This window comes from Streptomyces sp. NBC_01233 (genome assembly GCF_035989305.1).
Lineage (GTDB): Bacteria > Actinomycetota > Actinomycetes > Streptomycetales > Streptomycetaceae > Streptomyces.
Genome location: NZ_CP108514.1, coordinates 3,137,236 through 3,193,679, shown reverse-complemented (window position 1 = coordinate 3,193,679; position 56,444 = coordinate 3,137,236). Strand labels below are relative to the sequence as shown.

Genomic DNA, 56,444 nt, shown 5'->3' with positions numbered 1-56,444 from the left:
AGCCAGAGCGCCTGTACGCCGGGCAGCGCGGGTGTGGTCGGCCCGGAGGGGGCCCTCCTGGCCTCCACCGCCGACGCCCCGCTGGTCGGCGGCACCTTCACGGTCGACGCCACGGTGACCCTGCAGGTCCCGCCGTACACCCCGCCGGGGGCGTACACGGCGGTCCTGACCCTGACCCTGTCGTGACACCCCGCCTGCGGCTGCCACTGCGCGGAGCTCTCCCCGCCCCGCCCCTTCTCCGTTTCCCGGGGCGGAGCGCGGTTCCGGGAAGGGGCGGGCTCCGCGCAGCGGTGGCCCTGCTCGTCACCGCCGGGCTCGTCCTCCTGCTCGCCGCGCCGGCCGAGGCCGCGGACAACGGGCAGTGGTCCGTGCTGCCCGCCGCGACAGGCGTCGGCCAGCGGCCGTACTTCTACCTCGCCGCCGCACCCGGCCAGGCCGTCGCCGACACCGTCACCGTGACCAACCGCACCGACCGTCCCCGCACCTTCCGGCTCTACCCCGCCGACGCCTACAACACCGCCCGCGACGGCGGCTTCGCGCTGCGCGGCCCCGACGAGCCGCGCCGGGCCACCGCCGCATGGGCGAAGCTCGACCGGGAGCGGGTGACCGTACCGGCCCGGGGGTCGGTCCGCGTCGGCTTCACCCTCACCGTCCCCGACCGGGCGGAGCCCGGGGACCACCCCGGCGCCATCGTGGCCCTGGAGGACCGGCCCGCCTCCACCGCCCAGGGGATCGGCGTCCAGCAGGCCGTCGCCGCCCGCGTGTACCTGCGGGTGACCGGCCCGACCGCGGCCGCCCTCGCCGTCGAGGGGGTCACCGTGCACCGCCGCGGCGCGGGCGCGGAGATCTCGTACACGCTCCACAACACCGGCAACGTCACCCTCCGCCCGCACGCGGCCCTCACCGCCTCCGGCGCCCTCGGCCGCACCCTGCTGAAGCGCGAGCTCACCGGGCTGCCCGCCGAACTGCTGCCGGGTCAGGAAGTGCGGCTCGGCACCCGCTGGGAGGGGCCGCCCGCCGCGGAATGGGCCGAGGTGACGGTGCACGCCCGGGCCGAAGGAACCACAGCTCAGGGCCGCGCAGCCCACGCCGCGCACCCCCTGCTCACGACTGTGCTCGCCCTCACTGCCGTGATCTGGTCGGCGCTGGGAGCCGCATCGGGGAGAATGGCCCGTATGAGCGATCGTTCCCCCGAGTCCACCAGCCCGCACCGTGCGGGCTTCGCCTGCTTCGTCGGCCGCCCCAACGCGGGGAAGTCGACCCTCACCAACGCACTCGTGGGCACCAAGGTCGCGATCACCTCCAACCGGCCGCAGACCACCCGCCACACCGTCCGCGGCATCGTGCACCGCCCCGACGCGCAGCTCGTCCTCGTCGACACGCCCGGCCTGCACAAGCCGCGCACGCTGCTCGGCGAGCGTCTCAACGACGTCGTACGGACCACCTGGGCCGAGGTCGACGTCATCGGCTTCTGCCTGCCGGCCGACCAGAAGCTCGGCCCCGGCGACAAGTTCATCGCCAAGGAGCTCGCGGGGATCAAGAAGACCCCCAAGATCGCCATCATCACCAAGACCGACCTGGTCGAGTCCAAGGTGGTGGGCGAGCAGCTCATCGCCGTCCACCAGCTCGCCGAGGAGCTGGGCTTCGAGTGGGCCGAGATCGTCCCCGTCTCGGCGGTCGGCGACAGTCAGGTGAAGCTGCTGGCCGACCTGATCGCGCCGCTGCTGCCGGAGAGCCCGCCGCTGTACCCGGAGGGCGACCTCACCGACGAGCCCGAGATGGTGATGGTCGCGGAACTGATCCGCGAGGCCGCACTGGAAGGCGTACGGGACGAGCTCCCGCACTCCATCGCCGTGGTCGTCGAGGAGATGATCCCGCGGGAGAACCGTCCGGCCGACCGCCCGCTGCTCGACATCCACGCCAACGTCTACATCGAGCGGCCGAGCCAGAAGGGCATCATCATCGGCCCGAAGGGCTCCCGCCTGAAGGAGGTCGGGATGAAGTCGCGCAAGCACATCGAGGCACTGCTCGGGACCCCGGTCTTCCTCGACCTCCACGTGAAGGTCGCCAAGGACTGGCAGCGGGACCCCAAGCAGCTCCGCAAGCTCGGCTTCTAGCCTTCGCGGCGGGTGCGTCAGCGCCTCCGCCGCACCTTCACCACGTTGTCCGGACGGGTCCCGGGCCGGCCGTCGGGCCCGTCCAGGGCCTGTACGTGTTCCTCCGCGAGCAGGACCTCCCACGCGCCCTCCGCCAGCTCCAGCTGTGCGAGGACCTCGTCCGGGGTGGGGAAGTCGATCTCCGCGTGCCTGTCCGGGTCCCAGGACGGCCCGCCCGCGTGGCCGACCACCAGCAGGACCCCGCCGGGGGCCACGGCGGCGGCGGCCGTGCGCAGGACCCGGGCGCGCGGGAAGTCCCCGTAGTTGTGCAGGAAGCACGCCGAGACGAGGTCGAACTCCCCGTCGGGGAAGGACTCGGTGAAGTCGTGCCGCTGCCACTCCACCAGGCCGCCCACCCCCGCCTCGGCGGCGTGCTCGGCCGCCCGCCCGAGGGCGACCGTCGAGATGTCGGTGCCGGTGACCCGCCACCCCCGGCGGGCGAGCCAGACGGCGTCGGCGCCCTCGCCGCAGCCGAGGTCCAGGGCCCGGCCGGGGGAGAGGTCCTGGACCTCACGGACCAGGGCCGCGTTGGGGTTGCCGCTCCAGATGCGCGCGCTCTCGCTGTAGCGCTCGTCCCAGAACTCCGCGTCGCCCTCGCGCGGGGCGGCGGGGGCGTTCGCGTGCTCGTGCTCGTGCTCGTGCTGGTGAGTGTGCTCGTGTTCGTGCTTCGGCATGGGGGCCTCTTCCGCTACGGGTCTCGGTGGCCCCGATGCTCCGCCCGGACTGGCATCCACGGCAAACCCTGTTGCCGGTCCGGCAAAAGCATCCGGCGCGACCGTCCTTACGCGGCACCGGCCGGCGGCTCCGCGATCAGCGCCGTCGCCACCCGGCGGAAGCCGATGCGGCCGTAGATGCGGGCCACGTCCTCGTCGCCCGCCGAGAGGAAGACCGTACGGGCGCCGCGCGCCCGGGCCTCCACGACCAGCGCGGCCGTGACCCCGAGGGCCAGGCCCTGGCGGCGGGCCGACGGCAGGGTGCCGACGCCCACCACCTCGGCGACGTCCCCCACCGGGTTGTACTGGCCCGAGCACAGCACCACGCCGCCCCGTACGGCCGCCGCCATGCCCGTACGGCCCGAGGTGAGCATCCCGGACACGTGCGCCCGGCGGGTCTCCACCGACGGGTCCGCCAGCGCCGCGGCCAGCTCGGCCGGCCCGGCCTCGCCCAGCGCCGTTCCCGGGTCCGAGAAGGCCAGCGCGGGGACCGTCACCGCGGCCGGCAGCAGCGGGTCCTCCGGTCCGACCAGCCGTACTTCCGGGTGCGGCGGCGGCTCCTCGGCGCCCTCCAGCACCATCAGCGGATGGGCGTGGACGTACAGCCCCGCCGCTTCCACCGAGGCCCGCAGTGAGGGGCTGGTTTCGGCCACCCACTCGAAGGCCTCGGGGACCCCGAGCTCCCGTTGACGGGACAGCACCCGCTGGACGTCCTCAGCGGTCGCGTCGCCGGAGCCGCCGAGCGCCGGCCGCGCGTAGTACTGCCAGCCCTGGCCCTCCTGGACGAACAGGGTCAACGGGCCGAAGTCCTCGGCCCGCGCCCCGCCCACCCGCGGCACCGTGTCGTAGTACCGCTCCAGCTCGGACAGCGTCGAATCGATCATGTGGTCGGTCATCCGGACATCCAAGCAAAGCGGTGCTGCTCAAGCACCTTCTTTCAGGACCCGCGAGATCAGCGCCCGCTGCGCCTCCGACAGGCCCGGCTCGGCGCAGGAGACCGTCCGCCCGTCCACCGTGATCCGGTACGAGAACCCGTCCCGCACCCGGTCCGCCGGATCGCTCGGCGGACCGGGCCGCAGCGCGAGCTGGGCCAGGGCCCGCCACTCGTCCTCGTCCGGCCGGCCCGAGGTGTCCACCTCGGCCCGGCGCTCGATGCCCGCGAAGCCGCCCGTCCGTGCCACCTGAATGCGCATGGAAGCCGTCCTACCCCGCGAGCGGGACGCCCACCGCGGACCACGCCTTCTGCAGGGCCTGGTGCTCCGCGCCGCCGTCCCCGTACCGGGTCACGGCCGCCGCCGTCGAGAGCCGGGCGAAGTCCTCGAAGTCGGCGTTCGAGGCGAGCTCCCCGCCGGTCAGGGTGTCGTACCAGATCTGCCCGGCCCGCTCCCAGGCCTTGCCGCCCAGCTCGGTCGCCACGATGTAGAAGGCGTGGTTGGGGATGCCGGAGTTGATGTGGACCCCGCCGTTGTCGCTGTGGGTGTTCACGTAGTCGTCCATCGTGGCCGGCTGCGGGTCCTTGCCGAGCTCGTCGTCGTCGTACGCGGTCCCCGGCGCCTTCATCGAGCGCAGCGCGACCCCGGTCACGCTGGGGCCCAGCAGGCCGGCCCCGATCAGCCAGTCGGCCTGGTCGGCCGTCTGCTCCAGCGAGTACTGCTTGATCAGCGAGCCGAAGACGTCGGACATCGACTCGTTGAGGGCGCCCGACTGCCCGCGGTACCTCAGGTTCGCCGTGTACTGGGTGACCCCGTGGGTCAGCTCGTGCCCGATGACGTCCACCGAGACGGTGAAGTCGAGGAAGAGGTCCCCGTCCCCGTCGCCGAAGACCATCTGCTGCCCGTCCCAGAAGGCGTTGTTGTAGTCCTCGTCGTAGTGGACGGTCGCGTCCAGCGGGAGCCCGGCATCGTCGATCGAACGCCGCCCGAAGCCCTTCAGGAACAGTTCGTACGTCGCCCCGAGCCCCGCGTAGGCGCGGTTCACGGTGGCGTCCTTGCTCAGCGGGTCGCCCTCCCCCCGGACCTTCTTCCCGGGCAGCTGCGTGCGGTGCTGGGCGTCGTAGAGCGTCCGGTCCGGTTCGTCGGAGGCCGGCGCACCGAGCGTGGGCACGATCCCGCGGACGGCGGTGACCCGGCGCCGGGTGCGCAGCAGGGAGTCGCGTTCGAGGGTGCGCTGGGCGAGATCGGCGCGCCGCGAGTCCCCGGACAGGGCGGCCTTGTCGAGGAGGTGCGGCGGCACCACGGTGCAGAAGACGGGGTGGCGGTGAGCGTGGGAGGCATCCATGCCCGGCAATGTGGCAGTGGGTCATCGCGGTGTCACTACCTGCGACCATGATTCATTCGCTTGTCTGAAAGCGGTGGCGCCGGATTGACGGATCGCCCTGACCCGGGCGCTTTGAAAGAGGCTTAGCTCACATTTGGTGCAAATCGGACGGTGGGGTCTTGCATACTGAAACAGGTCCTCGCGTCACCGCGCGGCTCGGCTAGGCTCGGCCCATTATGCGTTTCGGGCTGCTTCTCCTTAGCTGCCGCGGCGAGGGTCTGTAGTCGTAGGCCGGCCCCCTCCCCGCGGAGTTTGGTGTTGCGGTTTATACGACCGCCGTCGGCCGTCCCAGCGAACTACACGCGGACACGCGAGGAGCCCAACGCCATGAGCCAGCAGCCTTTTGTCGGTCGCCCCACGTCCATCACCAACGCGACCCACACCCAGAAGTCCTCCGGGATGCCGATCCACAAGTACGGCGCGTACGAGCAGGTGGACATCCCGGACCGCACGTGGCCCGATGCCCGCGTCACCAAGGCTCCCCGCTGGCTGTCGACCGACCTGCGTGACGGCAACCAGTCGCTGATCGACCCGATGACGCCCGCCCGCAAGCGCGAGATGTTCGACCTGCTGGTGCGCATGGGCTACAAGGAGATCGAGGTCGGCTTCCCGTCCTCGGGCGAGACCGACTTCGCCTTCGTGCGCTCCATCATCGAAGAGGGCGCGATCCCGGACGACGTCACCATCTCCGTACTGACCCAGGCCCGCGAGGACCTGATCGAGCGGACCGTGGAGTCCCTGGTCGGCGCCAAGCGCGCCACCGTGCACCTGTACAACGCGACGGCGCCCACCTTCCGCCGGGTCGTCTTCCGCGGCTCCAAGGAGCAGATCAAGCAGATCGCCGTCGACGGCACCCGCCTGGTCATGGAGTACGCCGAGAAGCTGCTGGGTCCGGAGACCGCCTTCGGCTACCAGTACAGCCCGGAGATCTTCACCGACACCGAGCTGGACTTCGCCCTGGAGGTCTGCGAGGCCGTCTGCGACGTCTGGCAGCCGGCCGAGGGCCGCGAGATCATCCTGAACCTGCCCGCGACCGTGGAGCGCTCCACGCCGTCCACGCACGCGGACCGCTTCGAGTGGATGGCCCGCAACCTGACCCGCCGCGAGCACGTCTGCATCTCCGTGCACCCGCACAACGACCGCGGCACCGCCGTGGCCGCCGCCGAGCTGGCCCTGATGGCCGGCGCGGACCGCATCGAGGGCTGCCTGTTCGGGCAGGGCGAGCGCACCGGCAACGTCGACCTGATCACGCTGGGCATGAACCTGTTCTCCCAGGGCATCGACCCGCAGATCGACTTCTCGCAGATCGACGAGATCCGTCGCACCAGCGAGTACTGCAACCAGATGGAGGTCCACCCGCGCCACCCCTACGCGGGCGACCTGGTCTACACCGCCTTCTCCGGCTCCCACCAGGACGCCATCAAGAAGGGCTTCGACGCCATGGAGGCCGACGCGGCCGCCGCCGGCAAGACCGTGGACGACATCGAGTGGGCGGTCCCGTACCTGCCCATCGACCCGAAGGACGTCGGCCGCTCCTACGAGGCCGTCATCCGGGTCAACTCGCAGTCCGGCAAGGGCGGCATCGCGTACGTCCTGAAGAACGACCACAAGCTGGACCTGCCGCGCCGCATGCAGATCGAGTTCTCCCGGATCATCCAGGCCAAGACCGACGCCGAGGGCGGCGAGGTCACGCCGAAGGCGATCTGGTCGGTCTTCCAGGACGAGTACCTGCCCAACCCGGAGAACCCGTGGGGCCGGATCCAGCTGCGCTCCGGTTCGACGGCCACCGACAAGGACGGCACGGACACGCTGACCGTCGAGGCGGTCGTGGACGGCGTGGAGATGGTCCTGGCCGGCACCGGCAACGGCCCGATCTCGGCCTTCTTCGACGCGCTGGCCGGCATCGGCATCGACGCCCGCCTGCTGGACTACACCGAGCACACCATGAGCGAGGGCGCCTCCGCCGTGGCCGCCTCGTACATCGAGTGCGCGATCGACGGCCGCGTCCTGTGGGGCATCGGCATCGACGCCAACACCACCCGCGCCTCCCTGAAGGCGGTCATCTCCGCCGTCAACCGCGCGGGCCGCTGATCCCCCGCGACCCATCGCCCGTACGTGTGCCCCGTCCCTCCTCCCGGAGGGGCGGGGCCGCGTCGTTCCCGGCTCAGCGGGCCAGGTAGCCGCCGTCCACCGGCAGCACCACGCCCGTCACGAACGAGGCCGCGTCGGAGGCCAGGAAGGCGATGACCCGGGCCACCTCCTCCGGCTCGCCGAGCCGGCCCATCGGGTGCGCCCCCGCGATCTCTTCGAGGTATTCCGGCCCGCCCGGCTCGTCCTTCAGCGCGAGCACCCGCTCCGTACGGATGGTGCCCGGTGCCACCGCGTTGACCCGGATCCCGCGCGCGGCCCACTCCACCGCGAGGTGCTTGGTCAGCCCCGACGCGACGAACTTCGCCGGTCCGTACGCCGCCTGGCGCGCCTGCCCGGCCACCCCCGAGATCGAGGACACGCAGACCAGCGCCCCGCCGGGCCGCGGCTGCGCCGTCATCGCCTCGATGGCGTACTTGCAGGTCAGGAACATGCCCCGGCCGTCGATGGCCATGACGTGGTCCCAGTCCTGCGGACTGGTCTCCCGTACGTCCGAAAGAGGGAGCACCCCGGCGTTCGCCACGGCGACGTCGAGGCGCCCGTACGCCCCGACGGCGGCGGCGACCATCGCGCGGTTGGCCTCCGGATCGGACACGTCACCGGCGACCGCCGTGACGGCGTACCCCTCCGCGGCCAGTTCCGTACGCAGGGACTCCACCCCGGGGCCGTTGATATCGGCCGCGGTGACCCTGGCCCCGGAGCGGGCCAGCAGCACGGCGGTGGCCCGGCCGATCCCGCTCGCGGCGCCGGTCACCAGACAGGACTTCTCGTTCATGCGGCCGACCCTAGGGGGAGCGCGGCGGGGCAGAGGGAGGACGGGGGCGGACGCGGGGGCGCAGATCGGCCAAGTGCGCGCCCCGGCACATGTTGTCTTGTCACACGACTGACGCATCCTCACCGATGTGGCTAACATCACGCCAACCCGGCGATGCTGCCGTGGGGGTCCCTCCCGTGCCCGCGGGGCGACGGGGGAGTTACGGAGGTGCGACGTGCTGCCAGTTCGGGGTGGGGACGGCCGGAAGCTGACGGTCTGGGGCATCCGTACCACCTGGAGCACCGTGGGCGACGGGGAGTTCTTCTGCCCCGCCTGCGGTGGAGACCGCAACTACCGCAGGCGCACCGGGCGACGCCGGTTCACCGTCGTCGGGGTGCCGCTGCTGCCGCGCGGGCAGGCGGGGCCCGTCGTGGAGTGCCAGGGCTGCCGCGCCCGGTTCGACACGGACGTCCTGGACCACCTCACCACCACCCGCTTCACGGCCCTGCTGCGCGACGCCGTGCACACCGTCGCGCTGGCCGTGCTGACCGCGGGCGGGACGGCCTCGCGCAGCGCGCTGGAGGCCGCGGTGGGCGCCGTACGGGCCGCGGGCTTCCCGGACTGCACCGAGGAACAGCTGGAGTCCCTCGTGGAGGCCCTGTCCACCGACGAGGGCCGGCTCGGGCTGTACGACGTCCCGGAGTGCTGCGGGGCCGCGCTGTCGATAGAGCTCCACGAGGCCCTGGAGCCGCTGGCCCCGCACCTGGCGGGCCCGGGCCGCGAGTCGATCCTGCTGCAGGGCGCCCGTATCGCGCTCGCGGACGGCCCGTACACCCCGGCCGAGCGCGAGGTGCTCGCCACCGTCGGCGCGGCGCTGCGGATCGACGCGGACGAGGTGGAGCGGCTGCTGTCGGCGGTGCGCGCGCCCTAGTACTGCAACCGCATGTGGCGTGACGGTTGGCGTCGATGCTCGTTGTTGTGACTGTGTGATCAAACGCTGACGGTCGAGCAGATCGAGTCGTGGTCCGAGGGTGTAGCGGACTTGCATGCCCGGTTCGGGCATCGTTTTGGCAGGTCGGAGCCACGTGATCGGGCTCTGGACTACCTCAGGGGCCTGCTTGCTCCGCTGGAGAAGAAGAACGGGTGGACGCTGGCCGAGCAGGTCGGCCAGCTCCGCCCGGACGGTGTGCAACGCCTGCTCAATCACTCCGAATGGGACGAGAACGCGGTCCGGGACGATGTCCGGGACTTCGTCGTGGAGACCATCGGCGCCAAGGATGGCGTGCTCATCGGGGACGACACCGGGTTCCTGAAGAAGGGCACCAGGTCAGCAGGGGTCCAGCGGCAGTATTCCGGCACCGCTGGCCGCACCGAGAACTGCCAGATCGGCACCTTCCTCGCCTACGCATCCGCCAAAGGGCGGGCGCTGATCGACCGGGAACTCTACGTCCCGAAGTCCTGGACGGACGACCGCGACCGCTGCCGGGCAGCCGGGATCGACGACACCGTGCCGTTCGCCACGAAGATCGAGCACCTCAAGTGGATGCTGCAACGCGCCATCGACGCGGCTGTTCCCTTCGCCTGGGTGACCGCGGACGAGGCATACGGGCAGGTCAAGCACTTCCGCGCCTGGCTGGAAGAACGCCAGGCCGCGTATGTGCTGGCCACCAAGGTCAACGACACCGTGATCACCGCCGACGGCCGCGACGCGCGCGTCGACGAGCTGATCGCGGCCCTGCCGAAGCAGGCATGGAAGCGGATCTCCGCCGGAGCCGGCGCCCACGGCCAGCGGATCTACCACTGGGCCCGCGTCGCGATCCGGCCCACCTGGGAGGGCGGATCCGGGCACTGGGTGCTCGCCCGCCGCAATCTGTCCGACCCCACCGACATCGCCTACTACGTCTGCTACGGCCCCGTCACTTCCCGGCTGAAAGACCTGGTCAGGACCGCCGGAGCCAGGTGGGCGGTGGAGGAGTGCTTCCAGACCGCGAAGGGTGAATGCGGGCTCGACCACTACCAGGTGCGGCTCTACCGGGCCTGGTACCGGCACATCACCCTCGCCATGGCCGTCCTGGCCTACCTCACGGCCATCCGTGCCGCAGAAGCCGCAAAAGGGGCAGCGGAGACGACGAGCAAGACCTCATACCCCTCAGCGTCCCGGAGATCCGCCGGATGATCGGGCACGTCGTCCTCACGCCCCGCTGCCACACCAACGAGCACCGTCTCCACTGGTCACACTTCCGACGCCGCAGCCAAGCCCGAGCCCGCCGCTGCCACTACCAACGACGGGGCCACGACCCCCACATGCGGTTGCAGTACTAGGAGGTCGGCTCCGCCCCGGCCGGGGGCGTCTGCGCGATGAACCGGCGCAGAGCCGTGCAGAGGCCCGCCGGGTTGTCCAGCGGGATCAGGGTGCGGGCGTCGGGGATCTCCTCGTACCGGCCGTGCGGCAGCAGACCTCGGCCCTGGAGTCGCTGGACTTCGCCGACCCGTGCCCGATCGCCACGGTCGCCCTGGAGGTGGCCAGTACGCACGAGGGGCTGCGACGGGCCACGGCGGAGGTGTTCGCCTCCTGGATCGACGCCCTGGCCGTCTCCTACGCCTCCCGCGGCATCGACTCCGCGCGGGCCACGGCGACCTCGGTGATCGCCCTCCTGGAAGGGGCCTTCATGCTCGGCCGCGCGAACCGTTCCCCGGAGCCGGTGCTCACGGCGGCTTCGGCGGCCGCCTCGATCGTGTCGGCGGCGCTCCGGAATTGACCCCTTCTCCTCTCGCAGGGGGAGCATGTCCCGGAAAACGTACAACTCATACCGGAATCCGTACGAACTGCGGCGAATTCAGGTAACGATCCGGCCTCGCGAACGTGAACCGAGTTCCGCCGGTGTTCGTGCAATGGGTGGAGTCGCACCCTCCGCACTCGGTGGATCACCCCATCGGATGGCCGGAATCGTGTGCTCAAATTTGCGCCGCGGAATGACGTGAACCGTGCGCCGGCTGGTCGCAGCGGGTCGCATTCGCAGGTGCGCATCAGGAACGGACATCTCGGCAGAATCTGGCTATACTCCGCCGACGCGCTGTGCGCCATGGGAGAACCCTCCAAAGCGGAGATCGTCAAGCCTCAACACTTTGTGGAAGTTGACGATATCTGTGAGCGTCCCCACAGGCGTTCAATTCCGGTCACACGGGGAGACGCGGCCGGTAACACAGTCGGGCTTCGATTCGCGTGAACGTACTGACAACCCTGGCGGAAAACGGGATAGCGACCCACTCCGGCCAGGGATAACCAGAGATTCCTCTCAGTTACCTACCTTTTGAAGGGCAAGGCAGAGATGGCACGTGTCGCCGCCCGGCTTTCCACCGATGGAGAGCGGAGCACGCACCCGGTCGACGAGGTGCTCCCCCTCCCCAAGCTCGCGCTGTACGGCTTCCAGCACGTACTCGCCTTCTACGCCGGTGCGGTGATCGTCCCGATCATCGTCGGCAACGCGCTGAAGCTGAGCCCTGAACAGCTGGTCTACCTGATCAACGCAGACCTCTTCACCTGCGGTATCGCCTCGATCATCCAGGCCTGGGGCATCGGCCGGATCGGTGCGCGACTGCCGCTGATCCAGGGCGTGACCTTCACCGCCGTGTCCCCGATGATCGCCATCGGCCTCGGCGCGGGCGGTGGAACCGCCGCCCTGCTGGTCATCTACGGCGCGGTCATCACCGCAGGCATCGCCACCTTCGCCTTCGCCTGGCTGCCCGCCAAGGCGTTCCGGACGGTCATGCGGCTGTTCCCGCCGGTCGTCACCGGCACGGTCATCACGGTGCTGGGCATCGTCCTGATCCCGGTCGGCCTCAACGACGCGGCCGGCGGCCTCGGCAGCCCCGACTTCGGGGACCCGAAGAACTTCGCCTACGCCGGCGGCACGATGCTCTTCATCCTGATCCTGATGAAGCTCGGCAAGCAGTTCCTCTCCAGCATCTCCATCCTGCTCGGCCTGGTGGTCGGTACCGGGGTCGCCTTCCTCCTCGGGGACGCGAAGTTCGGCGACGTGAGCAAGTCCGACTGGGTCGGTGTCACCACCCCGTTCCACTTCGGCGTCCCGAAGTTCGAGTGGTTCCCGATCGTCCTGATGCTCATCGTCATGCTGATCACCATGGTCGAGACGACCGGTGACACCTACGCCGTCGGCGACATCGTCGGCAAGGACGTCGACAGCGAGACCGTGGCCCGCGCCCTGCGTGCCGACGGCGCCGCCACCGCCCTCGGCGGTGTCCTCAACTCCTTCCCGTACGTCGCCTTCGCCGAGAACGTCGGCCTCGTGCGGATGACGAAGGTGAAGAGCCGGTTCGTGGTCGTCGCCGCCGGTGTGTTCATGATCATCCTGGGTCTGCTGCCCAAGGCCGCCGCGATCGTCGCCGCCGTCCCGCACGGAGTCCTCGGCGGCGCCGCGACCGTCATGTTCGCCATGGTCGCCCTGGCCGGTATCCAGACCCTGGCCAAGGTGGACCTCAAGGAGGAGAAGAACGCGCTGATCGTCGGCGTCTCCCTCGCCTTCGCCCTGCTCCCCGCGACCGTCCCGGTGTTCTTCACCAAGTACATGGACGCGGACCTGGCCTCGCTCCTCAACAGCGGTGTCACCCTCGGTGCCACGGCCGCCATCGTCCTCAACCTGGTCTTCAACGGCCTGGCCAAGGACGACGCCCACGGCGCCGCCGGCGACTCCGTGCAGGACGGCGGCGACGCCCCCAAGGCCGAGCTGCCCGCCCAGCCGGTGGCCGCCCCGGCCGGCGCCGAGAAGGCGGACGACGCGCAGGCGTCCTCCGCCGGCTGATCCTCCCAAGGGGTGGCGGCCCCTCGCCCGGACCTTCCCCCAGCTACCGCTGGGAGGTACCCCCGGTCCGGGCGAGGGGCCATCGCTGTCCCCGCGCGGGTGCCCGCACAGGCGACAATGGGCGCATGAGTCTGTTCCGCGACGACGGCATCGTGCTGCGCACCCAGAAGCTGGGTGAGGCGGACCGCATCATCACGCTGCTGACCCGGGGCCACGGCCGGGTGCGGGCCGTCGCCCGCGGTGTCCGGCGTACGAAGTCCAAGTTCGGTGCCGGGCTGGAACCTTTCTCCCACGCCGACGTGCAGTTCTTCGCCCGCGGCAGCGAACTGATCGGCCGCAGCCTCCCGCTCTGCACCCAGACCCAGATCATCGCCCCGTACGGCAACGGCATCGTCACCGACTACGCCCGCTACACCGCCGGCACCGCGATGCTGGAGACCGCCGAGCGGTTCACCGAGAACGAGGGCGAACCCTCCGTGCAGCAGTACCTGCTGCTCGTCGGCGCCCTGCGCACGCTCTCGCGCGGCGAACACGAACCCCACCTGATCCTGGACGCCTTCCTGCTGCGCTCCCTCGCCGTCAACGGCTACGCGCCCAGCTTCGACGACTGCGCGAAGTGCGGGATCCACGGCCCCAACCGGCACTTCTCCGTCGCCGCCGGCGGGGTGATATGCGGGGACTGCCGGGTGCCCGGCAGCGTCGTACCCTCGTCTGAGACCATCGCCCTGCTCAGCGCCCTGCTGACGGGCGACTGGGGGCATGCCGATGCGTGTGAGGCGCGTCACGTGCGGGAGGGCAGCGGGCTGGTCTCCGCCTATCTGCACTGGCATCTGGAGCGCGGGCTACGCTCCCTGCGATACGTCGAGAAATAGGAGCTGGGCACATGGCACGACGCGGGATTCTGGGGCGCTCTCGCCGCGAGTACAAGGTTCCCGAGCCGCACCCGTCCGGTGAGCGCCCGCCGAAGATCCCCGGCGAGCTCGTCCCGAACCACGTCGCGGTCGTCATGGACGGCAACGGCCGCTGGGCCAAGGAGCGCGGTCTGCCGCGCACCGAGGGCCACAAGGTCGGCGAGGGCGTCGTGCTCGACGTGCTCAAGGGCTGCCTGGAGATGGGCGTCAAGAACCTCTCCCTGTACGCCTTCTCGACGGAGAACTGGAAGCGCTCGCCCGACGAGGTCCGCTTCCTGATGAACTTCAACCGCGACGTCATCCGGCGCCGCCGCGACGAGATGAACGAGCTGGGCATCCGCATCCGCTGGGTCGGCCGCATGCCGAAGATGTGGAAGTCGGTCGTCCAGGAGCTCCAGGTCGCGCAGGAGCAGACCGTCGACAACGACGCCATGACCCTGTACTTCTGCGTGAACTACGGCGGCCGCGCCGAGATCGCGGACGCGGCGCAGGCGATCGCCCGGGACGTGGCGGCCGGCAGGCTGGACCCGTCGAAGGTCAACGAGAAGACCTTCGCGAAGTACATGTACTACCCGGACATGCCGGACGTGGACCTGTTCCTTCGCCCGAGCGGGGAGCGGCGCACCTCCAACTACCTGCTCTGGCAGAGCGCGTACGCCGAGATGGTCTTCCAGGACGTCCTGTGGCCGGACTTCGACCGGCGCAACCTCTGGGCGGCCTGCCTGGAGTACGCCCAGCGCGACCGCCGCTTCGGCGGCGCCGTCCCCAACCAGCCCGAGGGCCCGAAGGGCTGACGGGCGGCCGCACGCCCCGGCGATAGGCTCCGCTGTCATGGACATGGGCATGGACATGAGCGCGGGCACGAATGCGGAGACGGAGCGGCAGAACGGGCAAGCCGTCGAGCTCGTCTACCGGATGACCAAGGCGGACCTCGCGCACGCGTTGCGAGTCCGGGACACGCACACGGCCCAGGGACGCCGTCGGCGGGGGGCATTGATCTTCGCCGGGACGCTGCTGCTGGGGCTCGGCCTGCTGGCACTGGTGGACGGGGAGATCGCGCCGGGGAGGCCGGCGGGCTTCCTCGTCGGCGGGGCGGTGCTGTGGGCCTTCGTGCTGTTCGGCCCGCGGCTCCAGGCGCGTGCCTTCGGCGGGCTGCTGGAGAAGGCGGGGGAGGCCCGTACCGTCGTTGACGGGGCCGGGGTCCAGGTGAGCACGGCCGCCTCCCAGACGCGCATCGGCTGGGAGGCGCAGCCGAGGTTCGCGGAGACGACCGAGGCGTTCGTCATGCTCAGTGACGACAAGGGGGCGGTGGCCATGACGGTCCTGCCCAAGCGGGGTGTCCGGGAACCGGCCGACGTCGACCGTCTGCGGGCGCTCCTGGATGCGAACCTGCGTCGGATCTAGGCGTGGCCGTGGCCGGCTCCGGCGCCGCCGGACGGGCCCGGGGCGCGGGCGCCCGTACCGATCAGCCCGCGGCGGCGCAGTCGGCGCAGGTGCCGAAGATCTCCACCGTGTGGGCCACGTTCACGTAGCCGTGCTCGGCCGCGATGGACTCCGCCCACTTCTCCACGGCCGGGCCCTCCACCTCGACCGCCTTGCCGCACTTGCGGCAGACCAGGTGGTGGTGGTGGTCTCCGGTGGAGCAGCGGCGGTAGACGGACTCGCCGTCGCTGGTCCGCAGGACGTCGACCTCGCCGGCGTCCGCGAGGGACTGGAGGGTGCGGTAGACGGTGGTCAGGCCCACGGAATCGCCACGGTGCTTGAGCATGTCGTGGAGTTCCTGGGCGCTGCGGAACTCGTCCACCTCGTCCAGCGCCGCGGCCACGGCCGCCCGCTGCCGGGTGGATCGCCCTCGTACTGGCGCGGTATTCATCTCGCCAGGCGCAGTCGCCACCGGTTCCTCCTCGTATCGGCCTGCCGCCATTGTGCCAGGCGGTCGAGGCTCCTAGACCTTTACGTCGTCCCGCGTGCACACCTCTTCGGCGGCGCGGGCCGCCTTCGCCCGGCGCCGGGCCAGGGGCGTGGCGAGGGCCGTCAGCACCATGAAGACGCCGATCGCGAGCAGGACGATCGTCGCGCCCGAGGGCACGTCCATGTAGTAGGTGGCGGCCGTGCCGGTCAGGGAGACGCCGACGCTGATGGCCATGGCCAGGCCCAGCGTGGTGGCGAAACTACGGGTGAGCCGCTGGGCGGCCGCGACCGGGATCACCAGCATGGCGCTGACCAGCAGCAGGCCGACGATGCGCATGGCGACGGTGACGGTGACCGCCGCGGTGACGGCGATCAGCAGGTTCAGGGCGCGCACGGGCAGGCCGGTGACCCGGGCGAACTCCTCGTCCTGGCAGACGGCGAAGAGCTGCCTGCGCAGGCCGATGGCGACGGCGAGGACGAACGCGGCGAGGATCGCCATCGCGGTCACGTCCTCGGCGGCGACCGTGGTGATCGAGCCGAACATGGAGCCCAGGAGGCTGGCCGTCTGGCCGCCCCCGAGGTTGATGATCATGACGCCGCCGGCGAGGCCGCCGTAGAAGAGCATGGCGAGGGCGACGTCCCCGCTGGTCTTGCCCCGGGCGCGGATCAGCTCCATGCCGACGGCGCCGAGGACGGAGACGAGGGTGGCCATCCAGACCGGGCTGGTGTGGAGCACGAGGCCGAGGGCGACGCCGGTCATGGCGACGTGGCCGAGACCGTCGCCCATGAGCGCCTGGCGGCGCTGGACGAGGTACGTGCCGATGGCGGGGGCCGTGATGCCGACCAGGGCGGCCGCGATCAGCGCGCGCTGCATGAAGGCGAAGTCGAGGATGTCCATCAGCTCAGCAGTCCCGTCCGCAGGGGCCCGGCGTCGTGCGCCGCGTGGGGGTGTACGTGGTCGTGGCCGGGCAGGGCGTGCTGTCCCACGGCCTCCGGGGGCGGTCCGTCGTGGACGACGCAGCCGTCGCGCAGGACGACGGCGCGGTCGATCAGGGGCTCCAGCGGGCCCAGCTCGTGCAGGACGAGCAGGACGGTGGAGCCGGCGGCGACCTGTTCGCGCAGGGCGTGTGCGAGGACCTCCTGGTTGGCGAGGTCCACGCCCGCCATCGGCTCGTCCATGATCAGCAGCTCGGGTTCGACGGCGAGGGCCCGGGCTATGAGGACGCGCTGGTGCTGGCCGCCGGAGAGGGCGTCGACCGAGGCGTCGGCGTGCGACTCCATGTCGACGAGGGCCAGGGCCCGCTGGACGGCGGCCTTGTCGGCCTTGCGCAGGAGGCCGAAGCGGGAGCGGGCCAGCCGGCCGGAGGAGATGACCTCGCGGACGGTGGCGGGGACCCCGCCGGCGGCGGTGGTGCGCTGCGGGACGTATCCGATGCGCGCCCAGTCCCGGAAGCGCTTGAATTCCGTTCCGAAGAGGGACAGGTCGCCGTCGGTCAGCGGGACCTGGCCGACCACGGCGCGGACGGCCGTGGACTTGCCGGAGCCGTTGGCGCCGAGCAGGGCGACGACCTCACCGCGGTGGACGGTGAGGTCGATCCCGCGCAGCACGGGGCGGGAGCCGAGCGAGGCCGTGGCCCCGCGCAGGGATATGACGGGCTGGTCGTCTGCCGGGCGGGGCGTGGACTGCATGGCTCGCGCCTCCGTTGCTGCTACTGCCATCACTTGCTACCGAGTGCCTTCTGGAGGTTCTTCAGGTTGGACCGCATGACCTCGAAGTAGTCAGCGCCCTGGGACTTGTCGGAGATTCCCTCGAGCGGGTCGAGGACGTCCGTCTTCAGGCCGGTGTCCGTCGCGAGGACCTTGGCGGTCTTGTCGCTGGCCAGGGTCTCGAAGAACACGGTGGAGACGTTCTCCTTCTTCGCGACCTCCTGGAGCTCCTTCATCCGGGCCGGGCTCGGCTCGGACTCGGGGTCGACGCCGGAGATGCCCTCCTGGTCCAGGCCGTAGCGCTCGGCGAGGTGGCCGAAGGCGGAGTGGGTGGTGATGAAGGTCCTGGAAGCCGTGTTCTTCAGGCCGTCCTTGAACTCGGTGTCCAGTGCGGTCAGCTTGCCGACCAGCTCGTCGGTGTTCTTCCGGTAGTCCGCCGCGTGGCCCGGGTCGGCCTTCTCCAGGACCGCGCCGACACCCTTGGCGATCTCCGCGTACTTGGCGGGGTCGAGCCAGACGTGCGGGTCCGTGCCGGCCTCGCCGTTGCTGTGGCCCTCGGCCTCCCCGGCGTGCTCGTCGCCGTCCTGGTGGGCGTGGCCCTCCTCGTCGTGGCCGGAGGCGGCGTGGGCCTCCAGCTTGGTGAGGGTCGCGGCGTCGACGACGTTCTTCACGCCGGACTGGGCGACGGCCTTGTCGACGGCGGGCTGCAGGCTCTTGAGGTAGAGGACCACGTCGGCCTCGCCGAGCTGCGCGGTCTGCCGCGGGGTGATCTCCAGGTCGTGCGGTTCGACACCGGGCTTGGTCAGGGTGGAGACCTTCACGTGGTCCTTGCCGATCTGCTCGGCGAGGAACTGCAGCGGGTAGAACGACGCCGTCACGCCGAGCTTGCCGTCCTTGCTGCCGGTGGCGCCGGCTCCGGAGCAGGCGGTGAGGGCCGTGGCGCCGAGGGCGACGGCTGCGGCGAGGGCGGCGGCGGGTATGAGGCGTCGTACGTTCATGACATCCATTTTCATCAAAAATGGAAACGGTTGTCAAAAAGCCTGGTGGGGAGGCCGGGCGGGCGGCCGTGAAGGGGGATCCGATTTGAAAGGGGGGGTGCGGGCGCCGGTAACCTAAAGACTTCGCCGTTCGTCCTCGTAATGAAGAGAGCACCGTGGCCGCCGACAAGATCGACACCATCGTCAGCCTGAGCAAGCGCCGTGGCTTCGTTTTCCCGTGCAGTGAGATCTACGGCGGCTCCAAGGCCGCCTGGGATTACGGCCCGCTGGGTGTCGAGCTCAAGGAGAACATCAAGCGCCAGTGGTGGAAGGCGATGGTGACCGGGCGTGAGGACATCGTCGGCATCGACTCGTCCGTGATCCTGGCTCCCGAGGTGTGGGTGGCCTCCGGTCACGTCGCGACCTTCTCGGACCCGCTGACCGAGTGCACCGCCTGTCACAAGCGGCACCGCGCGGACCACCTTGAAGAGGCGTACGAGGCCAAGCACGGCCGCCTGCCCGCCAACGGCCTCGCCGACATCAACTGCCCCCACTGTGGTGTGAAGGGCCAGTTCACCGAGCCCAAGCAGTTCTCCGGCATGCTGGAGACGCACCTCGGCCCGACCCAGGACACCGGCTCCAAGGCCTACCTGCGCCCCGAGACCGCCCAGGGCATCTTCACCAACTTCGCCCAGGTCCAGACCACTTCGCGCAAGAAGCCGCCCTTCGGCATCGCGCAGATGGGCAAGTCCTTCCGCAACGAGATCACCCCCGGCAACTTCATCTTCCGCACGCGCGAGTTCGAGCAGATGGAGATGGAGTTCTTCGTCAAGCCGGGCGAGGACGAGCAGTGGCAGGAGTACTGGATGCAGGAGCGGTGGAACTGGTACCGCGACCTCGGCATCCGCGAGGAGAACATCCGCTGGTTCGACCACCCGAAGGAGAAGCTGTCCCACTACTCGAAGCGCACCGCCGACATCGAGTACCGCTTCAACTTCGGTGGCAATGAGTTCTCCGAGCTCGAAGGCATCGCCAACCGCACCGACTTCGACCTCAAGGCCCACTCCGCCGCCTCCGGCCAGGACCTCGTGTACTTCGACCAGGAGTCGAAGGAGCGCTACACCCCGTACGTCATCGAGCCGGCGGCCGGTGTGAACCGCGCCATGCTCGCCTTCATGCTCGACGCGTACGTCGAGGACGAGGCCCCGAACGCCAAGGGCGTCATGGAGAAGCGCACCGTGATGCGCTTCGACCCGCGCCTGGCGCCGATCAAGGTCGCCGTCCTGCCGCTGTCCCGCAACCCGCAGCTGTCGCCGAAGGCCAAGGGCCTCGCCGCCGACCTGCGCAAGTTCTGGAACATCGAGTTCGACGACGCGGGCGCCATCGGCCGCCGCTACCGCCGCCAGGACGAGATCGGTACGCCGTTCTGCGTCACCGTCGACTTCGACACCCTGGACGACAACGCGGTGACCGTGCGCGAGCGCGACACCATGAAGCAGGAGCGCGTCTCCCTGGACCAGATCCAGACCTACCTCGGCAGCCGCCTGCTCGGCTGCTAGGCCAGGACGCACGAAGACCGGTGGCCCGGTGCGCGACAAGCGCACCGGGCCACCGGTCTTTCGTCTTCTGCGGCGGATCAGGCCGCGGAGCCCCCGGCCTCCGCTGCGGCTGCCTCGGCGGCCCGGCGCTCGCCCTCCGCCTGGGAGCGCTTGCCGTACAGGGCGGTCCACACGCCCAGAGCGCCGAGCACTCCGTAAATCATGATCGGGCTGAGGGTCACCATGGTCTTGGTGCTCAGCGTGTAGGCGAGGGCGATGCGGACGGCGGCCTCGATGACGTACGCGACGCCCCAGACCAGGGTCATCCTGGTCATCGTGGTCCGGAAGCCCTCGTACTGCCACAGGCCGTTCCACCAGGCGGTGCTCTCGGGAGTGCCGTCCGTGGCGAACTTGCGGCCGAAGTAGAACATCAGCGGACGCGGCGCCAGCAGCGTGGACAGGCAGAGCAGCCCGAACAGCCCGGTCACGGCGGAGTCCTTGACCAGCAGAGCCCGCGCCGAGGGGTCACCGACGAGGGAGACCCCGGCCGTGATCACTATGAACACCAGGGTGACCACGGCGAATTCGTCGAGCTTGAAGTGCCAGGCAACGCTGATGGCACTGTCGAGCACCGGCCAGGCGCTGCTGAGGAGCAGCGCCGAGAACTCGCTCCAGCCGTGGTCGTCGACCAGAGTGTTGTACGTGGTGATCGGCGCGACCACGTTGAGGCCGATGGTCAGGATCCAGCCGATGGCGGTCGCGGCCCCCGAGCGGGCGGGAGGTCAGGCGCGCAGGCCCCGGATGACCAGTGTGGTGACCGCCTCGAACTCCGTGAAGATCGTGGGTGAGAGCCAGTCGGCCGCGTACTGCGGGTCGTGGAAGCGGCCGGTGGCATCGAAGACCGCCCGGGCGGCGGCCGGCACGTCCTCGGCGGCGAGCGTCCCGGCGGCGACGCCCTCCGCGATGATCCGGGCCAGCTGGTCGATCAGCTCGGCCAGATGCGTGTCCACCACGCCGCTGTTCTCGGCGAGCAGCACGGTGTAGGTCGCGAACAGCTCCGGATCCGCGCCCGCCTTGTGGCGCTTGGCCTCGAAGAGGGCACCGAGCCACGCCTCCAGCTTGGAGGGGGCGCTCTCGGCGGGCGCCGAGGTGATCTCCTCCAGCAGGACCACGCTCTTGGCGAGCCAGCGGTCCGTGACGGCCTCGCGCAGCGCCGCCTTCGACGGGAAGTGCCGGTACACGCTGCCGTGGCTGACACCGAGCGCGCGCGCCACGTCCACCACGGTCGCCTTGGTGGGGCCGAAGCGGCGCAGCACCTCCTCGGTGGTTTCGAGGATGCGCTCGGGGGTCAGTGGCTCGGCGGCAGCGGGGGGCATGGGTACGACCGTACCGTCAGCTCAGTGTTCACTGTCGAGGTGGGCCATCTGGGCCTCCGGGTACCTCGCTCCGGCTGCGGCCCCGGCGGGCACGGCCTCCTCGACGGCGGCCAGGTCGGCGGCGCTGAACGTGACGTCCATGGCACCCAGTGCCTCGGCGAGCCGGTCCCGGCGCCGGGCGCCCACCAGCGGCACGATGTCCACGCCGTGCCGGGGGCCCTGGGCGAGCACCCAGGCGATCGCGGTCTGGGCGACGCTCACCCCCTTGTCCTCGGAGACCTTGCGCAGGGCGTCGACCAGGTCGAGGTTCCGGCCGAGGTTCTCGCCCTGGAATCGGGGGCTCATACCGCGGAAGTCGCCCGGGGCCAGCGCGCGGTCGCGGGTGAAGTGGCCGCTGATCAGGCCGCGGGACAGCACTCCGTACGCCGTGATCCCGATGCCGAGCTCGCGGGCGGTCGGCAGGATCTCGTCCTCGATGCCGCGGGAGATCAGCGAGTACTCGATCTGGAGGTCGGAGATCGGGGCCACGGCGGCGGCCCGGCGCAGGGTGTCCGCACCGACCTCGGACAGGCCGATGTGGCGCACGTGCCCGGCCTCGACCGCCTCGGCGATGGCCCCGACGCTCTCCTCGATCGGCACGTCCGGGTCCGCGCGGGCGATCCGGTAGATGTCGATGTGGTCCCGGCCGAGCCGCTGGAGCGAGTAGGCCAGGAAGTTCTTGACGGCCTCGGGCCGCCCGTCATAGCCGGTGAACCCGCCCTCCACCGTGCGCAGCGCGCCGAACTTCACGCTGGTCAGCGCCTGCTCGCGGGCCGCGGCGGGCGCCGTGCGCAGGGCTTCGTTGATGAGCAGCTCGTTATGGCCCATGCCGTAGAAGTCGCCGGTGTCGAGCAGCGTGACGCCCGCGTCCAGGGCGGCGTGGATGGTCGCGAGGGACTCGGCGCGGTCGGCCTCCCCGTAGAGGGCGGACATCCCCATGCAGCCCAGCCCCAGCGGGAAGACGGAGGGGCCGGTGCTGCCGAGGGTGGTCGTCTGCGTGTTCTCGTTCTTCGTCATGGAACGAGAATGGCATGACGGGTGACAGATTTCAATATCTGTCACTCGTCAGCGTCACGAGAGGATCCGCAGAACCAGGGCCGCCGCCGCGACCAGGGCGAGAACGGCCGCCGGTGCGAGTTCGTAGTCCTTGACGCGCAGGTGGCTGATGACCGCGCCGATGAAGTAGAGGGTCACGCCGATGGCGGCGGCCACGCCGAGCGGCGTCACCCACAGGCCGGCGACCAGCCCGATCGCGCCGACCGCCTTGAGTGTGGCCAGTCGCGGCAGCCACGAGTCCGGGACTTGGACCTTCTGCATGCTGGCGAGGATCTGGTCGTTGCGCTGGAGGGTGAAGGTGGCGGAGGCGGCCAGGACGAGGGCGAGCAGGCCGCCGACAACGGCGTAGGCGATGAACATGCAGGTCTCCAATGGTCGATAGTGTGAAACCATTGAATAGCATCAATGATATCTCCAATGCAATCATTTCTAGATTGCTACGATGTGGACCATGACGGCAGATCAGGACGGATCGCACCCCCCGCAGCGGCTGGGCCTGCTGCTCGCCTGGCACGGATCGGTCACCCAGACCCGGATGAAGAGGGCGCTCAGCGCTGCCGGGCTCACCCCGCGGCACGCGATGACGCTGATGCACTTGGAGGGCGGCCCCATCAGCCAGCGGGCACTCGCCGAGCGGCTGGAGGTGGACCCGAGCGTGCTCGTCGGGATCCTGAACGACCTGGAGGGCGACGGCCTGGCCGAACGCCGCCGGGACCCGGCCGACCGGCGCCGTCACAACGTGGCCATCACCACTGCCGGGGAGGCCGCCCTGCGCAAGACGAACGCCGCCCTCGACGAGGTCGAGGGCGGCATCTTCGCGGGGCTGTCGGACCAGGAGCGCGAGCTCCTGCGCGGCCTCCTCGACCGGGTCAACACCTCGGCTGAGGACTTCAACTGCGACGAGTAGGCGCCGCACCGGCCGGCCGCGGGGCCATGCCCGCGGTCAGGCGCGCGGCGAGCCCGCGGTCGCGGACGGACTGACGGGCTCCTCCAGGGTGCGGGCCGTGCGCTCCGCCGTCGCGCGGGCCCAGTTCCCGCTCGTCACCGCACCCACGACCAGCACCGCCAGTCCGCACAGCGTGATGATCCACCAGGCCGGCTGCGCGGCCCCGGAGAAGTCGGAGCCGCCGGCCAGCCCCGCCGCCAGGACCGAGCCGATGACCGCGACGCCCAGCGTGCCGCCGGTCTGCCGGCTGGTCGAGGCGATGGCGGCCGCGACGCCCGCCTGGGAGCGCGGCATCCCCGATACCGCCGTATTGGTGATCGGCGCGTTCACCATGCCGAAGCCGAGCCCGAACAGGACGTACCCGGTGAACAGGAGCGGGTTGGACGTCTCGGCCTCGAACAGGGCGAACAGCAGCCCGCTCGCCGCCATCGCCACGCCCGCGATCAGCAGGCAGATCCGCGGCCCCCGGCTGCCCACCAGCCGCCCCGCCAGCGGCGCGAAGAGGACGGTCAGCGCCGCCATCGGCAGCATGTAGAGCCCGGCGTGCAGGGCGCTGAGCCCCCGTACGTCCTGGAGGTACAGCGTGTTCAGGAAGAGGAAGCCGGCCAGTCCGGCGAAGGCGCTGATCGCGATCACGGTCGAGCCGCTGAAGGGCGCACTCCGGAAGAACCGGAGATCGATCAGGGGGTCCTCGCGCCGGGGCTCGTAGACCAGCAGCCCCACGAGCGAGGCGACCGCCACCACCGCGCACCCCATGATCAGCGGCGAGCGCCAGCCGGCCGCCGGGGCCTCGATGATCCCGTACGTCAGACTGCCGAGCAGTGCGATGACCAGCACCTGGCCCACCGGGTCCGGACGCCGAGGCCGGGCCGCCCGGGACTCGGGGATGTGGCGCAGGGTCAGCACGAGCGCGGCCAGACCGATCGGCAGGTTGATCAGGAAGATCGAGCGCCAGCCCACGGAGTCCACCAGCACTCCGCCGATCAGGGGCCCCGCGGCCATGGAGACGCCCCCGACCGCGCCCCACACGCCGATGGCCCGGGCCCGCTCGGCCGGATCGGTGAAGGTGTTGGTGATGATCGACATCGCCACCGGGTTGAGCATCGCGCCGCCGATCGCCTGCACCATCCGGAAGACGATGAGCCAGCCGAGGCTGGGGGCGAGCGAGCACAGCAGGGAGCCGGCGGTGAAGGCCAGCAGGCCGGCCACGAACACCTTGCGGCGGCCGATCCGGTCGGCCGTGGAGCCCGCGAGCATCAGCAGCGAGGCCAGGACCAGGGTGTACGCGTCGATGGTCCACTGCAGCCCCGCGACCGAGGCGTCGAGTTCACGGCGCATCGACGGGAGCGCGACGTTGAGCACGGTGTTGTCGAGGCTGACGATCAGCAGGCTCATGCAGCAGATCGCCAGGACGAGCATGCGCTGCCGGGGACTCGACTCGATCATGCCGCCGATGCTACGTCTGCCCCACCCCCTCGGCATGCGGGACAATGGGCGGATGACCACGCTCCCTCCGCCTCTCGCGATCGGCCCGCACACCGTGCAGCCCCCGGTGGTGCTCGCGCCCATGGCCGGCATCACCAATGCCCCGTTCCGTACCCTCTGCCGGGAGTTCTCGGGCGGCAAGGGGCTGTTCGTGAGCGAGATGATCACGACCCGCGCCCTGGTCGAGCGCAACGAGAAGACCATGCAGCTGATCCACTTCGACGAGACCGAGAAGCCCCGCTCGATTCAGCTGTACGGGGTGGACCCGGCGACGGTCGGCAAGGCCGTCCGGATGATCGTCGAAGAGGACCGCGCCGACCACATCGACCTCAACTTCGGCTGCCCGGTCCCCAAGGTCACCCGCAAGGGCGGCGGCTCGGCCCTCCCGTACAAGCGCAACCTGCTCCGCGCGATCCTCCGCGAGGCCGTCGCCGGCGCCGGCGACCTGCCGGTGACCATGAAGATGCGCAAGGGCATCAACGACGACCACCTCACCTACCTCGACGCCGGCCGGATCGCCGTCGAGGAGGGGGTCACCGCCATAGCCCTGCACGGGCGGACCACGGCCCAGCACTACGGCGGCACCGCCGACTGGGACGCCATCGCGCGGCTCAAGGAGCACGTGCCGGAGATCCCGGTGCTCGGCAACGGCGACATCTGGTGCGCCGAGGACGCCCTGCGCATGGTCCGCGAGACCGGCTGCGACGGCGTGGTGGTGGGCCGCGGCTGCCTGGGGCGGCCGTGGCTGTTCAACGACCTGGTGGCGGCCTTCGAGGGCCGCCCGGAGGACTTCCACAAGCCGACGCTGCGCGAGGTCGCGGCCACCATGCACCGGCACGCACAGCTGCTGGGTGAGTGGATCGGCGACGAGGCGCGCGGGGTGATCGACTTCCGTAAGCACGTGGCCTGGTACCTGAAGGGGTTCTCGGTCGGGTCCGAGATGCGCAAGAAGCTCGCGGTCACTTCTTCGCTGGCAGAGCTGGACGCTCATCTGAGCGAGCTGGACCTGGACCAGGCGTGGCCCGAGAGTGCGGACGGCCCGCGCGGCCGGACGTCCGGAAACAACCGAGTTGTCCTGCCGGACGGCTGGCTGAAGGACCCGTACGACTGCGCGGGTGTGAGCGAGGGCGCTGAACTGGACACCTCCGGAGGCTGACAAATCGCCCTCCGTGGCGCGTGATATACGCCACGCATGGGAAGGGTTTCGCTCATATGAGCACTGAAGTCACGGGTAAGACTTTCAAAGGGTGGCACTGGGTGCCACCCTTTGTGCGTTCAACTCTTGAATGCAAATGGATCGATGATCGCTCATCCGAGCGTGATCAGGCCTCAGGATCCCCCTCCCCCTTCGAGAGGTGAAGGCTGTTGGTACTTTCTGATTACCCATGAGTTACTTTCGATCTGCTGGCGCACGGGTGGTTACAGCCGTATGACGACCAAGTGGACGTACCCAGAAGCCTTCGATCTGGGTATGTTCCTGGCCGTCAGGGCAGCCACCGAGCCTCGAGGAGTCGAGACCCGTGTCGGAAAACAAAGATCAGAAGTTCGTCTACGACTTCACCGAGGGAAACCGCGACCTCAAAGACCTTCTCGGCGGCAAGGGAGCCAACCTCGCCGAGATGACCAACCTGGGTCTGCCGGTCCCTCCCGGCTTCACCATCACCACCGAGGCCTGCAAGGTCTACCTCGAGAGCGGCACGGCCCCGGCCGCGCTGCGCGAAGAGGTCAGCGCCCACCTTGCGGCCCTCGAGGCGAAGATGGGCAAGAAGCTCGGACAGTCGGACGACCCGCTGCTGGTCTCCGTCCGCTCCGGCGCCAAGTTCTCGATGCCCGGCATGATGGACACCGTCCTGAACATCGGTCTCTCCGACGAGTCCGTGACCGGCCTTGCCTCCCAGGCCGGTGACGAGCGCTTCGCGTGGGACTCGTACCGCCGCCTCATCCAGATGTTCGGCAAGACCGTCCTCGGCGTCGAGGGCGAGCTCTTCGAGGACGCCCTCGACGAGGCCAAGGCCGCCAAGAAGGTCACCGTCGACACCGACCTCGACGCCGCCGACCTGAAGAAGCTGGTCAAGCACTTCAAGAAGATCGTGGCGAAGGAAGCCGGCCGCGAGTTCCCGCAGGACGCCCGCGAGCAGATGGACCTCGCCGTCGAGGCCGTCTTCAACTCGTGGAACACCGACCGCGCCAAGCTCTACCGCCGCCAGGAGCGCATCCCGAGCGACCTGGGCACCGCGGTCAACATCTGCTCCATGGTCTTCGGCAACCTGGGCCCCGACTCCGGCACCGGCGTCGCCTTCACCCGCGACCCCGCCAGCGGCCACGCGGGCGTCTACGGCGACTACCTCCAGAACGCCCAGGGCGAGGACGTGGTCGCGGGTATCCGCAACACCGTGCCGCTCGCGGACCTGGAGGCCATCGACAAGGCCTCGTACGACCAGCTCATGACGATCATGACGACGCTGGAGAACCACTACAAGGATCTCTGCGACATCGAGTTCACCATCGAGCGCGGCCAGCTGTGGATGCTCCAGACCCGTGTCGGCAAGCGCACCGCCGGCGCCGCCTTCCGCATCGCCACCCAGCTCGTGGACCAGGGCCTGATCGACGAGGCCGAGGCCCTCCAGCGCGTCACCGGCCACCAGCTGGCGCAGCTGATGTTCCCGCGCTTCGACGAGGGCGCCAAGACCACCCTGCTCGGCCGCGGCATCGCCGCCTCCCCGGGTGCGGCCGTCGGCAAGGCCGTCTTCGACTCCTACACGGCCGTCAAGTGGTCCCGCTCCGGCGAGAAGGTCATCCTGATCCGCCGCGAGACCAACCCGGACGACCTGGACGGCATGATCGCCTCCGAGGGCATCCTGACCTCGCGCGGCGGCAAGACCTCGCACGCGGCCGTCGTCGCCCGCGGCATGGGCAAGACCTGTGTCTGCGGCGCCGAGGAGCTCGACGTCGACACCAAGCGCCGCCGCATGACGGTCGGCGACACGGTCATCGAAGAGGGCGACGTCGTCTCCATCGACGGCTCCACCGGCAAGGTGTACCTGGGTGAGGTACCCGTCGTACCGTCCCCGGTCGTCGAGTACTTCGAGGGCCGCATGCACGCCGGCGCCGACGACGCCGACGAGCTCGTCGCCGCCGTGCACCGGATCATGGCCTACGCGGACCGCGTCCGCCGCCTGCGGGTGCGCGCCAACGCCGACAACGCCGAGGACGCGCTGCGCGCCCGCCGCTTCGGCGCCCAGGGCATCGGCCTGTGCCGCACCGAGCACATGTTCCTCGGTGAGCGCCGCGAACTGGTGGAGCGACTGATCCTCGCGGACACCGACGGCGAGCGCGAGGAGGCACTGAGTGCCCTCCTGCCGCTGCAGAAGAAGGACTTCGTCGAGCTGTTCGAGGCGATGGACGGCCTGCCCGTCACCGTCCGCCTCCTCGACCCGCCGCTGCACGAGTTCCTGCCCGACATCACCGAGCTGTCGGTGCGCGTAGCCCTCGCCGAGTCCCGCCAGGACGCCAACGAGAACGACCTGCGCCTGCTCCAGGCCGTGCACAAGCTGCACGAGCAGAACCCGATGCTGGGTCTGCGCGGCGTCCGCCTCGGCCTGGTCATCCCCGGCCTGTTCAAGATGCAGGTCCGGGCGATCGCCGAGGCCGCGGCCGAGCGCAAGAACGCCAAGGGCGACCCCCGCGCCGAGATCATGGTCCCGCTCGTGGGCACCGTCCAGGAGCTGGAGATCGTCCGCGAGGAGGCCGTCCAGGTCATCGCCGAGGTCGAGGCCGCCACCGGCACCAGCCTCAAGCTGTCCATCGGCACCATGATCGAGCTGCCGCGCGCCGCCCTGACGGCCGCCCAGATCGCCGAGGCCGCGCAGTTCTTCTCCTTCGGTACGAACGACCTGACCCAGACGGTGTGGGGCTTCTCCCGCGACGACGTCGAGGCCAGCTTCTTCACCGCGTACCTGGAGAAGGGCATCTTCGGGGTCTCGCCCTTCGAGACCATCGACAAGGACGGCGTCGGCTCGCTCGTCCGCCACGCGGTCGAGCAGGGCCGGGCCACCCGTCCCGACCTCAAGCTCGGCGTCTGCGGTGAGCACGGCGGCGACCCCGAGTCCGTCCACTTCTTCCACGAGGTCGGCCTCGACTACGTCTCCTGCTCGCCCTTCCGGATTCCGGTGGCGCGCCTGGAGGCCGGTCGCGCGGCCGCCGAGGCGAAGGGCAGCGACAGCCGCTGACCCCCGGCCCTGCGAAGGGCTCCCATAGACCGCGCCTGCCCCCGGGTTCCCTGACTGCCCGGCGGCGGGCGCGCCTATTTCCGTTGTTCAACAAACCTTTACGCCAGCAGGCGGTGGACGGATCCCCACCCGTCCACCGCCGCTGTCATTCTGCCGGGCACGTCGGCGCTTCCCGTGCGACCGACCGCCAGGCCCCGCAAAGCCCCCCACGGCCTTCGCGGAGCGTTTCGGTCGCATCGGAGTGTGCCCGGCGGAGTACAGGATTTCGGTTGTCACGCCCCTGCCGAAAGGGGTTTCAACTGTGGCCGAAAGGGCGTGGTGACCACGTGTGACGGCATGCATACTCATGGGGCGGGGGGATTGCGGTTGCACAGGTGGGGGTTCGGTGCTGCGTATCCATTTCACTGGAGTGGACCTGGCACGCGTACGGATGGCAGGGCGTCCCGATGCGTTGTGGGAAACGATTCTCAGCTTTCACCGCTTAAGAGACCGGCGCGATGCCCGGTTGTTCGGTGAATGGCGTACGGAAACCCGGAGCAGGTTGAATAGTGAAACACGCACGCTCGGTACGCTCATACCGAGCCGTGGTTATTTTCCCGATTTCTTGACCCCTGTGGAGGGGCAGTACGGGTGGGACGTGGGCCTCGACGCGCTGCGCGGGATCCGTCCCGAGCGCATGCGGCACGAGCTGCAGCTGCTGGCTGCCGGTGCGGCGATGACGCCGCGCCTACGGGAGTTCACGGACGGCGGAGCCAAGCACCTGCCGAGGCTGATGGGCGAGCTGCGCGCCTACCACCGGGCGGCCGTGGAGCCCTACTGGACGCACATCCAGGCCCAGATCGAGGCCGAGCGGGCCGCGCGCGGACGGGCCCTGCTGGACGGGGGCGCGGACGAACTGCTGGCCTCCCTGCCGCCGATGCTGCGCTGGCGGGCGCCGGTGCTGGAGTGCGACTACCCGGTGGACCGGGACGTACGGCTGCGGGGGCGCGGGCTGCTGCTCCAGCCGTCGTTCTTCTGCCGGCGCACCGCGGTGACGCTGCACGATCCGGAGCTGGCGCCGGTGCTGGTCTATCCGGCGGCGGCGCAGTTGGCCTCGGCGCCGGCGGGGGGTGAGGCGGCGCGGCCCGTGGAGGAGCAGCGCCAGCGCACCCTGGGCAAGCTGGTGGGGCACACCCGGTCGGTGGTGCTGCGGGCCATAGGGGACGGGGCGACCACCAGTGAACTGGCCCGCCGGGCCGGGGTCTCGCTGGCCTCGGCGAGTCAGCACGCGTGTGTGATGCGGGAGGCGGGGCTGGTCACCACGCTGCGGCGGGGGAACGCGGTGCTGCACACGGTGACGCCGCTGGGCGCTGCGCTGCTCAAGGGTGGGGCCGTCGCCTCGTGACGGGGCCGCCGCCTCATGACGGGGCCGCACCCCGGCGGGCTTGGACCCGTCGGGGTGCGGCCGGTTGTGCGGGTGCGGCGCCGCCTCCTGGGGCTCCGCCCCAGACCCCGCGCCTCAAACGCCGGCGGGGCTGAAGAGCGGGGCTGCGCCCCGCGCCTCAGACGCGGAACGGGCCCGTGACCTCGTACGTGATGCCGGCGGAGGAGCTGCCGGTGGTGCCGCGCTGGCTGGAGAAGTAGAGGCGGTTGCCGGCCGGGGAGAAGGCCGGGCCGGCAATCTCCGAGGAGGACTGGCCGGTGATCCGCAGGAAGGGCGCCACCACGTCGTCCGGGGTGATCACGCAGATCTCCATGGTGCCGCCGTCCTCGGCGACGTACAGGTCGCCGAAGGAGGATCCGGTGACGTTGTCGACGCCCGTCAGCGGGGCGGCCCCGCCGGGGACGAGGGAGTCGTCGTAGGCCAGCTCGTACGTGTTGTTCGTGAGGTTGAGCTGCCAGACGCGGTTGTCGCCCTTGGTGGTGAACCAGACCGTGTCGTTGGCGTAGTGGCAGCCCTCGCCGCCGTTGAACTTCTTCGAGCCGGACACCTGGCTGCGGGTCGCGGTCGGCGAGCCGTCCGGGTCGGGGACGTTGGCCCAGGTGAAGGAGCCCGAGGCGGCGGTGCCGGCCTTGAGGACCTGGAGGGTGCCGGAGGAGAGGTTGCCCCAGGTGGTCGGGATGAACCGGTAGAAGCAGCCGCTCGTCTCGTCCTCGGTCAGGTAGATCACCTGGCGCACCGGGTCGGCGGCGGCCGCCTCGTGCTTGAAACGGCCCAGCGCGGGGCGCTGTACGGACGCGTTCACGCCGTACGGGTCGGTCTCGTAGACGAAGCCGCGGTCGACCTCCTCGCAGGACAGCCAGGTGCTCCACGGGGTCTTGCCGCCCGCACAGTTCTGCCGGGTGTTGGAGAGGATCCGGTAGGCGCCGGTGACGGTGCCGGACGAGTTGAACTTCACCGCGCTCGCCCCGCCGGAGGGGTTGATCTCCGAGTTGGACACGTAGATCCAGCCCGAGCCGTCGGCGAAACACGCGCCGCCGTCGGGGGCGTTGTGCCAGGTGTACGAGGTGCCGCTGACGGTCTGGCCCGAGCGGGCGATCACCCGGCTGCTGAAACCGCTGGGGAGCATGATGCCGTTGGCGTCCGCCGCGCCGAGCGCCCCGTAGGGTCCGGCGCCGGGCTGCGCGGGCGCCGCGTAAGCGGCTCCGTGCATCAAGGTGCCGCCGAAGGCGGCGGCCGACGAGCCGATGACGGCGCCGCGCAGGAAGGTACGACGTTCCACGGTCACTCCTGTGGGAGGAAGGCCCCCCGCACCCGGTCGAGCGCGGGGTCGCACGCGTCGAGGAACCTAGGGGCACCGAATTGACGTGACCCCAATTCCTCATTACGCACGGGCGACCGCTGCGAGTTCAATCCCCGAGGAGGGACTTCGGGACACCGGGCCGCCCGGATCGCCGGCCTCCGGGAGCGGGGTCGCTGAGCGGCCAGGGGCGGGTGGGCTTCGTGCCGCTTGCCTCACTGGAGCTGCGTTCAGCGCCCTGACCTGCGGTTTCGTGAAATCTCAAAAAAGATTCACGGGGAGCGATGAGTTTCCCGGGGCCTCCCGGTCTACCTCTCGAAAGCACCGAGCACCGAGCACCGAGCACCGAGCACCGAGCACCGAGCACCGAGCACCGAGCACCGAGCACCGAGCACCGAGCACCGAGCACCGAGCACCGAGCACCGCACCCGAGAGAAGAGAGACCTCGATGTCCGCCACCATGATCTTCGTCAACCTGCCGGTCAAGGACCTGGAGGCCAGCAAGACCTTCTGGGGCAAGCTGGGCTACACCTTCAACGCCCAGTTCACCGACGAGAACTGCGCCTCGATGGTCATCAGCGACACCATCGTCGCGATGCTCCTGACCGAGGACCGGTACAAGGACTTCACCCACAAGGAGATCGCGGACGCGACGAAGACCTCCGAGGTGCTGCTCTGTCTGAGCGCCCCCAGCCGCACCGCCGTCGACGAGCTGGTGGACGGGGCCCTGGCGGCCGGCGCCACCGAACCCCGCCCCGCCCAGGACCACGGCGTCATGTACGGCCGCGCCTTCGACGACCTCGACGGCCACACCTGGGAGATCATGTGGATGGACCCGTCCATGGTCCAGGGCTGACCGCCCCGCACCACGTGGTCAGGAGGTCGCGGCGGTCCGCACCGGGTAGGTCCGGACCGCCACCTCCTCGTCGTCCAGGCAGCGCCCCGACTCCAGGTCGAAGCGCTGCTTCAACAGCGGCGAGGCCACGAACGGCCGGCCCGCCACGGCCCCCACCAGCCCCCGCGAGAGCACGTGCGCCCCGGTGAAGGGGTCCTGGTTGCCGATGGCGTACGGGCGCCCCGCGCGGTCGACGAACACCGCGGCCTGGCTCCCGTCGGGCAGCAGGGCCGCCACCCCGCGCCCGGGGATCAGCGAGGACAGCTCGCACACCGTCAGCCAGCCCTGCGCCACTTGCAGTTCCACGGTCATCGGACGGCACCTCCTATGGTCAGGACGGCCAGGTCGGGCTTGACCTGGTCGCGCTCGGGGACGAACTTCACGGTGGGGTCGGGGGCGCCGGGCGCGTTCACGAAGGACACGAACCGGCGCAGCCGCTCCGGGTCCTGGAGCGTCTCGGCCCACTCGTCCCGGTAGTGCGCCACGTGGTCGGCCATCAGGGACTCCAGCTCCGCGCACAGCCCGAGCGAGTCGTGCACGACGACGTCCCGCAGGTGCGCCAGGCCGCCCTCCAGCCGCTCCAGCCAGGTGGAGGTCCGCTCCAGCCGGTCGGCGGTGCGGATGTAGAACATCAGGAACCGGTCGATCAGCCGGACCAGTTCCGCGTCCGACAGGTCCTGGGCCAGGAGGTCGGCGTGGCGCGGGGTGGCCCCGCCGTTCCCGCCCACGTAGAGGTTCCAGCCGCTCGCCGTCGCGATGACCCCGAAGTCCTTGCTCTGCGCCTCCGCGCACTCGCGGGCGCAGCCGGACACGGCCGACTTGAGCTTGTGCGGGGCGCGCAGTCCGCGGTAGCGCAGCTCCAGGTCGATGGCCATCCTGACGCTGTCCTGGACCCCGTAGCGGCACCAGGTCTGCCCCACGCAGGACTTCACCGTCCGCAGGGCCTTCCCGTACGCGTGCCCGGACTCGAACCCGGCGTCGACGAGCCGCGCCCAGATCCGCGGGAGCTGGTCCACGCTCGCCCCGAAGAGGTCGATCCGCTGACCGCCGGTGATCTTCGTGTAGAGGCCGAAGTCGCGGGCCACCTCGCCGATCACGATCAGCTTGTCGGGGGTGATCTCACCGCCGGGGATGCGCGGGACGACCGAGTACGAGCCGTTGCGCTGCATGTTCGCCAGGAAGTGGTCGTTGGTGTCCTGGAGGGCGGCCTGCTCCCCGTCCAGGACGTAGCCGCTGGCGCCGAGGGTCGGGGCGAGCGAGGCGATGATCGAGCCGACGGTGGGCTTGCAGACCTCGCAGCCGTCGCCGCCGCGGGCCTCCGGGCGGCCGTGGCCGTCGAGGAGCTGCTCGTACGAGGTGAGCCGCCGGGTGCGGACGATCTCGTACAGCTCGGAGCGGGTGTACGGGAAGCAGCCGCAGAGCCCCTTGTCGGCGGCGGCCGGCAGCAGCTGGCCGATCACCTTGACGCAACTTCCGCAGCCGGTGCCCGCCTTGGTGCACTTCTTGACCTCGGCGAGGGTGGCGCAGGCGGCGATGGCCTTCTTCGTGACGTTGTGGCAGGAGCAGATCACGGCGTGGTCGGGGAGGGAGGACGGGCCGAGCGCGACGGGCGCGCCGACCCCGGCGGGCAGCACCAGCTGCTCGGGGGCGACCGGCGGCACGCTGCCGGTGAGCGGGCGCAGCAGCCCGTACGAGTCCGCGTCGCCGACCAGGACCCCGCCGAGGAGGACTCCGTCGGGGGAGACGACCAGCTTCTTGTAGACGCCGGACCGGGAGTCCGACCAGACGACGTCGAGGCTGCCGGGGGCGTGGCCGTGGGCGTCGCCGAAGGAGGCCACGTCCACGCCGAGCAGCTTGAGCTTGGTGGAGAGGTCGGCCCCGGTGAACTCCTTCTCCCGTCCCAGCAGATCGTCGGCGGCGGTCTCGGCCATCTCGTAACCGGGGGCGACCAGGCCGTAGACCCGGCCGTCGACGGCGAGGGCGCACTCGCCGATGGCGTAGACGTGCGGGTCGGAGGTGCGGCAGCGGGCGTCGACCGCGATGCCGCCGCGCTCGCCGACGTCCAGCCCCGCGTCACGGGCCAGCTGGTCGCGGGGGCGGACCCCCGCGGAGAAGACGACGAGGTCGGTGTCGACGGTGGAGCCGTCGGACAGCCGCATGCCGCTGACGGAGCCGTCCTCGCCGGTCACCACCTCCTGGGTGCCGACCCCGGTGTGGACGGTCAGGCCCATGGACTCGATGGTGCGCAGCAGGGCGGCGCCGCCGCCCTCGTCGACCTGGACGGGCATCAGCCGCGGGGCGAACTCGACGATGCGGGTGGTGAGGCCGAGTCCCTGCAGGGCGCCTGCGGCCTCCAGTCCGAGCAGCCCGCCGCCGACGACCGCGCCGCTGGTCCGGGTCTTCGCGTACTCCTCGATCGCGAGGAGGTCCTCGATCGTGCGGTAGACGAAGCAGCCGGGGGCGTCCTTGCCGGGGACGGGCGGCACGAAGGGATAGCTGCCGGTGGCCAGGACCAGCACGTCGTACGGGAACACCTGCCCGGAGCGGGAGGTGACGGTGCGGGCGGCCCGGTCGATGTGCTCGGCGGGGTCGTCGAGGTGCAGGGCGATGCCGTGCTCCTCCATGAACCCGGCGGGGGTCATGGAGAGGTCCTCGGCGGTGCTGCCGGAGAAGTACGAGGTCAAGTGCACGCGGTCGTAGGCGGGCCGGGGCTCCTCGCAGAGCACGGTGATCCGGTGCGTGGCGGTGACCCCGCGCTCGGCGAGCGCTTCGAGGTAGCGCTGGCCGACCATGCCGTGCCCGATGAGCACGATCGTGGGCAGGGGCTCGGTCATCTCAGTGGCCTCCGTCGTCGGTGAGCAGGTGGAACAGGTCGTGCGGGGACTCGTCGCCCTCCCAGGTGCGGGCGAGGGCGCCCACGGTGGAGAGCTCGCCGAGCAGCACCCCGCCGACGAGCCGGTCGTCTCGGACGACGACCTTCCGGTAGGTCCCGCGGGTGGCGTCGGCGAGGCGGACCACGTCGTCTCCGGGGCGGGGGGTGGTCTCGCCGAAGGCGGCGAGGTCCAGGGAGCCGTTCTCGGCACCGCCGAGGGTGAGGCGGGTGAGGGCGCGCGTGCCGGTGTAGCGCGCGGGGGTTCCGGTGAGGACCGCGGCGAGGGCGTCGGCCTGCTCCAGGGCGGCGCCCGCCAGGCCGTACACCTGGCCGGCGTGCTCGGCGCAGTCGCCGATGGCGTGGATGCGGGGGTCGCTGGTGCGCAGGTGGTCGTCGACCACTATGCCGGCGCGGACGTCGAGGCCGGCGGACTTGGCGAGGCCCGTGCGGGGGCGGACGCCGCAGGCGAGCACGACGAGATCGGCCTCCAGCCGGTACCCGTCGGCGAGCTCGACCCCCTTGACGACCCTGCCCGTGTCCCCGCCGCGCCGTCTCCCGGGCTCTGCCCGGAGCCCCAGCAGCGGAGCCGCGGGTGAACCCGTCGTGATCAGGCCGCGGACCCGGCATTCCGTGTGGATTTCCACGCCGAGGTCGGTCAGGTGCGTGGCCAGCAGGGCGGAGGCGTCGGCGTCCAGTTGGCGTTCCATCAGGCGCTCGCCCTGCTGGGCCAGGACCACCACCGCCCCCCGCGCGGCGAGCGCACGGGCCGCGGAGACGCCCAGCAGGCCCCCGCCGATCACCACCGCCCGCACTCCGGGGCGTACGGCCGCCGAGAGGGCCAGGCAGTCGTCCATCGTGCGGAACGCGTGGACCCCGTCCGGGAGGTCCCGGCCTTCGGGCTCGAACAGCCCGCGCAGCGGCGGGAGCACCGCGTTCGAGCCCGTGGCCAGTACCAGCGTGTCGTACTCCGCCACCGTCCCGTCGTCGCACAGCACGGTCCGGTCGGTGCGGTCGATCCGTACCGCGCGGACGCCCCGGCGCAGTGCGGGGCCGGGCGTCGGGAGGGCGGTGACCTCCGGTGCGTAGCGGCCGGCGAGGACCTCCGCGAGCAGCACCCGGTTGTAGGGGGCGTGCGGCTCCTCGCCGAGGACGGTCACCGCCGCGGCACCGGTCAGGCGCGCGGCCAGTCGCAGGCCCGCGAGGCCGCCGCCGATCACCACCACACGCTGATTCGAGGTCATGGCACGAGCGTGCGCGGCCGCTGTTTCCCCGCCGCATCGCCGCTGTTACCCGGACGGAACGCCGAGCTCAGCGCCGGGGTTAAGGGTCGGTGAGGCCTTCCTCAAGGCCGCCTTAAGGATCACCGGGGCCGCCGCCGGGGCCCTTAGCGTGCTCCGTATGCGAGATGCGGCGGTGCGGGTCAGGGGCGGGATGCTGGGCGGAGCGGGGGTGGTGACCCTGCTCTGGGCGGCGCAGGTGCGACCCTCGGCCCGGCCCGACGCGCTGTTCGCCACCGCCGCGCACCTGACCGGTCTGCTCGCCGGCTACGGGGTGCTCGTGCTGCTGTTCCTGATGGCCCGGGTGCCCGCCGTCGAGCACGGGGTCGGCGCCGACCGGCTCGCCCGCTGGCACGCCTTCGGCGGCCGGTACGTGCTCCTCCTCTGCTTCGGGCACGGGCTCTTCGCCCTGCTCGGATACGCCGTGCACGAGGGCGTCGACGTGGTCTCCGCCGTCCGGGAGCTGCTCGGCTACCCCGCGCTCGCCGCCGCCGCGGCCGGGACCGTCCTCCTGGCCGCGGTCGGTGTGACCTCCGCCCGTGCGGTACGCCGCCGGGTGTCGCACGAAACCTGGCGCGGGGTGCACCTGCTGGTCCACCTCGCCGCCGCACTCGCCTTCGGCCACCAGCTCGCCGGGCCCGATCTCGCCGCGGCCGCCTGGTTCTGGGCGCTCGCGCACACCGTCGTCGCCGTGCTGCTGGTCTGGTACCGCGCGGTGGTCCCCGTGCGGCAGGCCCTGCGGCACGCGCTGCGGGTCGCGGACGTCCGGGTGGAGGGGCCCGGGGTGGTCTCGGTCGTCATGTACGGGGAGCACCTCGCGGAACTGCGCGCGGAGCCGGGCCAGTTCCTGCGCTGGCGGTTCCTCCAGCGGCGGCTGTGGCACACCGCCCTGCCGTTCTCGCTGTCCGCGCCGGTCCGCGGGAACGCCCTGCGGATCACCGTCAAGGGGCTCGGCGGCCACTCCCGCCGGATCCGGCGGCTGCGCCCCGGCACGCGGGTCCTCGCCACCGGGCCGTTCGGCGCGCTCACCGCCGCCCGGCGGACCCGGCCCAAGGTGCTGCTGATCGCGGGCGGGGTCGGGATCACCCCCATGCGGGCGCTGTTCGAGACGCTGCCCGGCGGTCCCGGGGACATCACCCTGCTCTACCGCGCCGGGGCAGAGGAGCACCTCGTCCTGCGCAGCGAACTGGAGACCATCGCCGCCGAGCGGCAGGCCGGGCTGCACTACCTGCTGGGGCCCTCGGGTGCGGCATACGATCCGCTGGCTCCGCAGGCGCTGGCCGCGCTGGTGCCGGACCTGACCGAGCACGACGTGTACCTGTGCGGGCCGCCGGGGATGGCCGAGGCGACCCGGGCGGCGCTGCTGCGGGCCGGGGTGCCGGCCGGACGCATCCATTCCGAGTGCTTCAGCTTCTGAGCGCTTCAGCTTCTGAGCGGGGGGCTTCCCCTTCCGTCCGGCGTTCCCCGAGGAGTCACCGCCCCATGCGTCACCCACTGCACGTCGCCCTGTCCGTACCCGTCGGGGCCAAGGCCCCCGCCGCGGCCCGGCACCGCAAGCCCCGTACGCCCTCGGTGGTGCGGGCCGGGCTGGCCGTCATGGCCGCCGTACCCCCCGCGCGGCGCCTGGCGGCGGGGCTGGGGGCGGCCAGTGTGCTGGCCGCGACCGTGCTCACGGCGGCGGTGGACCCGGCGGCTCCGGTGGCCCCGGACCGGGTGCCGGCCCGGCAAAGCTCAACCTTTGCGCAAGTTTCCGGGGATTGACGGCCCCTGCACCTGACAGCTCCATAGGGTCATCACGTGCCTGACATATCAACGACCATGATCATCGTCCTGTGCGTGGCCGCGGCGGCGGCCGGCTGGATCGACGCCGTGGTGGGCGGCGGCGGCCTGCTGCTCCTGCCCGCGCTCCTGCTCGGCCTGCCGAACGCCCACCCCGCCACCGTCCTCGGCACCAACAAGGCCGTGGCCATCGTCGGCACGGCGGGCGCGGCGGTCACCTACGTCCGCAAGGCCCCGGTGGACGTGAAGCTCGCCGTCCGCATCGGCCTGGCCGCGCTCGTCGGCTCGATGGGCGGCGCCGCGCTCGCCGGCGGCATCAGCAAGGACGCGCTCCGGCCGCTGATCATGGGCGTGCTCGTGATCGTCGCGGGCGTCGTGATCTTCAAACCCGGCTTCGGCACCGCCCCCTCGACCGCGCCCGTCAGCCGGCAGCGGGTGCTGCTCGCCATCGGGCTCGCCGGCCTCGGCATCGGCTTCTACGACGGCCTCATCGGGCCCGGCACCGGCACCTTCCTGGTGCTCGCGCTCACGGCGCTGCTCCACCTCGACCTGGTCACCGCCTCCGCGACCGCCAAGATCGTCAACTGCTGCACCAACGCGGGGGCGCTCGCGATGTTCGCCTACCAGGGCATGGTGCTGTGGCAGCTGGCCGCGCTCATGGCGGTCTTCAACCTGGCCGGCGGCATGATCGGCGCCCGGATGGCGCTCAAGAAGGGCAGCGGCTTCGTCCGCGGGGTGCTGCTGACGGTGGTGGGCGCGCTGGTGGTCAAGCTCGGCCTCGAGCAGTGGGGATGACCGGTGCTCAGTACGTCCCGGTGAGGTGCGCGAAGACGACCACGTTGCCGCGGTAGCCCGTGCGCGGCGAGAAGCCGCCGCCGCAGGTGATCACCCGCAGCTCGGCCCGTGCCGAAGGGCCGTACACGCGGGTGTCGGGGAAGGCCTGGGCGTCGTAGACCTCGACGGCGTGGATCGTGAACACGGCCGTACGGCCGTCCGCGCGCGGGATCTCGATCGCGGCCCCCCGGCGCAGCGCGCCCAGGTGGTAGAAGACCCCCGGCCCGGCGGCGTCGTCCACGTGCCCGGCGATGACGGCCGTGCCGGTGGCGCCCGGGGTGGTTCCCTCGCGGTACCAGCCGGCCAGGTCGCGGCGGTCGGGCGGCGGGACTTCGAGGCTGCCGTCCCGCTCCAGGCCCAGTCCGGTGAGCGGGGCGTCGACCCGGATGGAGGGGATCCGGATCCGGCCGGGCGGGGAGCCGGGGAGCGGGGCGATGCCCGGGCCCACGACTCCGGCGGCGGTCAGGGCCTCGGCGGGGGAGGGCAGCAGCGGCCCGACCGGCTCCCGGGAACCGCTGGTGACGAGCCAGATGCCGATGCAGGCGGCGAGCGCGACGAGTCCCCCGTGGCGGGCGGTCGGGGTGCGGACGGCCCGGGCGGGGGCCCGCGCACTTGATCCGGGGCGCTCGCCGGGCGGGGACCAGGGCTGCCGGTCGGGGCCCCGGGCGCCACCGAATTCGCCACCCATGCGTACCCCCTCGGCTTCCGTTTCGGGGTGACTGGCCGTCGCCCGGCCCCGCGAACGGGGGGGACCTCGCGGGGCGGGCGACGGGGGACGGTACCGGTCGGACCGCGGCCGGAGCCGCGGTGGGCGTCCGTCAGCTCCGCGTGCCGCTCGCCCGGCGACGCAGGAGCCAGGTACCGCCGACGGCGGCAGCGGCCAGTACGGCCGCCCCCGCCGCGATCTTGGCGGGGTTCGTGGTGGTGGTCGTGCCACCGCCCACCCCGGTGTTGACGTGGCCCTGCGGGCCGCGTTCGGTGACGACCAGGTCGCCGGTGGCGAACTTGCCGTTCGCGCAGGTCGCGCCGATGCCGTATGTGCCGGGCCGGGTGCCGTGGGCCACCTGGAACTGCCCCACGACGACCTCCTTGTGGGTGCCCGGGACCAGCTTGAACCGGCCGCCGCCGACCGTGGTGGCATCGCCCTCGGCGTGGCTGCCGGACCCGCAGGCGGTGGTGTTCACGGTGACGGTGGCGCCGGGGGCGGCGGACTTGGGCCACACCTCCAGCGGGGCGAAGTCCCCGGGCGCGAAGCCCACCATGCCCAGGTCCACTGCGGCGACCGCGCCGGCGACCGGCCCGGTGAACGCGGCGGCGGTCAGCGCGGTCGCGGTCAGCACGTGTGCGGTACGTCGGCGCATGGGGACTCTCCTGAAGACACGGGGTCGTGCTTCCGAGATAACCCGGCCCGCCCGCCGCGCGCCTGCTGATGTCCCGTCAGGTGTGCCTGTACGCGGTCCACGCACGAGCCGTATTCGCAGGTCAAGGCGGGTCGTGCCGCCGTCCGGGCCGTCCGCGCCGTCCGGGTGACTCCCACCGGGCGCGGGCCGGCGCGGGCCGGGGCGGGGCGGGGCGGGGCGGTCCGGCGTCCGCGAGTGCGCAGGCGCACGGGAGGGCGGCGAGCGGGCGGCGGGACGAAGCCGTCATGGACGCAGAACCGTGAGGTGGGAGGGGGACGAGGCCGACGCCGGACGGCGCGGGTCACGGGCGCCGGGAGGTCGTGCAACAGCGGTGCGTACGGTGGTGGGGCGCGGCGAAGCCGGGACCTTCGGCCCGGCCGGCGGAGGCTGCGCCCCATCCCGAGGGAGGCCCCGTGACATCGGTCGAACGGCCACAAGACCCGACCGCCCCGCTCCCCTTCTTCGTCTACGGGACCCTGCGCCCCGGCGAGGTCAACCACGACCTGTTCCTGCGCGGCCGCACGGCCTCGGAGGAGCCCGCCACCCTCCCGGACGCGGTGCTCTACGACGGCCCCGGATACCCGTACGCGGTCCACCGGCCCGGCTCGGCCGTCGTCGGCGAGCTGATCACGGCGGCGCCGGGCGCGTACGGGGAACTGCTGGCCGCGCTGGACCTGCTGGAGGAGTACGGGGGCCCGGGCCGCCCGGGGAACGTCTACGACCGGACGGCCCGCCGGGCCCTGCGTCCCGACGGCACCCCGGTCCGGGCCTGGGTCTATCTGGCGGCCCCGCTGCTCGCCCGCGACCTGCGGGAATCGGGGAGCGAGATACCGGGCGGCGACTGGTTCAGGCGCCGGGGCGCGTCCGCGACGTAGCCCCGGTCAGAGGCCTTCGGCGCCGCGGTTGCGCAGCCGCTGGCCGTACTGCTGGAGCACCCACAGCTCCTCCTGGACCGCCGCGTGCTGCTCCGGCGGGGCCTGCGGGCTCAGGCGGGTCATGGCGCCCTGGATCTCGAGGACCCGGCGGTCGACGGCCCGCAGGCGGACCTGGACCAGCTGGACCCCGGCGTAGATCTCGTCCACCGTCTTGGCGTGGATGGCCTCCACCGCCAGCTCCGTGACCATCGCGCGGACGGTGTCGTTGGGGGCGGCGTCGCGGACCCGGGCCAGGTAGTCGTCGGCGGCCTGCGACGCGCCGCCCGCGTCCTGGATGGCCTGGCGGACCGCGGCGTAGGGCGGGGCGGTGAACTCGTCGATCCCGTACGCGTCGAACGCGGGGGAGACCAGCGCAGGCCGCTGGAGCGCCAGCTTGAGCAGCTCCCGCTCGGTGCGGTGGGCGGGGCTGCGCAGGTTCAGGGCGGGTCCGCCGCCGACCGGCGGCGGCGTGGCGGGGGCGGCCTCCTGGGGGCGGCCCCGGCCCTGCTGCTGCGGCTGGTTGCCGCGCTCACGGGCCCACCGCGCCAGCTGCGCGACCCGCTTGACGACGAACGGCTCGTCGAGGATGCCCAGCATCCCCGCCAGCTGGACCGCCGACTCGTGCTGGATCGAGAGGTCCTTGATGCTCGCGACGACCGGCGCGGCCTCGGCCAGCGCGGCCGCCCGCCCCGCCGGGTTCTCCAGGTTGTGCCGGGACACGATGTGCCGCAGGGCGAACTCGAACAGCGGTGTCCGGGCCTCCACCAGGCCGGCCACGGCCGCGTCCCCCTGCGCGAGGCGCAGGTCGCAGGGGTCCATCCCGCCGGGGGCGATGGTGATCGAGGTCTCCGCGGCGAACTTCTGGTCGTCCTCGAAGGCGCGCAGCGCCGCCTTCTGGCCCGCCGCGTCGCCGTCGAAGGTGAAGATCACCTCGGCGGTGGCGTTGTCCATCAGCAGCCGGCGCAGGATCTTGATGTGGTCCCCGCCGAAGGCGGTGCCACAGGTGGCGATCGCGGTGGTGACCCCGGCCATGTGGCAGGCCATCACGTCCGTGTAGCCCTCGACCACCACGGCCCGCGAGGTCTTCGCGATCTCCTTCTTCGCCAGGTCGATGCCGTAGAGGACCTGGGACTTCTTGTAGATCGCCGTTTCCGGCGTGTTCAGGTACTTCGGGCCGTTGTCGTCGTCGCGCAGCTTGCGCGCGCCGAAGCCGACCACCTCGCCGCTGATGTCGCGGATCGGCCACATCAGCCGGCCGCGGAAGCGGTCGATGGGCTTGCCGCTGCGGCTGTCCTGGGCGAGCCCGGAGGTGATCAGCTCCTTGTCGGTGAAGCCCTTGCCGCGCAGGAAGCGGGTCAGGTGGTCCCAGCCGGCCGGGCTGTAGCCCACGCTGAAGTGCGTGGCCGCGTCCTGGTCGAAGCCGCGCTCCGCGAGGAACTTGCGGCCGATCTCCGCCTCGGGGCTGCCGAGCTGGTCGACGTAGAACCGGGCGGCGGCCTTGTGCGCCTCGACGAGCCGGATGCGGTCACCGCGGCCGCTGGTGCCGGAGGTGTAGCCGCCCTCCTCGTACCGCAGGGTGATGCCGGCCAGGCCGGCCAGGCGCTCGACGGCCTCCGAGAAGGAGAGGTGGTCGATCTTCATGACGAAGTCGAGGGTGTCCCCGCCCGCCTGGCAGCCGAAGCAGTGGTACAGGCCCTTGCTGGGGCTGACCTGGAAGGACGGGGACTTCTCGTCGTGGAAGGGGCACAAGCCCTTGAGGTTGCCGCCGCCCGCGTTGCGCAGCTGGAGGTACTCGGAGACCACGGCGTCGATCGGGACCGCGTCCCGTACCGCCTTCACGTCGTCGTCGTTGATCCGTCCAGCCACCCGTGAAGTCTACGGCCGGGCGCCGGCCATTCCGTCAGCCCCCCCGGGCGGCCCCTAGCCTCCGATCAGCGAGGAGAGCGGAACCGACGGGTCCGCAAGGGCCTCCCGGTCCACCGGCGCCTTCGACCTGATCAGGGCCTGGATCTGGTCGGTGACGTCCCACACGTTCACGTTCATCCCGGCCAGCACCCGCCCCTCGGACAGCCAGAAGGCGATGAACTCCCGCTTGCCCGCGTCACCGCGGACCAGCACCTGGTCGTAGCCGCCGGGCGGCGCGTAACCCGAGTACTCCAGACCCACGTCGTACTGGTCCGAGAAGAAGTACGGCACCCGGTCGTAGCTGACCGGATGGCCGAGCATCGCCCGCGCGGCGGCCGGGCCGCCGTTCAGCGCGTTGGCCCAGTGCTCGACCCGCAGCCGGGTCCCGAGCACCGGGTGGTGGGCGGCGGCCACGTCCCCGACCGCGTAGACGTCCGGGTCGGAGGTGCGCAGGGACTCGTCCACGGCGATCCCGCCGCCGTGCTCCCGGTCGACCAGGGCCAGCCCGGAGGTCTCGGCGAGCGCGGTCCGCGGCGCGGCCCCGATCGCGGCGAGCACCGCGTGCGCCGGGTGCTCCTCCCCGTCGTCCGTACGGGCGGCCAGCACCATGCCGTCGTGGCCCACGATCTCGGTCAGCCGCGACCCGAAGTGGAACCGCACCCCGTGATCGGCGTGCAGGTCACCGAAGAGCCGGCCGATCTCCGGGCCGAGCACCGCGTGCAGCGGAGTGGCCTCCGGCTCGACCACGGTGACCTCCGCGCCGTACCCGCGGGCCGCGGCTGCGACCTCCAGGCCGATCCATCCGGCGCCCGTGATGAGCAGGTGGCCGTTGTCCCGGCCCAGACCGGCGAGGACCCCCTTCAGCCGCTCGGCGTGCGCGAGGCGCCGCAGGTGGTGCACCCCGGCGAGCCCCGTGCCGGGGATGTCCAGGCGGCGCGGCTCGGCGCCGGTGGCCAGCAGCAGCTTGTCGTAGTGCAGGACCGTGCCGTCGCCGAGGACCACCTTCTTGGCGTCCCGGTCGAGCTGGACCGCCGGCTGGCCGAGGTGCAGCTCGACGTCGGCGGCCGCGTACCAGGACGGCTCGTGGACGAAGACGCTCTCGCGGTCCTCCTTGCCCGTCAGGTAGCCCTTGGACAGCGGGGGCCGTTCGTACGGATGGTCGCGCTCGTCGCCGATCAGGATCACCCGCCCCGTGAACCCCTCGGACCTCAGCGTTTCGGCCGCCTTCGCTCCGGCGAGCCCTGCGCCGACGATGACGAATGTCCGGTGTGCGTCGACCACCTGATGCCTCCTCATAACCTCACCGCCACATGCGACCACATGCGAGCGTCCCGCACTGAGCCTGCCGCGTGAAGGGGGAGTGGCTCGATCGGCTCACCCTTCGGTGCGTCGGGTGCGCCGCGTGAGACGTGCGTGCAGGGAACGGGCGGATGCGTCGGTGAGACACGCGATCTGGTCGATGACCGCCCGTTTCCTCGCCTTGTCGTCCGGGGCCGCGTCGAAGATCGCCCGGAACTGCGGGTCCAGCCCTTCGGGGGCCCGGGCGCTGAGCGCCTCCGCGAGTTCGGCCAGGACGATGCGCTGGTCGGCGCGGATCCGCTCCTGCTCGTCGCGCTGCATGACGTACAGGTCGGCGACCGCCTTGAGCACCGCGCACTCGTTGCGCGCCTCGCGCGGCACCACCAGTTCGGCGCCGTACCGGGTGAGGCGGCCGGAACCGTACGCCTCACGGGTGGCGCCCTCGGCGGCCAGGCAGAAACGGCCGATCAGCTGGCTCGTCGCGTCCTTCAGCCGGGCCTGGGCGACGGCCGAACCGTCGTACCCGTGCGGCCACCACTCCTCCTCCATCAGCCGGTCGAGGGCGGCCCGCAGCTCCTCCGGCTCGGTGTCGGCGGGCACGTAACGCCCGATGGCGACCCGCCAGATCGCGGTGCGCTCGGGCTCGGCGAAGAGCAGGTTGGGGTCGAGGTGGCCGGCGTGCAGGCCGTCCTCGAAGTCGTGGACGGAGTACGCGACGTCGTCCGCCCAGTCCATGACCTGCGCCTCGAAGCACTTGCGGTCCGCGGGCGCGCCGCGGCGCAGCCACGCGAAGACCGGCAGGTCGTCCTCGTACGCGCCGAACTTCACCGAGCCGGGGTCGGTGGGGTGGCCCCCGCGGGCCCACGGGTACTTGGTGGCGGCGTCCAGGCAGGCCCGGGTGAGGTTGAGGCCGACGCTGACGAGTTCGCCGCCGGCCGGGGCGGGCACGAACCGCTTGGGCTCCAGCCGGGTCAGCAGGCGCAGCGACTGCGCGTTGCCCTCGAAGCCCCCGCAGTCCTTGGCGAACTCGTTGAGCGCCTCCTCGCCGTTGTGGCCGAAGGGCGGGTGGCCCATGTCGTGCGAGAGGCAGGCGGCTTCGACCAGGTCGGGGTCGCAGCCGAGCGCGGCGCCGAGCTCCCGGCCGACCTGGGCGCACTCCAGGGAGTGGGTGAGGCGGGTACGGGGACTCGCGTCCCAGTCGTACGAGCGGGTGCCGGGGGTGACGACCTGGGTCTTCCCGGCGAGGCGGCGCAGCGCGGCGGAGTGCAGCACACGGGCGCGGTCGCGCTGGAAGGCGGTCCGGCCGGGCCGTTTGTCGGGCTCGGCGGCCCAGCGCTCGGTGTCGGACGCGTCGTAGGGGTCGTCGTGGTCGTCTGCGGGGGCGTGCGCGGTGCCTTCCATGGAAGAGACGGTAACCGGAATGACTGACAAACCGGGATCAGGCGGAGACGAGTTCCGGCCGCACCGGCAGGGCGGGCGGGGCAGGCCGGGCGCAGGCCTCGTCGTAGCGGTGCAGCAACAGGCGGGCCAGGGCCGGGTGGTCGCCCAGCGGGGCGGCGGCGAGCGCGGGCGCCGCGGCGGCGGTCTGCGCGGCGAACCGGCCGGGAGCGGCGAAGTACGAGGCCACGGCCGTCCGGTGGTGGCCGCGGGCGGCCAGGGCCCGGACCGCCTCGGGGACGCTCGGGGCGGCGGCGGAGGCGTAGGCCGGGACCACCGGGACGCCGCCGAGGCGTTCGCGGAGCATGGCGGCGGTGCGACGGGTGTCGGCCGCGGAGTCGGGGTCGCGGGAGCCGGCGGCGGCGAGCACGACGGCGGTGCCGGCGGTCCAGCCGGCCTCCACGAGCCGTTCGTACAGGGCCTCGACGAGCAGTGGATGCGGGCCCATCGGGGCGGCGATGCGGGTGCGCAGGTGCGCGGCCCCGGCGGCGGCCGCGGGCAGGTCGCGCTTGACGTGGTAGCCCCGGCCGAGCAGCAGCGGCACGAGCACCGCCGCCCCGTGCAGCTCCCCGAGGACGGAGTCGAGCAGCGGCTCGTTCAGTTCGATGTGGCCGAGCCGGACGTCGAGCCGGGGACGGAGCTCGCGGACCCGTTCGAGGAGGGCGAGGGCGGTGTGCAGGGCGCGCGGGTCGCGGCTGCCGTGGGCCACGGCGACGAGGGTGGGCTGCATGGGCGGACTCCGGGTCGGCGCAGGCCGCTGAGCTGGGTGCCCAGCTGGACGGTGATTCGGCCGAGGAGCTCGGCCGTACTGTCGAAGGGGAGGGCGGGGGATTCGGGAGGGTGCACCGGCTCCGTCATGAACCGATCCTGCGCGCCGGACATTGCCGGTGCGTTGCGCGGGGGTGACGGGTGTTTGCCGGGTGCTCACAGGCCCGTCCGCGCGGCTGTCGGGCGGCCGCGCCGGCCCTCGGCGGGGAGCCGGGCGCGTCTTCGCCGGGCCGCGCCGGCCGTCGTCCGGGGTCCGGCCGCGCCGTCGCCGACGGGCCGCAGCCGCCTTCGCCGGGCGGTCCGGGCGAACCAAGCGGCCCCCCTCGGCGTCCTGACCAGGGGACCAGCAGTCGAGACACCAGGGGATGGATGATGCGCGGACCGCGCCTGCCGAGAGTCACGTGGAGCCGGACGGCGGCCGCGCTGCGCACCGTACGGACCCGGAGGCTGGCGGTGCAGGCCGTCATGGCGGGCTGCGTGCTGGCGCTGCTGCCCTCGGCGTGGATGCACGCGGTGGCCGCCGACCGGCTGCACACCACGGCCGACGCGCCGGCGTCCGAGGTCGCCGTGGTGTTCGGGGCGGGCCTGCTGGGGACCCGGCCCACTCCCTACCTGGCCGACCGGCTCGACGCCGCCGCCGAGCTGTACCGCACCGGGAAGGCCAAGGTCGTGCTGGTCACCGGGGACAACAGCCGCACCGAGTACGACGAGCCGAACGCGATGCGGAAGTACCTCACGGGGCAGGGGGTGCCGGACACGCAGATCGTCAGCGACTACGCCGGCTTCGACACCTGGGACTCCTGCGTGCGGGCCAAGGAGATCTTCGGGGTCGAGCGGGCCGTGCTGGTCACCCAGGGCTTCCACATCCGCCGGGCCGTCGCGCTCTGCCAGGCGGCGGGCCTGGACTCGTACGGCGTCGGAGTGGCCGACGTGCACGACGCCACCTGGTACTACGGCGAGACCCGCGAGGTGTTCGCGGCCGGCAAGGCGGCGCTGGACGCGGCCTTCAAGCCCGCCCCGCGGTTCCTGGGACCGAAGGAGCAGGGGGTGTCGCGGGCCCTGGCCGCCCTGGCAGACTGACGCGCGCACCGGCTATTTCGAATAGTCATATGCGGGAGCCGGTCCGGTCCGTCCGTACGAGCACCAGGGGTGTGGAACCGTGGCTGTTGTGGATCTGGCCTACATGACGGGCGCCGAGCTCGCCGTCGACGGCGGCTGGACGGCGGGCCTGACCGTGAAGTACCTCACCGGCCAGTGAGCCTGCGCGACCGCGCCCCCGGCCGGGCCTCACCGCGGCCGGACCGGGCCGCTGAGGCAGAGCACCCCGACTCGTAACGCGGGGTGGCGGCCGGTGTAACACCGCCGACTCACGCTGGCGTCATGCACACGCCGGACGCCGCCACCGCCGCCACCGCCACGCACTGCCCGTACTGCGCGCTGCAGTGCGGGATGAACCTGCGCCCCGAGCCGGGCGGCGCGGGCGTGACGGTGGAGGAACGTGCCGACTTCCCCGTCAACCGGGGCGCACTGTGCGGCAAGGGCCGCACCGCCCCCGCCCTGCTCTCCTCCCGGGTGCGCCTGACCCAGCCGCTCGTCCGCACCCACGCCGGGCAGCTGGAGCCGGCCACCTGGGAGGAGGCCCTCGACGCCGTCGCCGAGGGCCTCGCCCGCACGGGCCGCACGTACGGCCCGGACGCGGTCGGGGTCTTCGGCGGCGGCGGGCTCACCAACGAGAAGGCGTACGCGCTCGGCAAGTTCGCCCGCGTCGCCCTGCGCACCTCGCAGATCGACTACAACGGCCGGTTCTGCATGTCCTCGGCCGCCGCCGCGCACCAGCGGGCCTTCGGGCTCGACCGCGGGCTGCCCTTCCCGCTGGAGGACATCCCGCGCACCGGCTGCGTGATCCTCGTCGGCTCGAACCTGGCCGAGACCATGCCGCCCGCCCTGCGCTGCCTCACCGAGCTCAAGGCCAACGGCGGGACCCTGATCGTCATCGACCCGCGCCGCACCCGCACCGCCGACCAAGCCGACCTGCACCTGGCCCCGCGCCCGGGAACCGACCTCGCGCTCGCCCTGGGCCTGCTGCACCTGGTGGTCGCCGAAGGCCGTACCGACGAGGAGTTCATCGCCGGGCGCACCACCGGCTGGGAGGAGGCCCGGGCGGCCGCCATGGCCCACTGGCCGGAACTGGTCGAACGCATCACCGGCGTACCCGTCCCCAAGCTCCGCGCGGCGGCCGAGATGTTCTGCGCCCCGGAATCCGCCATGGTCCTCACCGCCCGCGGCCCGGAGCAGCAGTCCAAGGGCACCGACACCGTCGGCGCCTGGATCAACCTCTGCCTGGCCACCGGCCGGGCCGGCCGCCCGCTCTCCGGCTACGGCTGCCTCACCGGGCAGGGCAACGGCCAGGGCGGCCGCGAACACGGCCAGAAGGCCGACCAGCTCCCCGGCTACCGCAAGCTGACCGACCCCGCGGCCCGCGCGCACGTGGCGGAGGTCTGGGGCGTCGACCCCGACGACCTCCCCGGCCCCGGCCGCAGCGCCTACGAACTCCTCGACGCCCTCGGCACGGACGTCCGGGCCCTGCTCCTGATGGGCTCCAACCCGGTGGTCTCGGCCCCCCGCGCCGCCCACATCGAGGACCGCATCCGCTCCCTGGACTTCCTCGCGGTCGCCGACGTCGTCCTCTCCGAGACGGCGGCCCTCGCCGACGTGGTCCTCCCGGTCACCCAGTGGGCCGAGGAGACCGGCACCACCACCAACCTCGAAGGCCGCGTCCTGCTCCGCCGCCGCGCCCTGACCCCGCCCGCGGGCGTCCGCAGCGACCTGGACGTGCTCCACGGACTCGCCGCCCGCATGGGCATCGAGAAGGGCTTCCCGACCTCCCCGGAGGAGGTCTTCGAGGAACTGCGCCGGGCCTCCGCCGGCGGCCCGGCGGACTACTCGGGCATCACCTACGCCCGCATCGAGGCCGAACAGGGCGTCTTCTGGCCCTGCCCCGAGGGCTCCGCGGGGACCGAGCGCCTCTTCCTGGAACGCTTCGCCACCGAGGACGGCCGGGCCCGCTTCGTCCCCGTCTCCCACCGCGACGCCGACGAGGTCCCCGACGCGGACTACCCGGTGCTGCTCACCACGGGACGCGTGGTCGCCCAGTACCAGTCCGGCGCCCAGACCCGCCGGGTGGAGGAGCTCAACGCGGCCGCCCCCGGCCCCTTCGTGGAACTCCACCCGCGCCTCGCCGCCCGCATCGGCGCGGTCGACGGCAGCCCGCTGGCCGTGACCTCCCGCCGCGGCCGCGCGGTGGCCCCGGCCCGGATCACCGACACCATCCGCGCGGACACGGTCTTCATGCCCTTCCACTGGCCGGGCGAGGGCCGCGCCAACACCCTGACCAACCCGGCCCTCGACCCGGTCTCCCGGATGCCGGAGTTCAAGGTGTGCGCGGTCCGCGTGGAGCCGGCCTGATCAGGGGGCGTCCGCGAAGGTCGGGCGCAGGGCCTCGACCAGGCGCGCGATGAACGCCTCCTCACCGGGCCCGGCCAGGTGCGGGTACTCCGCCTCGAAGTGCTCCCACTCGGCGCCGACGTAGCCGCTCGGGGCCAGGTCGGCGATGTGCACCAGGCCGAGCTCCGCGTTCGGGTAGGGCCACTCCCCGGCCGCCCGGAACACCTCCTGCACCAGGGCGTTCGGCAGGTGGCAGTGTTCCGCCAGCAGCACCGCGTCGTACAGGTCCTTGCCCTGCGGGTGCCGGTCGCTGACCAGCCACAGCACCTTCCAGGCCAGCGACAGGGCCGGCGTCGCCGCCAGGACCACCGCCCCACAGGCGAGTTCGACCGGCTCCGGCGGCTCCGCGAGCCTCTCGTTGAAGACGAAGTCCAGCTGGACCTGCCCGTCCGGCAGACCGGGCACCGACCAGGGCAGGACCATGCGCCGCCCCGGCACCCGGTCGTAGGTCCAGATGTCCTCGGACACCGCCCCCGAGGCCTTGATCCCGGCCCGCCCGTCGGCCGCCGCGGCGATGCCGTCCAGCATCGCCCTGGTCCGCCCGTCCTCCATCACCCAAGTGTGCGGCGCCACCACGAAGTCCAGGTCTCCCGGCTCCCGCGCCGCCTCCCCGAACCGGTCCGCCAGCAGCACGCTCCCGCGCAGCACCAGCGCCTCTGCCCACTCGGACTCCGAGACCGCCAGCAGTACGGCGTCCATCGCGGCCCTCCGCGCCCGCGCCCAGGCGACCGTCTTCGCCGGGTCGTCGAAGACCGGGTCACCGGCCCGGTAGGCCTGGAAGTTGTGCCGCAGCGACGGATCGAAGACGGACCGCTGCCGTACGTCGTCCCCGGCCACCGGGCGCAGCGTCAGCGGCAGGTGCCGCGCGGCCCGGGTCGTGTCGTCCAGCGGCTCCTGCGGCAGGTGCGTGCTCCGCATCCCGAACTCCCGCCACGAGCTCATCGGGCCCCCTCCTCGAACGTCGGCGCCAGCAGCTCCAGCAGGCGCCGGGCGTAGCGGTCCCCCGAGGTGTCGATCCCCGGGTACTCCTGCTCGAACGTGCTCCAGTCGGTCCCACGGAAGCACTCGAAGACCTCCAGGGCGGGCGGCTCGTGCACACCGCCGCTCTCCCATTCCCCGGACTGCCGGAACACCTCCTCCAGCAGCGGGTACGGCAGGACGCGGTCCTCGGCCAGCAGCACCGCGTCGTACAGGTCCTTGCCCTGCGGGTACATGTCGCCGGCCAGCCACATCAGCTTCCAGGCCAGGGAGAGTTCCCGGCCGGCGCCCAGCAGCGGGACCCCCGCCACCTCCACCGGCTCGGGCGGCGCCGGCAGCGGCTCGTTGAAGACGAAGTCCAACTGGACCTGCCCGCCCGGCAGTCCCGGCGCGGACCAGGGCAGCACCAGCCGACGGCCCGGGACGCGCTCGTACGTCCAGATGTACTCGCGGACCGCGTCCGCGGCCGGCATGTCCAGGCCCCCGGCCAGTTCCTCCGCAGCCGCCGCGACGGCGTCGAGCATCCGGCCGGTCCGCTCCTCCTCGATCCGCCAGTCCGCCGGGACCACCACGAAGTCCAGGTCGTGCGGCTCCCGTGCGGCCGGGCCGAACCAGTGCCTCATCAGCATGCTGCCGCGCAGCACGAGCGAGTCGGCCCAGCCCGAGGCGCCCACGGCCCGGAGGGCGACCTCCATCGCGGTGCGCCGGGCCCGCAACCAGGCCTCGCGCACCGGGGCGTCCGGGATCACCGGGTCCAGCGGGCGGTAGGCCTCGGCGAAGTGCTTCAGCGCCGGGTCGAAGGCTTCCCGGGCAGGGGCGTGCGCGCCCGGCCCCGTGGCCATCGTGCGCGGCTTCCCGCCCGTGCGCCGCAGCCGCTCGGCCGCCGGTTCCGCCGGGTCGTCCGGCCCGCCCGGGATCGACGGACTCCACTGCGTGCCGCTCATGCCGCAGCCCCTTCCACGATCCACCCGTCGTCCACCGACAGGTCGCTGTCGTACAGCACGAACTCCCGCTCCTCGGAGCGGATCTCGTGCCCGGCCGAGCCGAGCGCCGCGACCAGGGCGTCGCACGCGGCCGTCGCCCCGGCCGCCGTTCCCCGCCACCGCTGGGTCACGAACCGCTCGTGGCCGCTGCCCGGCAGGGCGCGGCCGGCGTTCCACGACAGGTGGGCGCCGTGCGGGGTGACCAGGGACTCCAGGGCCGCGCGGTCGAAGTCCGCCGGGAGCCGCAGCTTGAGGTGGTGCTCGAAGTAGCCGCCGCCCGGGCCCGGCGCGTCCGTGGTCCACGGGACCGTCTCCACCTTGACGCGCACCGGGTCGAAGCCGTCCGCCCGCAGCTGCGGAACCAGGCTCTCGTGGCTCGTGCGGTCCCGCAGCGTCAGCATCGGCTGGGACACCATCCGGCCCCGCGCCAGCACGATGTGCGTGACCTTCAGCTCCCGCGCCCGGGCCCAGGCGTCGAGGCGGTCCAGGGCCGCCCCGTCCGCGCAGCGCACCGTCACGTGGGTTTCGTACTCAGACATGAGGCCGATCATCTCGGACATGCGTCCGATCCGCATCGGGGTTCTCGCCGGGGGGTAACCATCCGGTCACGCACCGGACTCAGAAAGTGCTCGCACGCCCCTCGTGGCCGCGATGTGTCGTACCCCACACTGAGGGCGGTGCCCCCGTCCTCGGAGCCCTGGAGGTCGCCCCCGTGCAGACCCGGACCCTGACCGTGAACGTGAGCGAGTCCTCGGAGGCCAAGGCCGTGGACGAAGAGCCCGAGGTACCGGAGCCGATCGATCCGGTGCCCACGCCGCGCAGGCGGAGCAACAGCGACGGCGGGGGCGGAGCGGGGCCCTCCGCCGATTTGTTCCGGCAGTACCTCCGCGAGATAGGCAGGATCCCCCTGCTGACCGCCGCCGAGGAGGTGGACCTCGCGCGGCGCGTCGAAGCCGGGCTGTTCGCCGAGGAGAAGCTCGGCAACACCCCCGACCTCGACTCCCGGCTCGCCCTGGACCTCGACAAGCTCGTCGTCATGGGGCGGATGGCCAAACGCCGGCTCATCGAGTCGAACCTGCGGCTCGTCGTCTCCGTCGCGAAGCGCTACGTGGGCCGCGGGCTCACCATGCTCGACCTCGTGCAGGAGGGGAACCTCGGGCTCATCAGGGCCGTTGAGAAATTCGACTACGCCCGCGGGTACAAGTTCTCCACCTACGCCACCTGGTGGATCCGGCAGGCGATGTCCCGGGCCCTCGCCGACCAGGCCCGGACCATCCGCGTGCCCGTCCACGTCGTCGAGCTGATCAACCGCGTCGTGCGCGTCCAGCGCCGCATGCTCCAGGAGCGCGGGTACGAGCCCACCGCCGAAGAGGTCGCCGTCCACCTGGAGCTGACCCCCGAGCGGGTCATGGAAGTGCTCCGCCTCGCCCAGGAACCGGTCTCGCTGCACGCGCCGGTCGGTGAGGAGGACGACGTCGCCCTCGGTGACCTCATCGAGGACGGGGACGCCGCCTCCCCCGTGGAATCGGCCGCGTTCTTCCTGCTGCGCGAGCACCTGGAAGCCGTCCTGTCGACCCTCGGCGAACGCGAACGCAAGGTCGTCCAGCTCCGGTACGGGCTCGCCGACGGGCGGCCGCGGACCCTGGAGGAGATCGGCCGGATCTTCGGCGTGACCCGCGAACGGATCCGCCAGATCGAGTCCAAGACCCTCAACAAGCTCCGCGACCACGCCTTCGCCGATCAGCTCAGGGGCTACCTGGACTGAGTGCGGCAGGGGGCGCCCCGGAAGGCGCCCCCGACCGGCCCGGGCCGTCGGCCCCGACGTCCGCCCGCGCTACTCGACCTCGACGACCGCCTGGGCGAACTGCGCCGCGTACAGCCGCGCGTACGCACCGTCCGACGCCAGCAGCTCCTCGTGCGTGCCCTGCTCCACGATCGAGCCGCTCTCCATCACCAGGATCACGTCCGCGTCGCGGATCGTGGACAGCCGGTGCGCGATCACGAAGGACGTACGGCCGTGCGCGAGCCGCGCCATCGCCTTCTGGATCAGCACCTCGGTACGGGTGTCCACCGAGCTCGTCGCCTCGTCGAGCACCAGGATCACCGGGTCCGACAGGAACGCCCGGGCGATGGTGATCAGCTGCTTCTCGCCCGCGCTGACGCCCGCGCCCTCGTCGTCCAGGACGGTGTCGTAGCCGTCCGGCAGGGTGCGGATGAAACGGTCCGCGTGCGCGGCCCGCGCCGCCCCCTCGACCTCGGCGCGCGTGACCTCCCGCGAGGCACCGTAGGCGATGTTCTCCGCGATGGTGCCGCCGAACAGCCAGGTGTCCTGGAGCACCATGCCGATGCCGGCGCGCAGTTCCTCGCGCGTCATCTTCGCGATGTCCACCCCGTCGAGGGCGATCTCCCCGCCCGTGACCTCGTAGAACCGCATCAGCAGGTTCACGAGCGTCGTCTTGCCGGCGCCCGTCGGGCCGACGATCGCGACGGTGTGACCCGGCTCGACCGACAGCGAGAGGTTCTCGATCAGCGGCTTGTCCGGCTCGTAGCGGAAGGCCACCTTGTCGAAGGTGACCTGGCCGCGGAGCTCCTCCGGACGCTCCGGAACCTCGGCGTCCGCGTCCTGCTCCGACGCGTCCAGCAGCTCGTAGACCCGCTCCGCCGAGGCGACACCGGACTGCACGAGGTTCGCCATCGAGGCGACCTGCGTCAGCGGCATGGAGAACTGCCGCGAGTACTGGATGAAGGCCTGCACGTCACCGATCGACAGGGTGCCCGAGGCGACCCGGAGCCCGCCGACGACGGCTATCAGCACGTAGTTGATGTTCGAGATGAAGAACATCACCGGCTGCATGATGCCGCTGACCAGCTGCGCCTTGAAGGAGGCCCGGTAGAGGGCCTCGTTCTGCTCGGTGAAGACGGCCGCGGACTCCTTCTGCCGGCCGAAGACCTTGACCAGGCTGTGCCCCGAGTACATCTCCTCGACGTGGGCGCCCAGCGCACCGGTCGTCTTCCACTGCGCCACGAACTGCGGCTGCGACTTCTTGCCGATCTTCGCCGCGACGAAGACCGAGAGCGGCACGGTCAGCAGTGCGACCAGCGCCAGCAGCGGCGAGATCCAGAACATCATGGCGAGCACGCCGACGATCGTCAGCAGCGAGTTCAGCAGCTGACCCATCGTCTGCTGGAGCGTCTGGCCGATGTTGTCGATGTCGTTGGTGGCCCGGCTCAGCACCTCGCCGCGCTTCTGCTGGTCGAAGTACGACAGCGGCAGTCGCGACAGCTTCGCCTGGAGCTCCTCGCGCATCCGGTAGACGGTGCCGTTCATGACGTGGTTCGACAGCCGGGTCGCGACCAGCATCAGCAGGCCGGCCAGGGTGAAGACCACCAGCGCCCAGATCGCCACGACCCCGACGGCGCCGAAGTCGATGCCCTGCCCGGGAGTGAAGTCGGTGCCGGAGAGCATGTCCGCCATGCCGTCCTGGCCCCTGGCGCGCAGCCCGTCCAGGGCCTGCTGCTTCGTGGTGCCGGCCGGCATCTCCCGGCCCACGATCCCGGCGAAGACCAGGTCGGTGGCCTCGCCGAGGATCTTCGGGCCGACCACCGCGCAGCCGACGCTGCCGACCACGGCCGCGACCATGCCCCAGATCTTGGCGCGGTCGTGCGCGATCTGGCCCAGCAGCCGCTTGCCCGAGCCCTTGAAGTCCATGGACCGCGCGGCCGGTCCCGTCATCATCCGTCCTCCGGGCCCGCTCATGCGGCCTCCGCCTCCGTCAGCTGGGAGAGCACGATCTCCC

Annotated in this window: 51 protein-coding genes and 3 pseudogenes (2 of these 54 only partly in view); 25 read left to right on the top strand and 29 right to left on the bottom strand. The window is 71.8% G+C overall.

The genetic code is table 11. The features are described 5' to 3' along the window. The 3 genes and pseudogenes from OG332_RS15010 to era all read left to right on the top strand — a co-directional run. A protein-coding gene (locus OG332_RS15010) for a beta-xylosidase (protein WP_327419232.1) crosses the window boundary here: on the top strand, positions 1-186 show its end. 1,149 nt of this gene lie to the left of the window's left edge; 186 of the gene's 1,335 nt are visible here — the last part of the coding sequence; its start codon lies beyond the left edge, outside the window; it ends in the stop codon at positions 184-186. Beyond that, positions 183-680: pseudogene (locus OG332_RS15005) on the top strand (WxL protein peptidoglycan domain-containing protein); the annotation flags it as partial. The gene OG332_RS15010 and the pseudogene OG332_RS15005, both read left to right, overlap by 4 nt. A gap of 486 nt (positions 681-1,166) precedes the next feature. Beyond that, positions 1,167-2,117 carry a GTPase Era gene (gene era / locus OG332_RS15000; protein ID WP_327419231.1) on the top strand — a complete coding sequence of 317 codons (951 nt, stop codon included), beginning with the start codon at positions 1,167-1,169 and terminating at the stop codon, positions 2,115-2,117. Positions 2,118-2,134: 17 nt separating this feature from the next. Here the strand turns inward: era and OG332_RS14995 are convergent, their stop codons facing one another. From OG332_RS14995 to OG332_RS14980, 4 genes are all read right to left on the bottom strand, one after another. Continuing rightward, a complete protein-coding gene (locus tag OG332_RS14995; protein ID WP_327413955.1) occupies positions 2,135-2,830 on the bottom strand; it encodes a class I SAM-dependent methyltransferase in 696 nt (231 codons plus the stop codon). 107 nt (positions 2,831-2,937) lie between these two features. Then, the gene (locus OG332_RS14990; RefSeq protein ID WP_327413954.1) at positions 2,938-3,765 is read right to left on the bottom strand and encodes a GNAT family N-acetyltransferase; all 828 of its coding nucleotides are present in this window, start codon (positions 3,763-3,765) and stop codon (positions 2,938-2,940) included. 27 nt (positions 3,766-3,792) lie between these two features. After that, the gene (locus OG332_RS14985; RefSeq protein ID WP_327413953.1) at positions 3,793-4,062 is read right to left on the bottom strand and encodes a protealysin inhibitor emfourin; all 270 of its coding nucleotides are present in this window, start codon (positions 4,060-4,062) and stop codon (positions 3,793-3,795) included. Between the two features lie 10 nt (positions 4,063-4,072). Then, positions 4,073-5,146, bottom strand: a complete 1,074-nt coding sequence (locus OG332_RS14980) for a M4 family metallopeptidase (RefSeq protein WP_327413952.1) — start codon at positions 5,144-5,146, stop codon at positions 4,073-4,075. Positions 5,147-5,512: 366 nt separating this feature from the next. Between OG332_RS14980 and leuA the strand changes: the two genes are divergently transcribed. Continuing rightward, on the top strand, positions 5,513-7,276 hold the full coding sequence (leuA, locus tag OG332_RS14975; RefSeq protein ID WP_327413951.1) for a 2-isopropylmalate synthase: 1,764 nt from the start codon (positions 5,513-5,515) through the stop codon (positions 7,274-7,276). A 73-nt stretch (positions 7,277-7,349) separates the two neighbouring features. Here the strand turns inward: leuA and OG332_RS14970 are convergent, their stop codons facing one another. After that, complete coding sequence (locus tag OG332_RS14970; RefSeq protein ID WP_327413950.1) at positions 7,350-8,108, bottom strand: SDR family NAD(P)-dependent oxidoreductase; 759 nt, start codon at positions 8,106-8,108, stop codon at positions 7,350-7,352. A 214-nt stretch (positions 8,109-8,322) separates the two neighbouring features. Between OG332_RS14970 and OG332_RS14965 the strand changes: the two genes are divergently transcribed. The 7 genes from OG332_RS14965 to OG332_RS14935 all read left to right on the top strand — a co-directional run bounded on the left by OG332_RS14965 (position 8,323) and on the right by OG332_RS14935 (position 15,222). Then, positions 8,323-9,018: a TerB family tellurite resistance protein gene (locus OG332_RS14965; RefSeq protein WP_327413949.1), complete on the top strand. Its 696-nt coding sequence runs from the start codon at positions 8,323-8,325 to the stop codon at positions 9,016-9,018. A gap of 81 nt (positions 9,019-9,099) precedes the next feature. Beyond that, positions 9,100-10,263 carry an IS701 family transposase gene (locus tag OG332_RS14960; RefSeq protein ID WP_327419230.1) on the top strand — a complete coding sequence of 388 codons (1,164 nt, stop codon included), beginning with the start codon at positions 9,100-9,102 and terminating at the stop codon, positions 10,261-10,263. Positions 10,264-10,531: 268 nt separating this feature from the next. Next, on the top strand, positions 10,532-10,846 hold the full coding sequence (locus tag OG332_RS14955) for an LmrA/YxaF family transcription factor (RefSeq protein ID WP_327413948.1): 315 nt from the start codon (positions 10,532-10,534) through the stop codon (positions 10,844-10,846). A 570-nt stretch (positions 10,847-11,416) separates the two neighbouring features. Continuing rightward, positions 11,417-12,907, top strand: a complete 1,491-nt coding sequence (locus OG332_RS14950; protein ID WP_327413947.1) for a nucleobase:cation symporter-2 family protein — start codon at positions 11,417-11,419, stop codon at positions 12,905-12,907. A 125-nt stretch (positions 12,908-13,032) separates the two neighbouring features. Next, a complete protein-coding gene (gene recO / locus OG332_RS14945) occupies positions 13,033-13,779 on the top strand; it encodes a DNA repair protein RecO (protein ID WP_327413946.1) in 747 nt (248 codons plus the stop codon). A gap of 11 nt (positions 13,780-13,790) precedes the next feature. Next, positions 13,791-14,612 (top strand): isoprenyl transferase, encoded by an 822-nt coding sequence (locus tag OG332_RS14940; protein ID WP_327413945.1) that lies wholly within the window; start codon positions 13,791-13,793, stop codon positions 14,610-14,612. Positions 14,613-14,649: 37 nt separating this feature from the next. After that, positions 14,650-15,222, top strand: a complete 573-nt coding sequence (locus OG332_RS14935; protein ID WP_327413944.1) for a YcxB family protein — start codon at positions 14,650-14,652, stop codon at positions 15,220-15,222. Positions 15,223-15,283: 61 nt separating this feature from the next. Here the strand turns inward: OG332_RS14935 and OG332_RS14930 are convergent, their stop codons facing one another. The 4 genes from OG332_RS14930 to OG332_RS14915 are packed head-to-tail and all read right to left on the bottom strand — an operon-like array spanning position 15,284 to position 18,434. Then, the gene (locus OG332_RS14930) at positions 15,284-15,712 is read right to left on the bottom strand and encodes a Fur family transcriptional regulator (RefSeq protein WP_078626133.1); all 429 of its coding nucleotides are present in this window, start codon (positions 15,710-15,712) and stop codon (positions 15,284-15,286) included. A gap of 51 nt (positions 15,713-15,763) precedes the next feature. Further along, the gene (locus OG332_RS14925; RefSeq protein WP_327413943.1) at positions 15,764-16,627 is read right to left on the bottom strand and encodes a metal ABC transporter permease; all 864 of its coding nucleotides are present in this window, start codon (positions 16,625-16,627) and stop codon (positions 15,764-15,766) included. Then, entirely contained in the window at positions 16,627-17,418 is a 792-nt protein-coding gene (locus OG332_RS14920) for a metal ABC transporter ATP-binding protein (protein ID WP_327413942.1), read from the bottom strand. The genes OG332_RS14925 and OG332_RS14920 overlap by 1 nt, the downstream gene beginning before the upstream one ends. Positions 17,419-17,447: 29 nt before the next feature. Next, positions 17,448-18,434 (bottom strand): metal ABC transporter substrate-binding protein, encoded by a 987-nt coding sequence (locus OG332_RS14915; protein WP_327413941.1) that lies wholly within the window; start codon positions 18,432-18,434, stop codon positions 17,448-17,450. Positions 18,435-18,589: 155 nt separating this feature from the next. On the opposite strand from OG332_RS14915, the gene OG332_RS14910 reads away from it, so the two are divergent. Next, complete coding sequence (locus OG332_RS14910) at positions 18,590-19,972, top strand: glycine--tRNA ligase (RefSeq protein WP_327413940.1); 1,383 nt, start codon at positions 18,590-18,592, stop codon at positions 19,970-19,972. Positions 19,973-20,049: 77 nt separating this feature from the next. Here the strand turns inward: OG332_RS14910 and OG332_RS14905 are convergent, their stop codons facing one another. Genes OG332_RS14905 through OG332_RS14890 form a run of 4 tightly spaced genes read right to left on the bottom strand, consistent with a single transcriptional unit; the run spans position 20,050 to position 22,782 of the window. Then, on the bottom strand, positions 20,050-20,685 hold the full coding sequence (locus OG332_RS14905; protein ID WP_327419229.1) for a VC0807 family protein: 636 nt from the start codon (positions 20,683-20,685) through the stop codon (positions 20,050-20,052). Between the two features lie 48 nt (positions 20,686-20,733). Then, positions 20,734-21,327: a TetR family transcriptional regulator gene (locus OG332_RS14900; protein ID WP_327413939.1), complete on the bottom strand. Its 594-nt coding sequence runs from the start codon at positions 21,325-21,327 to the stop codon at positions 20,734-20,736. 21 nt (positions 21,328-21,348) lie between these two features. After that, a complete protein-coding gene (locus tag OG332_RS14895; protein ID WP_327413938.1) occupies positions 21,349-22,383 on the bottom strand; it encodes an aldo/keto reductase in 1,035 nt (344 codons plus the stop codon). A 54-nt stretch (positions 22,384-22,437) separates the two neighbouring features. Continuing rightward, complete coding sequence (locus OG332_RS14890) at positions 22,438-22,782, bottom strand: DoxX family protein (RefSeq protein WP_327413937.1); 345 nt, start codon at positions 22,780-22,782, stop codon at positions 22,438-22,440. 91 nt (positions 22,783-22,873) lie between these two features. Here OG332_RS14890 and OG332_RS14885 point away from each other — a divergent pair, with 91 nt between their 5' ends. Further along, complete coding sequence (locus tag OG332_RS14885) at positions 22,874-23,329, top strand: MarR family winged helix-turn-helix transcriptional regulator (protein ID WP_327413936.1); 456 nt, start codon at positions 22,874-22,876, stop codon at positions 23,327-23,329. A 36-nt stretch (positions 23,330-23,365) separates the two neighbouring features. On the opposite strand, the gene OG332_RS14880 is transcribed toward OG332_RS14885, so the two are convergent. Then, positions 23,366-24,814, bottom strand: coding sequence for an MFS transporter (locus OG332_RS14880; RefSeq protein ID WP_327413935.1), 1,449 nt, complete (start codon positions 24,812-24,814; stop codon positions 23,366-23,368). Positions 24,815-24,848: 34 nt separating this feature from the next. Here OG332_RS14880 and dusB point away from each other — a divergent pair, with 34 nt between their 5' ends. The 3 genes from dusB to OG332_RS14865 all read left to right on the top strand — a co-directional run bounded on the left by dusB (position 24,849) and on the right by OG332_RS14865 (position 30,466). Continuing rightward, entirely contained in the window at positions 24,849-26,009 is a 1,161-nt protein-coding gene (gene dusB / locus OG332_RS14875) for a tRNA dihydrouridine synthase DusB (RefSeq protein WP_327419228.1), read from the top strand. A 364-nt stretch (positions 26,010-26,373) separates the two neighbouring features. Continuing rightward, entirely contained in the window at positions 26,374-29,082 is a 2,709-nt protein-coding gene (ppdK, locus tag OG332_RS14870) for a pyruvate, phosphate dikinase (RefSeq protein ID WP_327413934.1), read from the top strand. Between the two features lie 385 nt (positions 29,083-29,467). Beyond that, the gene (locus tag OG332_RS14865) at positions 29,468-30,466 is read left to right on the top strand and encodes an ArsR/SmtB family transcription factor (RefSeq protein ID WP_327413933.1); all 999 of its coding nucleotides are present in this window, start codon (positions 29,468-29,470) and stop codon (positions 30,464-30,466) included. Positions 30,467-30,623: 157 nt separating this feature from the next. On the opposite strand, the gene OG332_RS14860 is transcribed toward OG332_RS14865, so the two are convergent. Beyond that, positions 30,624-31,784 carry an alkaline phosphatase PhoX gene (locus OG332_RS14860; RefSeq protein ID WP_327413932.1) on the bottom strand — a complete coding sequence of 387 codons (1,161 nt, stop codon included), beginning with the start codon at positions 31,782-31,784 and terminating at the stop codon, positions 30,624-30,626. Positions 31,785-32,250: 466 nt separating this feature from the next. On the opposite strand from OG332_RS14860, the gene OG332_RS14855 reads away from it, so the two are divergent. Further along, positions 32,251-32,658, top strand: a complete 408-nt coding sequence (locus OG332_RS14855; RefSeq protein ID WP_327413931.1) for a VOC family protein — start codon at positions 32,251-32,253, stop codon at positions 32,656-32,658. Between the two features lie 18 nt (positions 32,659-32,676). Here OG332_RS14855 and nirD read toward each other — a convergent pair whose 3' ends face one another. Genes nirD through OG332_RS14840 form a run of 3 tightly spaced genes read right to left on the bottom strand, consistent with a single transcriptional unit; the run spans position 32,677 to position 36,810 of the window. Further along, on the bottom strand, positions 32,677-33,009 hold the full coding sequence (nirD, locus tag OG332_RS14850; RefSeq protein ID WP_327413930.1) for a nitrite reductase small subunit NirD: 333 nt from the start codon (positions 33,007-33,009) through the stop codon (positions 32,677-32,679). Next, a complete protein-coding gene (gene nirB / locus OG332_RS14845; RefSeq protein WP_327413929.1) occupies positions 33,006-35,531 on the bottom strand; it encodes a nitrite reductase large subunit NirB in 2,526 nt (841 codons plus the stop codon). Before nirB ends, nirD begins: the two co-directional genes overlap by 4 nt. Position 35,532: 1 nt before the next feature. Then, positions 35,533-36,810 carry an NAD(P)/FAD-dependent oxidoreductase gene (locus OG332_RS14840; RefSeq protein WP_327413928.1) on the bottom strand — a complete coding sequence of 426 codons (1,278 nt, stop codon included), beginning with the start codon at positions 36,808-36,810 and terminating at the stop codon, positions 35,533-35,535. Between the two features lie 157 nt (positions 36,811-36,967). On the opposite strand from OG332_RS14840, the gene OG332_RS14835 reads away from it, so the two are divergent. The 3 genes from OG332_RS14835 to OG332_RS14825 all read left to right on the top strand — a co-directional run bounded on the left by OG332_RS14835 (position 36,968) and on the right by OG332_RS14825 (position 39,420). Then, the gene (locus OG332_RS14835; protein ID WP_327413927.1) at positions 36,968-38,263 is read left to right on the top strand and encodes a ferredoxin reductase family protein; all 1,296 of its coding nucleotides are present in this window, start codon (positions 36,968-36,970) and stop codon (positions 38,261-38,263) included. A gap of 65 nt (positions 38,264-38,328) precedes the next feature. Then, positions 38,329-38,607, top strand: coding sequence for a hypothetical protein (locus OG332_RS14830; protein ID WP_327413926.1), 279 nt, complete (start codon positions 38,329-38,331; stop codon positions 38,605-38,607). A 36-nt stretch (positions 38,608-38,643) separates the two neighbouring features. Then, the gene (locus tag OG332_RS14825; protein WP_327413925.1) at positions 38,644-39,420 is read left to right on the top strand and encodes a sulfite exporter TauE/SafE family protein; all 777 of its coding nucleotides are present in this window, start codon (positions 38,644-38,646) and stop codon (positions 39,418-39,420) included. Positions 39,421-39,427: 7 nt separating this feature from the next. Here the strand turns inward: OG332_RS14825 and OG332_RS14820 are convergent, their stop codons facing one another. Together OG332_RS14820 and OG332_RS14815 are read right to left on the bottom strand one after the other, a co-directional pair. Then, positions 39,428-40,147, bottom strand: a complete 720-nt coding sequence (locus OG332_RS14820) for a class F sortase (protein WP_327413924.1) — start codon at positions 40,145-40,147, stop codon at positions 39,428-39,430. A 130-nt stretch (positions 40,148-40,277) separates the two neighbouring features. Then, positions 40,278-40,820 carry a hypothetical protein gene (locus tag OG332_RS14815; RefSeq protein WP_327413923.1) on the bottom strand — a complete coding sequence of 181 codons (543 nt, stop codon included), beginning with the start codon at positions 40,818-40,820 and terminating at the stop codon, positions 40,278-40,280. Positions 40,821-41,272: 452 nt separating this feature from the next. Between OG332_RS14815 and OG332_RS14810 the strand changes: the two genes are divergently transcribed. Further along, complete coding sequence (locus OG332_RS14810; protein ID WP_327413922.1) at positions 41,273-41,734, top strand: gamma-glutamylcyclotransferase family protein; 462 nt, start codon at positions 41,273-41,275, stop codon at positions 41,732-41,734. Positions 41,735-41,740: 6 nt separating this feature from the next. Here OG332_RS14810 and dnaG read toward each other — a convergent pair whose 3' ends face one another. The 4 genes and pseudogenes from dnaG to OG332_RS14790 form a co-directional block, all read right to left on the bottom strand. Beyond that, on the bottom strand, positions 41,741-43,639 hold the full coding sequence (gene dnaG / locus OG332_RS14805; protein ID WP_327413921.1) for a DNA primase: 1,899 nt from the start codon (positions 43,637-43,639) through the stop codon (positions 41,741-41,743). A 54-nt stretch (positions 43,640-43,693) separates the two neighbouring features. After that, on the bottom strand, positions 43,694-44,959 hold the full coding sequence (locus OG332_RS14800) for an NAD(P)/FAD-dependent oxidoreductase (RefSeq protein WP_327413920.1): 1,266 nt from the start codon (positions 44,957-44,959) through the stop codon (positions 43,694-43,696). Positions 44,960-45,052: 93 nt separating this feature from the next. Continuing rightward, a complete protein-coding gene (locus OG332_RS14795; RefSeq protein ID WP_327413919.1) occupies positions 45,053-46,378 on the bottom strand; it encodes a deoxyguanosinetriphosphate triphosphohydrolase in 1,326 nt (441 codons plus the stop codon). Positions 46,379-46,415: 37 nt separating this feature from the next. Further along, positions 46,416-47,272, bottom strand: a pseudogene (locus OG332_RS14790) (sirohydrochlorin chelatase). 282 nt (positions 47,273-47,554) lie between these two features. On the opposite strand from OG332_RS14790, the gene OG332_RS14785 reads away from it, so the two are divergent. The 3 genes and pseudogenes from OG332_RS14785 (at position 47,555) to OG332_RS14775 (ending at position 50,647) form a co-directional block, all read left to right on the top strand. Next, positions 47,555-48,262 carry a SanA/YdcF family protein gene (locus OG332_RS14785; protein WP_327419227.1) on the top strand — a complete coding sequence of 236 codons (708 nt, stop codon included), beginning with the start codon at positions 47,555-47,557 and terminating at the stop codon, positions 48,260-48,262. Positions 48,263-48,359: 97 nt separating this feature from the next. Then, positions 48,360-48,440: pseudogene (locus OG332_RS14780) on the top strand (3-alpha-hydroxysteroid dehydrogenase); the annotation flags it as partial. Positions 48,441-48,562: 122 nt separating this feature from the next. Beyond that, positions 48,563-50,647, top strand: a complete 2,085-nt coding sequence (locus OG332_RS14775) for a molybdopterin oxidoreductase family protein (RefSeq protein WP_327413918.1) — start codon at positions 48,563-48,565, stop codon at positions 50,645-50,647. Here the strand turns inward: OG332_RS14775 and OG332_RS14770 are convergent, their stop codons facing one another. From OG332_RS14770 to OG332_RS14760, 3 genes are read right to left on the bottom strand one after another with little or no spacing between them, the layout of a single operon-like run. Next, complete coding sequence (locus tag OG332_RS14770; RefSeq protein WP_327413917.1) at positions 50,648-51,628, bottom strand: nucleotidyl transferase AbiEii/AbiGii toxin family protein; 981 nt, start codon at positions 51,626-51,628, stop codon at positions 50,648-50,650. It abuts the gene before it with no gap. Next, the gene (locus OG332_RS14765; protein ID WP_327413916.1) at positions 51,625-52,608 is read right to left on the bottom strand and encodes a nucleotidyl transferase AbiEii/AbiGii toxin family protein; all 984 of its coding nucleotides are present in this window, start codon (positions 52,606-52,608) and stop codon (positions 51,625-51,627) included. The genes OG332_RS14770 and OG332_RS14765 overlap by 4 nt, the downstream gene beginning before the upstream one ends. Then, complete coding sequence (locus OG332_RS14760; protein ID WP_327413915.1) at positions 52,605-53,186, bottom strand: hypothetical protein; 582 nt, start codon at positions 53,184-53,186, stop codon at positions 52,605-52,607. The genes OG332_RS14765 and OG332_RS14760 overlap by 4 nt, the downstream gene beginning before the upstream one ends. Before the next feature lie 188 nt (positions 53,187-53,374). Here OG332_RS14760 and OG332_RS14755 point away from each other — a divergent pair, with 188 nt between their 5' ends. Further along, positions 53,375-54,412 carry an RNA polymerase sigma factor gene (locus OG332_RS14755; protein WP_442816352.1) on the top strand — a complete coding sequence of 346 codons (1,038 nt, stop codon included), beginning with the start codon at positions 53,375-53,377 and terminating at the stop codon, positions 54,410-54,412. A 69-nt stretch (positions 54,413-54,481) separates the two neighbouring features. On the opposite strand, the gene OG332_RS14750 is transcribed toward OG332_RS14755, so the two are convergent. Then, positions 54,482-56,404, bottom strand: coding sequence for an ABC transporter ATP-binding protein (locus tag OG332_RS14750; protein WP_327413914.1), 1,923 nt, complete (start codon positions 56,402-56,404; stop codon positions 54,482-54,484). Then, positions 56,401-56,444, bottom strand: partial view of an ABC transporter ATP-binding protein gene (locus OG332_RS14745; RefSeq protein WP_327413913.1) — the final stretch only. It continues 1,690 nt past the right edge of the window; the window shows 44 of its 1,734 coding nt (coding positions 1,691-1,734); its start codon lies off the right edge, out of view — the gene reads right to left on this strand; its stop codon occupies positions 56,401-56,403. Before OG332_RS14745 ends, OG332_RS14750 begins: the two co-directional genes overlap by 4 nt.

Coding starts and splice junctions, on each gene's coding strand:
- era (WP_327419231.1), top strand. CDS start 1,167: ATGGCCCGTATGAGCGATCGTTCCCCCGAGTCCACCAGCCCGCACCGT.
- OG332_RS14995 (WP_327413955.1), bottom strand. CDS start 2,830: ATGCCGAAGCACGAACACGAGCACACTCACCAGCACGAGCACGAGCAC.
- OG332_RS14990 (WP_327413954.1), bottom strand. CDS start 3,765: ATGACCGACCACATGATCGATTCGACGCTGTCCGAGCTGGAGCGGTAC.
- OG332_RS14985 (WP_327413953.1), bottom strand. CDS start 4,062: ATGCGCATTCAGGTGGCACGGACGGGCGGCTTCGCGGGCATCGAGCGC.
- OG332_RS14980 (WP_327413952.1), bottom strand. CDS start 5,146: ATGGATGCCTCCCACGCTCACCGCCACCCCGTCTTCTGCACCGTGGTG.
- leuA (WP_327413951.1), top strand. CDS start 5,513: ATGAGCCAGCAGCCTTTTGTCGGTCGCCCCACGTCCATCACCAACGCG.
- OG332_RS14970 (WP_327413950.1), bottom strand. CDS start 8,108: ATGAACGAGAAGTCCTGTCTGGTGACCGGCGCCGCGAGCGGGATCGGC.
- OG332_RS14950 (WP_327413947.1), top strand. CDS start 11,417: ATGGCACGTGTCGCCGCCCGGCTTTCCACCGATGGAGAGCGGAGCACG.
- recO (WP_327413946.1), top strand. CDS start 13,033: ATGAGTCTGTTCCGCGACGACGGCATCGTGCTGCGCACCCAGAAGCTG.
- OG332_RS14940 (WP_327413945.1), top strand. CDS start 13,791: ATGGCACGACGCGGGATTCTGGGGCGCTCTCGCCGCGAGTACAAGGTT.
- OG332_RS14935 (WP_327413944.1), top strand. CDS start 14,650: ATGGACATGGGCATGGACATGAGCGCGGGCACGAATGCGGAGACGGAG.
- OG332_RS14925 (WP_327413943.1), bottom strand. CDS start 16,627: ATGGACATCCTCGACTTCGCCTTCATGCAGCGCGCGCTGATCGCGGCC.
- OG332_RS14920 (WP_327413942.1), bottom strand. CDS start 17,418: ATGCAGTCCACGCCCCGCCCGGCAGACGACCAGCCCGTCATATCCCTG.
- OG332_RS14915 (WP_327413941.1), bottom strand. CDS start 18,434: ATGAACGTACGACGCCTCATACCCGCCGCCGCCCTCGCCGCAGCCGTC.
- OG332_RS14900 (WP_327413939.1), bottom strand. CDS start 21,327: ATGCCCCCCGCTGCCGCCGAGCCACTGACCCCCGAGCGCATCCTCGAA.
- OG332_RS14895 (WP_327413938.1), bottom strand. CDS start 22,383: ATGACGAAGAACGAGAACACGCAGACGACCACCCTCGGCAGCACCGGC.
- OG332_RS14890 (WP_327413937.1), bottom strand. CDS start 22,782: ATGTTCATCGCCTACGCCGTTGTCGGCGGCCTGCTCGCCCTCGTCCTG.
- OG332_RS14885 (WP_327413936.1), top strand. CDS start 22,874: ATGACGGCAGATCAGGACGGATCGCACCCCCCGCAGCGGCTGGGCCTG.
- OG332_RS14880 (WP_327413935.1), bottom strand. CDS start 24,814: ATGATCGAGTCGAGTCCCCGGCAGCGCATGCTCGTCCTGGCGATCTGC.
- dusB (WP_327419228.1), top strand. CDS start 24,849: ATGCGGGACAATGGGCGGATGACCACGCTCCCTCCGCCTCTCGCGATC.
- OG332_RS14855 (WP_327413931.1), top strand. CDS start 32,251: ATGTCCGCCACCATGATCTTCGTCAACCTGCCGGTCAAGGACCTGGAG.
- nirD (WP_327413930.1), bottom strand. CDS start 33,009: ATGACCGTGGAACTGCAAGTGGCGCAGGGCTGGCTGACGGTGTGCGAG.
- nirB (WP_327413929.1), bottom strand. CDS start 35,531: ATGACCGAGCCCCTGCCCACGATCGTGCTCATCGGGCACGGCATGGTC.
- OG332_RS14840 (WP_327413928.1), bottom strand. CDS start 36,810: ATGACCTCGAATCAGCGTGTGGTGGTGATCGGCGGCGGCCTCGCGGGC.
- OG332_RS14835 (WP_327413927.1), top strand. CDS start 36,968: ATGCGAGATGCGGCGGTGCGGGTCAGGGGCGGGATGCTGGGCGGAGCG.
- OG332_RS14830 (WP_327413926.1), top strand. CDS start 38,329: ATGCGTCACCCACTGCACGTCGCCCTGTCCGTACCCGTCGGGGCCAAG.
- OG332_RS14820 (WP_327413924.1), bottom strand. CDS start 40,147: ATGGGTGGCGAATTCGGTGGCGCCCGGGGCCCCGACCGGCAGCCCTGG.
- OG332_RS14815 (WP_327413923.1), bottom strand. CDS start 40,820: ATGCGCCGACGTACCGCACACGTGCTGACCGCGACCGCGCTGACCGCC.
- OG332_RS14795 (WP_327413919.1), bottom strand. CDS start 46,378: ATGGAAGGCACCGCGCACGCCCCCGCAGACGACCACGACGACCCCTAC.
- OG332_RS14785 (WP_327419227.1), top strand. CDS start 47,555: ATGCGCGGACCGCGCCTGCCGAGAGTCACGTGGAGCCGGACGGCGGCC.
- OG332_RS14775 (WP_327413918.1), top strand. CDS start 48,563: ATGCACACGCCGGACGCCGCCACCGCCGCCACCGCCACGCACTGCCCG.
- OG332_RS14770 (WP_327413917.1), bottom strand. CDS start 51,628: ATGAGCTCGTGGCGGGAGTTCGGGATGCGGAGCACGCACCTGCCGCAG.
- OG332_RS14765 (WP_327413916.1), bottom strand. CDS start 52,608: ATGAGCGGCACGCAGTGGAGTCCGTCGATCCCGGGCGGGCCGGACGAC.
- OG332_RS14760 (WP_327413915.1), bottom strand. CDS start 53,186: ATGTCTGAGTACGAAACCCACGTGACGGTGCGCTGCGCGGACGGGGCG.
- OG332_RS14750 (WP_327413914.1), bottom strand. CDS start 56,404: ATGAGCGGGCCCGGAGGACGGATGATGACGGGACCGGCCGCGCGGTCC.